The 43136-nt window shown below is 64.5% G+C and carries 39 protein-coding genes and 1 pseudogene; 32 read left to right on the top strand and 8 right to left on the bottom strand.

Translation table 11 applies throughout. The features are described from left to right. Both HMPREF3227_RS05755 and HMPREF3227_RS05750 read right to left on the bottom strand, forming a co-directional pair. A partial coding sequence (locus HMPREF3227_RS05755) for a DNA polymerase I family protein (RefSeq protein ID WP_156452976.1) occupies positions 1–3371 on the bottom strand: 3371 nt, incomplete at its 3' end. Beyond that, positions 3371–3676: a helix-turn-helix domain-containing protein gene (locus HMPREF3227_RS05750; protein ID WP_066511093.1), complete on the bottom strand. Its 306-nt coding sequence runs from the start codon at positions 3674–3676 to the stop codon at positions 3371–3373. The genes HMPREF3227_RS05755 and HMPREF3227_RS05750, both read right to left, overlap by 1 nt. 1162 nt (positions 3677–4838) lie before the next feature. On the opposite strand from HMPREF3227_RS05750, the pseudogene eccCb reads away from it, so the two are divergent. From eccCb to HMPREF3227_RS05700, 10 genes and pseudogenes are all read left to right on the top strand, one after another. Continuing rightward, positions 4839–7223: pseudogene (gene eccCb / locus HMPREF3227_RS05745) on the top strand (type VII secretion protein EccCb); the annotation flags it as partial. Position 7224: 1 nt separating this feature from the next. Continuing rightward, on the top strand, positions 7225–8262 hold the full coding sequence (locus HMPREF3227_RS05740; RefSeq protein WP_066486255.1) for a type VII secretion-associated protein: 1038 nt from the start codon (positions 7225–7227) through the stop codon (positions 8260–8262). A 189-nt stretch (positions 8263–8451) separates the two neighbouring features. Next, positions 8452–8769 (top strand): WXG100 family type VII secretion target, encoded by a 318-nt coding sequence (locus HMPREF3227_RS05735; protein WP_066486252.1) that lies wholly within the window; start codon positions 8452–8454, stop codon positions 8767–8769. Positions 8770–8863: 94 nt separating this feature from the next. Continuing rightward, positions 8864–9151 (top strand): WXG100 family type VII secretion target, encoded by a 288-nt coding sequence (locus HMPREF3227_RS05730; protein ID WP_066486245.1) that lies wholly within the window; start codon positions 8864–8866, stop codon positions 9149–9151. Between the two features lie 440 nt (positions 9152–9591). Then, positions 9592–10035: a 50S ribosomal protein L13 gene (rplM, locus tag HMPREF3227_RS05725; RefSeq protein ID WP_066486240.1), complete on the top strand. Its 444-nt coding sequence runs from the start codon at positions 9592–9594 to the stop codon at positions 10033–10035. Continuing rightward, a complete protein-coding gene (gene rpsI / locus HMPREF3227_RS05720; protein ID WP_066486232.1) occupies positions 10035–10568 on the top strand; it encodes a 30S ribosomal protein S9 in 534 nt (177 codons plus the stop codon). Before rplM ends, rpsI begins: the two co-directional genes overlap by 1 nt. Positions 10569–11201: 633 nt before the next feature. After that, complete coding sequence (gene glmM, locus HMPREF3227_RS05715) at positions 11202–12545, top strand: phosphoglucosamine mutase (RefSeq protein ID WP_066511087.1); 1344 nt, start codon at positions 11202–11204, stop codon at positions 12543–12545. A 201-nt stretch (positions 12546–12746) separates the two neighbouring features. Beyond that, entirely contained in the window at positions 12747–13055 is a 309-nt protein-coding gene (locus tag HMPREF3227_RS05710; RefSeq protein WP_066511085.1) for a hypothetical protein, read from the top strand. Further along, on the top strand, positions 13052–14818 hold the full coding sequence (locus HMPREF3227_RS05705) for a hypothetical protein (RefSeq protein WP_066511084.1): 1767 nt from the start codon (positions 13052–13054) through the stop codon (positions 14816–14818). The genes HMPREF3227_RS05710 and HMPREF3227_RS05705 overlap by 4 nt, the downstream gene beginning before the upstream one ends. Then, entirely contained in the window at positions 14818–15093 is a 276-nt protein-coding gene (locus tag HMPREF3227_RS05700; protein ID WP_066486200.1) for a hypothetical protein, read from the top strand. Before HMPREF3227_RS05705 ends, HMPREF3227_RS05700 begins: the two co-directional genes overlap by 1 nt. A 105-nt stretch (positions 15094–15198) precedes the next feature. On the opposite strand, the gene HMPREF3227_RS05695 is transcribed toward HMPREF3227_RS05700, so the two are convergent. Then, positions 15199–16026: a poly(ethylene terephthalate) hydrolase family protein gene (locus HMPREF3227_RS05695; RefSeq protein WP_066486345.1), complete on the bottom strand. Its 828-nt coding sequence runs from the start codon at positions 16024–16026 to the stop codon at positions 15199–15201. Positions 16027–16187: 161 nt separating this feature from the next. On the opposite strand from HMPREF3227_RS05695, the gene glmS reads away from it, so the two are divergent. The 12 genes from glmS to HMPREF3227_RS05635 all read left to right on the top strand — a co-directional run bounded on the left by glmS (position 16188) and on the right by HMPREF3227_RS05635 (position 29778). Then, positions 16188–18059, top strand: coding sequence for a glutamine--fructose-6-phosphate transaminase (isomerizing) (gene glmS, locus HMPREF3227_RS05690; RefSeq protein ID WP_066486196.1), 1872 nt, complete (start codon positions 16188–16190; stop codon positions 18057–18059). A 129-nt stretch (positions 18060–18188) separates the two neighbouring features. Next, on the top strand, positions 18189–19301 hold the full coding sequence (gene alr / locus HMPREF3227_RS05685; RefSeq protein WP_066511079.1) for an alanine racemase: 1113 nt from the start codon (positions 18189–18191) through the stop codon (positions 19299–19301). Beyond that, complete coding sequence (gene tsaE, locus HMPREF3227_RS05680) at positions 19294–19797, top strand: tRNA (adenosine(37)-N6)-threonylcarbamoyltransferase complex ATPase subunit type 1 TsaE (RefSeq protein ID WP_066486192.1); 504 nt, start codon at positions 19294–19296, stop codon at positions 19795–19797. The genes alr and tsaE overlap by 8 nt, the downstream gene beginning before the upstream one ends. Before the next feature lie 99 nt (positions 19798–19896). After that, positions 19897–21486 carry an aspartate:alanine exchanger family transporter gene (locus tag HMPREF3227_RS05675; RefSeq protein WP_066486341.1) on the top strand — a complete coding sequence of 530 codons (1590 nt, stop codon included), beginning with the start codon at positions 19897–19899 and terminating at the stop codon, positions 21484–21486. A 131-nt stretch (positions 21487–21617) separates the two neighbouring features. Further along, entirely contained in the window at positions 21618–22088 is a 471-nt protein-coding gene (locus HMPREF3227_RS05670) for a hypothetical protein (RefSeq protein WP_066511076.1), read from the top strand. Then, the gene (tsaB, locus tag HMPREF3227_RS05665; RefSeq protein ID WP_066511068.1) at positions 22088–22840 is read left to right on the top strand and encodes a tRNA (adenosine(37)-N6)-threonylcarbamoyltransferase complex dimerization subunit type 1 TsaB; all 753 of its coding nucleotides are present in this window, start codon (positions 22088–22090) and stop codon (positions 22838–22840) included. The genes HMPREF3227_RS05670 and tsaB overlap by 1 nt, the downstream gene beginning before the upstream one ends. After that, on the top strand, positions 22841–23344 hold the full coding sequence (rimI, locus tag HMPREF3227_RS05660; protein WP_066486181.1) for a ribosomal protein S18-alanine N-acetyltransferase: 504 nt from the start codon (positions 22841–22843) through the stop codon (positions 23342–23344). A 2-nt stretch (positions 23345–23346) separates the two neighbouring features. Further along, positions 23347–24399 (top strand): tRNA (adenosine(37)-N6)-threonylcarbamoyltransferase complex transferase subunit TsaD, encoded by a 1053-nt coding sequence (tsaD, locus tag HMPREF3227_RS05655; protein WP_066486174.1) that lies wholly within the window; start codon positions 23347–23349, stop codon positions 24397–24399. A gap of 322 nt (positions 24400–24721) precedes the next feature. After that, positions 24722–25150: a hypothetical protein gene (locus HMPREF3227_RS05650; protein WP_066486172.1), complete on the top strand. Its 429-nt coding sequence runs from the start codon at positions 24722–24724 to the stop codon at positions 25148–25150. Between the two features lie 239 nt (positions 25151–25389). Then, a complete protein-coding gene (gene groES, locus HMPREF3227_RS05645; RefSeq protein WP_181734627.1) occupies positions 25390–25689 on the top strand; it encodes a co-chaperone GroES in 300 nt (99 codons plus the stop codon). Positions 25690–25695: 6 nt separating this feature from the next. After that, the gene (gene groL, locus HMPREF3227_RS05640; RefSeq protein ID WP_066486163.1) at positions 25696–27309 is read left to right on the top strand and encodes a chaperonin GroEL; all 1614 of its coding nucleotides are present in this window, start codon (positions 25696–25698) and stop codon (positions 27307–27309) included. A gap of 60 nt (positions 27310–27369) precedes the next feature. Next, entirely contained in the window at positions 27370–29778 is a 2409-nt protein-coding gene (locus tag HMPREF3227_RS05635; RefSeq protein ID WP_066511131.1) for an excinuclease ABC subunit UvrA, read from the top strand. Here HMPREF3227_RS05635 and HMPREF3227_RS05630 read toward each other — a convergent pair. Then, a complete protein-coding gene (locus HMPREF3227_RS05630; RefSeq protein ID WP_066486158.1) occupies positions 29775–30074 on the bottom strand; it encodes a WhiB family transcriptional regulator in 300 nt (99 codons plus the stop codon). The two genes, HMPREF3227_RS05635 and HMPREF3227_RS05630, sit on opposite strands and share 4 nt — an antisense overlap. Positions 30075–30361: 287 nt before the next feature. Between HMPREF3227_RS05630 and HMPREF3227_RS05625 the strand changes: the two genes are divergently transcribed. Next, positions 30362–30934, top strand: a complete 573-nt coding sequence (locus HMPREF3227_RS05625) for a sigma-70 family RNA polymerase sigma factor (RefSeq protein ID WP_066511065.1) — start codon at positions 30362–30364, stop codon at positions 30932–30934. A 39-nt stretch (positions 30935–30973) separates the two neighbouring features. Next, positions 30974–31876 carry a hypothetical protein gene (locus HMPREF3227_RS05620; protein WP_196131080.1) on the top strand — a complete coding sequence of 301 codons (903 nt, stop codon included), beginning with the start codon at positions 30974–30976 and terminating at the stop codon, positions 31874–31876. 93 nt (positions 31877–31969) lie between these two features. Here the strand turns inward: HMPREF3227_RS05620 and HMPREF3227_RS05615 are convergent, their stop codons facing one another. Next, on the bottom strand, positions 31970–32341 hold the full coding sequence (locus HMPREF3227_RS05615) for a DUF5319 domain-containing protein (RefSeq protein WP_066486154.1): 372 nt from the start codon (positions 32339–32341) through the stop codon (positions 31970–31972). Positions 32342–32460: 119 nt separating this feature from the next. Here HMPREF3227_RS05615 and guaB point away from each other — a divergent pair, with 119 nt between their 5' ends. Genes guaB through HMPREF3227_RS05600 form a run of 3 tightly spaced genes read left to right on the top strand, consistent with a single transcriptional unit; the run spans position 32461 to position 35632 of the window. Beyond that, the gene (gene guaB, locus HMPREF3227_RS05610) at positions 32461–33981 is read left to right on the top strand and encodes an IMP dehydrogenase (protein ID WP_066511062.1); all 1521 of its coding nucleotides are present in this window, start codon (positions 32461–32463) and stop codon (positions 33979–33981) included. A gap of 9 nt (positions 33982–33990) precedes the next feature. After that, positions 33991–35127, top strand: coding sequence for a GuaB3 family IMP dehydrogenase-related protein (locus HMPREF3227_RS05605; protein ID WP_066486149.1), 1137 nt, complete (start codon positions 33991–33993; stop codon positions 35125–35127). Between the two features lie 31 nt (positions 35128–35158). Further along, positions 35159–35632 carry a phosphatase PAP2 family protein gene (locus HMPREF3227_RS05600; protein WP_066486146.1) on the top strand — a complete coding sequence of 158 codons (474 nt, stop codon included), beginning with the start codon at positions 35159–35161 and terminating at the stop codon, positions 35630–35632. Here the strand turns inward: HMPREF3227_RS05600 and HMPREF3227_RS05595 are convergent. Next, positions 35629–36501, bottom strand: a complete 873-nt coding sequence (locus HMPREF3227_RS05595; protein WP_066511056.1) for an EamA family transporter — start codon at positions 36499–36501, stop codon at positions 35629–35631. The two genes, HMPREF3227_RS05600 and HMPREF3227_RS05595, sit on opposite strands and share 4 nt — an antisense overlap. 82 nt (positions 36502–36583) lie before the next feature. On the opposite strand from HMPREF3227_RS05595, the gene HMPREF3227_RS05590 reads away from it, so the two are divergent. Then, positions 36584–37465, top strand: a complete 882-nt coding sequence (locus HMPREF3227_RS05590; protein WP_066511053.1) for a LysR family transcriptional regulator — start codon at positions 36584–36586, stop codon at positions 37463–37465. Here the strand turns inward: HMPREF3227_RS05590 and HMPREF3227_RS05585 are convergent. Beyond that, the gene (locus tag HMPREF3227_RS05585) at positions 37462–37791 is read right to left on the bottom strand and encodes a hypothetical protein (RefSeq protein ID WP_066511051.1); all 330 of its coding nucleotides are present in this window, start codon (positions 37789–37791) and stop codon (positions 37462–37464) included. The genes HMPREF3227_RS05590 and HMPREF3227_RS05585 overlap by 4 nt on opposite strands. 17 nt (positions 37792–37808) lie before the next feature. On the opposite strand from HMPREF3227_RS05585, the gene guaA reads away from it, so the two are divergent. Continuing rightward, positions 37809–39377 carry a glutamine-hydrolyzing GMP synthase gene (gene guaA, locus HMPREF3227_RS05580; RefSeq protein WP_066486117.1) on the top strand — a complete coding sequence of 523 codons (1569 nt, stop codon included), beginning with the start codon at positions 37809–37811 and terminating at the stop codon, positions 39375–39377. A gap of 65 nt (positions 39378–39442) precedes the next feature. Then, positions 39443–40285, top strand: coding sequence for a GNAT family N-acetyltransferase (locus HMPREF3227_RS13520; RefSeq protein WP_197429501.1), 843 nt, complete (start codon positions 39443–39445; stop codon positions 40283–40285). Here the strand turns inward: HMPREF3227_RS13520 and HMPREF3227_RS05570 are convergent. Continuing rightward, on the bottom strand, positions 40275–41072 hold the full coding sequence (locus tag HMPREF3227_RS05570) for a LysR family transcriptional regulator (RefSeq protein WP_066486110.1): 798 nt from the start codon (positions 41070–41072) through the stop codon (positions 40275–40277). The two genes, HMPREF3227_RS13520 and HMPREF3227_RS05570, sit on opposite strands and share 11 nt — an antisense overlap. 74 nt (positions 41073–41146) lie before the next feature. On the opposite strand from HMPREF3227_RS05570, the gene HMPREF3227_RS05565 reads away from it, so the two are divergent. Together HMPREF3227_RS05565 and HMPREF3227_RS05560 are read left to right on the top strand one after the other, a co-directional pair. After that, entirely contained in the window at positions 41147–42043 is an 897-nt protein-coding gene (locus HMPREF3227_RS05565; protein ID WP_066511046.1) for an aldo/keto reductase, read from the top strand. After that, positions 41926–42933: an aldo/keto reductase gene (locus tag HMPREF3227_RS05560; RefSeq protein WP_141759233.1), complete on the top strand. Its 1008-nt coding sequence runs from the start codon at positions 41926–41928 to the stop codon at positions 42931–42933. Before HMPREF3227_RS05565 ends, HMPREF3227_RS05560 begins: the two co-directional genes overlap by 118 nt. The last annotated feature ends 203 nt before the right edge of the window (positions 42934–43136 follow it).

Genomic DNA, 43136 nt, shown 5'->3' with positions numbered 1-43136 from the left:
ATCTTGGCTGCCAGCTCGACGATCTCGGGCACGTCAGCACGCTGCTCTGCAAGCCCGTTGAACGCCTTCGCACTGGTACTAATCTCGCCCTTGTCTGTGAGGGGTAATGCAGCGCCAAACTGGTCCAGGTACTCGGCGAAGGCCTGCTTGCCTTCCTTGGTCGTCCAGGGTGCCTTCCCCTCATCAGGGATACCGACGGTATCGACGAGCCAGTCGCGGATCTCGGACTTAATGGCTGCTTCCTCTGCCAAGCGTTCTTCGACCTTGGCAGTATCGACACGGATGCCGCGAGACTCCACAATGCTCAGCGCGTGCATTTTCTCGTACTCACGCTGTAGGTACTCTGAGCTGACAGCCTCCAAAGCAGCAGGCAGCATCTTGTTGTAGACAGCAACGTTCGCACGCACATCCTGCAGCGCGTAAGCGACGTACTCGGTGTTGTCGACAGGGATCTTGTCATAGCCGCCATATTGCTTCTTCAGGGCCTTGAGTGCGTTCTCGCCGTCTTTCAGCAGTTTGCCGTTCGCACCGCAGCGCTCGGCTACAGCGTCGAGGCCATGCTCAAGGTCAGCGCCCTCAGCAGCCAATCGGGAGAGAACCAGCGTGTCGTGCACTTTGCCAGCCTTGATAAGCGCCTTGTCGTCCAGGCCGAAGCGCTGTCGAAGCGCAGGCAGGTCAAACTGCACAACGTTGTGACCGACAATGGTGTCTGCGCGCTCTAGTAGTGGGATTAGCTCACCAGCGATGTCGGTAGTCGTCACAGGCTCAGCACCATTGACAGAGTAAGCGGCGAGTCGGACAAAACCGGGATCGTTCGTGGCGTGCAGATAGCCTGCGTCGCCAGTCTCAAGGTCGAACACGACAGTAGTGCTGTCGGCAGGCGCTGCAGGGTCTGCTGGCTCGCCTACTGTTTCTGCAGGTGTTGGAGTTGGTTCCGGTGCCGGCGGGGGAGTGCCGCCGCCGTTGCCACCGTTACCACTGGTGCCGTCATCACCACCGTCATCCTCAGGATCGACACGGACGACCTGGAACCGCTTTGTGTGGTTGACTGACCCAGCGCTCCGTAGCACGTAACCGTCGAAAGGCCGGTCTTGGAGACCAGAGTAGATACGTCCAAGGCGCTGAGCTGTGGCATTCTCCACCGTCCAGAGCACAGAAGGCAAGGGCACAAATTCATGCTTTGAGTTTTCCTCCTCAATAGCCAGCTGCACGTCATATGCACGGAATGGCTTACCGTCGAAAACTTCGTCTAGCCACGCGACATGGGCGAGATCTTCCAGCTCGCTATCGTCGGCTTGCTTGCGCCACTCGCGCACACCCTCCATGAGGTCACTACGGCCTGCGAAGGCGAGAATGCCGCCCACGGTGAAATACCACTCTTCAAAACCGCCGGTGTCATAACCGGAAGGAGGTGCGGGTTTACCGGCAACAACCCACGCACGAATCATCGTAAGCGCTGCTTCGAGAAGCTCTTTACGGTGCTTCTGTACCCACTCCAAAAGCCTCGGGTACTTAAAATCATCCCGCGCCTCGGGGTGGATTAAATCCGTCGCTAGCTCAATAGGAACGGTTCGACGAGACATGTCTTTACGAGACGAAACATTCTTACCGACGGCAATGACACAAGCACTATTCGGCACAGTCCGGTGCTCTGATTTGCCCAATGTACGGCCGGAATATTCCTCAGCAGAAACCATGGAGGCTAACGCCTCACTCTCTAAACCGCTACTAGCCTCATCGAAAGTCAACAAGGTGCGACCTGCCAAAAGAGCAGAAAAGATCACCTTGTCCATCTCTTCATCACTAAAAGGGATCTTTTGTGGCGGGGCAGTGCGACCAGTTGCAATAATGCTGGCAATATCGACGATCTTGTTCTTACCGACTCCCTGATTATTTGCAGAGACAAGATGCAAAGGAACGGTCGGGCAGACGGGCCTGGTAAGCAGAGTCAACGCCATCGCCACCGCACGGGTGCGATCTGCCTCAGAGGCAAATGGGAAGTCACAGAACGGCTCCAACGACATCTCCAGCGCTTCCCGGGCATCGTCGACAGAAGGAGCATCAGGTACGTGGAACCCTTCAAGATCTTCCGAAAGGTCTACATACCGACGTGTTTCAGTGTTGTAACCAGGCTCGCAGATGATATTTCCGCTCTCGGAGAGAATAGGGGTCTCAACGATGCCCTCGATTGGCGGATACTTCGACACACGCTTCTTATTGGAGATCACAGAGGCCTCAGTGAGCGTGAGGGGTCTCGTTACTACCTTCTTGGCCATGTGCTGCTCGACGCGGATGGTCTGAGCAGCCATATCAATGAAGTATGGAATATCCACGGCGTCAAGCGTTTTGCGGCTATCCCTAGTGTCCAAAGCCACGAGCTTATCGTTGGACCGAAACAGCGTTGTGCCTGCGTGTTTGTCGTAAACGGTCTTATCTACAGTGTCGTAGAAGACAGAAGGCTCAACCTCAGCGTTGACCGAGGGCTTGTCGTTCACCGCCTGTGAAGTTGGTGTAGTTTGCGCCGGTACCTGCGACATTGGAGGGCGTTTCTGGCTCGGTTTTTCACCAGCTTGCTTGATCCACAGCTCAAGCATCGTCTCACGGCGATCCTCGGGGATGTTTGCAAGCACGTCATCAATGCCCTGCTTGCCACCGCCGGGGACATTCACGAAGCGCACCGGGGATGCTCCCCACTGACGGCACAGTGTGCCAAGTCCCTGCGCACCGTCGTAGACCATGCGGTTAGTCGCAGCATCAGCATCGGCAATGATGAAGGCAGGTAGACCGCCGACGAGCTGGAATGCAAGAGAGGGACCTGAATCACCGCCCTGCCAGGAGGTAATGCCAGGCAGACAATACACGGCAGTGTCGTCGTCAGTAATCGACACCACGGCCAGAGCCTGCTTCATGCCCTCAACCAGCAGAACACGACGTGCGCCAGCATGGACTGCGCGCCGTTCAACCAGCGAGGGCACAGGGTGGCCGGAGTTCTTTGAAGGACCGATGTACTTAGGTGCCCTGCCGTCAGCCAGGACTACAGAACCGGGCTGGGGTTTTGCCTGCCAGGTTGTGCCTTTATCTGCTTCTTGGAGTTCAAAGACCAGTACTGGGAAGGCGTCTTGGAACTCGCCGATCCACTGCAGCGGATCGGGCAGATCCTCAACGGTATAAGCCGTATATGCACCGCAGCTGGCAATGACTTCATCAGAAATGCCAGAGGCACGCAGCTCAGCGAGGTGTTCATCCGACAGAGCACCTAACCCTAAACCTTTACTTGAGGTTGACGGTTGAGTGTCAACAGTAGTAAAATTGGTGGCAGTGGTATTGGTGCCCTCATCAGTGGTGGTGGGGGCGCTTTCTTTTTTCTCCATTACGCCGCACCTCCCAGCACTGCAAGCAACTGCTGGCGCTGCTCTTCACTAAAAGATGGCGCGGCTGCAACGATCTTGGCGACGACAGCGTCGTCTGTAATGGAGCCGTGGATGAAATTGCCTGTGCTGGCAATGAAAGCGTCTAGATCTGCACGGCGGTATTTGACCGACCAGCCATCTTTAATAAAGGCCGGCTCTTGGCCGTTAGTACGACGCTTCTCTAGCGTACGAGGACTGCAGTGAAGGTACTGCGCTGCTTCCTTGGTAGTAAAAAGCTCTTGATCGGGCGAAAAAGTTGAAGGCATGGCGAAACCTCAAAGATTGAAGTTTCCCCGCATCTTTCGCCCGGCACGTGCCCGTGTTTTACCCGGCAAGCTATCCCGCTTGTCCGAGGTGGGGAGACACCTGCAGCAGCTGCACACCACCGTCTCGCCTCTAGTGGCTGCAGCTGGTCAGCCTCGGCAAGCGGGTTGGGAACCTCTTCCCCTTGATCGGGCCATCCCACGGCCCGGAAGGTGGGGTTGAACACTTTGTTCGCAGTCCATTTTACCCTACGTAGAACGCTCAAACAAGGGTCTCGTGAGAGTAAATGCGTCACAAAGACACGGCGGTCCGGGAGGTTAAAGCAGGTCTCTGTGTGTGTACTACAGCATCGTTACCGAGTATTCGTTTCGTAGCTTTTGCGTCGTTTCGTTATTCGAGATTCAAACAACGAAAAAATTACGAAACGCCTGACCTGCGGTTTTGTAAACCCAAGAAAATCGACAAACCAAATTACGAAACACGCCACAGGGATGTGACCTGCAGGGATGAGTGTGTTTACGTACACGTTTCGTAATTTCGCTACTTTTCGACCCAATCCTTTCAAGATAGAGACACGTAGATGCTTTCAGTGACGTGGCTCACGCACACACGCGTGACGTTGAAGAAGGGGGAAGGGGGATTAGGGGGATGATTCGGCCCCTGCAGTCTAGAAAAGTAAAAAAACGTATTAGTTGGTAAATACCAATTAATGTCTTTTTTCTTTTTTCCTTACGCGTGGGGGTATATAGCCCCCTTATCCCCCTTCCCCCTGTCGTTTTGAGACAGCTGCTGCCGCCGTGGCGCATAGATAGTGAGCTACGTCACACAAAGGCGCGCTCTACGAAGCATGGGTACAGACATACATCTGCCCTGTGGCGTGACACACAAAGAGAGATGCAACGTCTCTCTTTGTGTAGATGTTCTTCAAAAGAGTGAAAAGTAACGAAACAAACAGTATCTGTGCAGCTCAAACTGTGTTTTTGTGTTTCGTAATGTGCTTCGTAGCTTTTCTACGATTAAGAAACAACTTGCAAAAACACTCTTTGACCTGCGGTAACGTGTTTCATTATTTTGTGCGTAATTTTGCACCGACGGCAACAGACACCTTGCCGTGCTCCCTGTGTGTGCTCGCACAAAGTTCGCTATCGTACCCACAAGCCGTGTTCATGTAAGTCCGAGCTCCTGCGCACGTTCGTCACGGCTCTCGCGGCGACGCATAGCCCGGACGAGCTCAACCTCGTGCTCGTCGATTTCAAGGGCGGCGCGACGTTCTTGGGCTGTGATACCTTGCCGCACACGGCGGCGGTGATTACCAACCTGGAGGAGGAATCCATCCTCGTTGACCGCATGTTTGACGCGATTTCAGGCGAGCTCAACCGCCGCCAGGAACTGTTGCGCGCGGCGGGCAACTTTGCGAACGTGGGCGACTTCAACGCCTCTGAGGATGCCGTCGCCCGGTACGGGCCGCTGCCTGCGCTCGTCATCATCGTCGACGAGTTCTCGGAGCTGCTTGGGCAACATCCGGACTTCGCGGACCTTTTCGTGGCGGTGGGCCGTCTGGGCCGTTCGCTCCACGTCCACCTGCTGCTCGCCTCGCAACGGCTGGAGGAAGGCCGGTTGCGCGGGCTCGATTCGCACCTGTCGTACCGCGTGGGTCTCAAGACTTTCTCCGCAGCTGAGTCGCGCCAGGTGCTGGGCATTACGGACGCCTATGCGCTGCCCACTAAGCCGGGCGCGGGCTACCTCAAGACGGGCGCGGAGGAACCCGCGCGCATGCAGGCCGCGTATGTCTCGGGTCCGCTTGCGCGCCGAGTCCTCGCCGCGGCGGACGGGCCAGTGCGCGGCAGGGTGACGCTCTTCCATAGCTGGGACGCGACAGGTGAGGCCTCTCCGCATGCGGCGGAGGAAGAGACGCAGCTCGACCACTCGACGACTTTGCTCGATGCCGTCGTCGACGTGGCGCGTGCCGAAGCCACCGCGCGGGGCCAGGCGGCGCACCGCATCTGGTTGCCGCCGTTGCCGCCTGTCATCGAGCTGCCGGAGGTTGTCGCGGGAGCCGAACCCGGTTCTGGGGCGGGCCTGGCCGTGGCGCTGGGCATCGTGGACCGGCCGTACCACCAGCGTCAAGATCCGCTCGTGGTGGACTTGGCTGCGGCGGGCGGGCACCTCGCCGTGTGCGGTGGCCCGCAGTCGGGGAAGTCGACGATGCTGCGCACCGTGGTCGCCGCGTTGGCCGCGGGCCGGTCACCGTCTGCGGTGCGCTTCTACGTCATCGACTGCGGCGGCGGGCAGCTCGCGACGCTCGAGCGCCTGCCGCACGTCTCCGGCGTGGCGACGAAGCACGAGCCGGAGAAGCTCCGCCGGATCGTCGACGAGGTGACACAGCTGGTGGCGGACGCCGCGGCTGACGCGACCGCGACTCGCTCGGGCGACGTCTTTCTCCTCGTCGACGGCTGGCACCACGTGGGAACTGCAGGTGCGGACTTTGAAGACGTCGGCGAGCGGCTCACTCAACTCGCCGCGGACGGGCCCTCTGCGGGGGTGCACCTCGTCGTTTCCACTCCGCGCTGGACGACCATGCGCCCGGCCGTGCGCGACCTCATCGCGCACCGCCTCGAGCTGCGTTTGGGCGAGCCCATGGATTCGCTCATCGACCGCAAGGCGCAGGCGGCATTGCCCGTCGCGCCCGGACGCGGGCTCACCCAGGACGGCGAGCCCATGCTCATCGCCCGCAGCAGCAACCAAGACCTGGCGCATATCGCAGACGTGTGGGCCGCAGTGGAGCCGGCGCCGCGTGTGCGACTTCTGCCGGAGGAGATTCTGCTTGCCGACCTCACCTGCGACGCGGCAGGAAATGCAGTGGGGATTCCGGTGGGCATCGGCGGGCCCCGCCTGGAACCGATGGCCTGGGACGATGCGGCGACAGGCCACCTGGTGTGCGTGGGCGCGCCGGGTTCGGGCAAGTCCCAGCTGCTGCGCACTGTCATTGCGGGAATCGCCGCGCGGGGCCGCGACGCTGCGCGTATTGTGCTCATCGACCATCGGCGCGCACACCTCGGCGCCGTCGAGGAGTCGTTGCTCGCGGCCTATTCCGCGCAGTCACTCGCCACCGAGGAAGCGCTGCGCGCGACGGCGACAACGCTACGCGAACGTCTGCCGGGGTCGGAGGTCACCGCCTCCCAGCTCGCGCGCCGCGACTGGTGGGAAGGGCCAGATATTTACGTGGTCATCGACGATCTTGACTTGGTTTCCGACGTCGCACTGCGGCCTCTCGTGGAGTTGTTGCCGCACGCCCAAGACATCGGCCTGCACGTCGTGGCCGCACGCAAGTCCGGCGGCATCGGCCGTGCGCTCTATGGCGGATTCCTGGCAGCACTGCGCGACCAGCTGCCCTGCGCGCTGGTACTCGACGCGGACAAGGATGAAGGCCCCATCTTTGGCATCAAACCGCGGCCCCAGCCTGCCGGCCGCGGCCAGTGGGTGGTGCGCAATGAAGACCACGGCCTTATCCAGGTAGCGCTTGCTACCGCCCCTGAGGAAGGAGCCTGACATGGCTGATCTCACTCTCACGGTGCTCGATACCGCCACCATCTACGAAGCGCATGAATCCATTTTCCGCTATGACCTCCCCGGCACTGGCGTCGTGGAAGGCTGGGCTTTGGCCGGTGTGGTCGAACAGGCCGCCAAGCTCGTGGGCCCCGCCTGGCCTTCCGTCGAGGTCATGGTGTGCGCCGACCCCTCGGCCTCAGCCGTGGGGCGCGAGGCCGTGGAGATCATCACTCGGCATATTCGCCTGGAGGGGGTGCGCATTATTGAGGACACTCCGAAGCCGTCGGTCGCGACGCCCTCTCGACCACGGACCACCCCGCCGGCGCCTGATGCGGGCGCGGCGCAGGAACCTCCGCGTTCTGTACGTGGCCGTCGGCGAAAGAGCGATACAAAGAAAACTGCGCGGAGTGGTCTGCGTGCACTCGGGATAGAACCCCTCCACCTCGGCGTGTGCGCCGTTGCCCTCGTGCTGGGCGGCGGTGCTTTATGGGGAATGTTGCGGGTCGATTCGGATGCGGCGCCGAAAGCGGTCCCTGCGTCAACCCCTGCGTCAACCCCAGCGTCACTCTCAGTCGTGTCGCCGCAGCCTTCTGTCCCGGAAAGCGCACGCATGCTCACGCCCACGAGCAGCGCCGTTTCAGCGGATGCCGGGGCGCCGGTGGAAGTAGCCGGCATGCGCCTTACCTTGCCGCGTGGCTTCGGGTGGACCGAGGATGCAGGGCTGGTCACGCTCAGCGGCCGTGATCCGCACCTGCGCGTGCTCATTGCCGCGGATCCGCTCTATTCCGTTCCGGGGCAGGCCATCCTCGATGAGGTCCGCGCACAGGTCGAGGCTGAGAAGGAGCTTTCGCAGCTTACGGAGACGAACGGCCGCGTGGCGTATGTCGAAGACCCCGGCGACGGGTCCATCGTGGCGTGGACGACGTGGATCGACGGCGACCATCAGCTCTCCGTTGGGTGCCACAGCAAGGAGACACCGACGGTCGCGCACAAGGCGGCGTGCCGGATTGCGACGGAGTCTTTAGAGAAACTGCCCTGAGCACAGGACCCTGTGGGCGCGCGGGAAAAGTTGTGCGCGGCAGGGAACCTTTTGCGCGGAAAGCCAGTCCAATACTCACGAGAAAGCACCCCGGGGGACAGAAACGCCGGGGGAGCGCTCATCTGGTCCGGCGGCGTGTTGCCCTGGGCCAAGCCCGCTACTTCTACTCCATGTCTCGAAAGGACAATCATGACTCAGCTCTTTAGGACTGAAGCCGACGTAATGGTCGCCACTGCCGGCCGCGTGGACTCCACCAACTCCGAGGTCCAGGGTGAGCTCACCCGCCTCCAGGGCGTTGTGGACTCCGTGCGTTCCAGCTGGGACGGCCGTGCGCAGGTCTCCTTTGACAACCTCATGCAGCGCTACAACACGGCAGCCCAGCAGCTGCGCGAGGCGCTCACCGCCATCAGCGACAATATCCGCACGAATGCCCGCCACTTCGACACCACTGAAGACGAGAACGCACAGGCGTTTAGCGCCGTGGGCGGCGCGGGCCTGGCGCTGTAGCCACGGCGCATCAGCTGCCGCGCAGCGCACGCCGCGTCATTTACGCGCGGGCGCCACATAGAACAGTCACTCTTTATCTCACAGAAGGAAACTCATGTCTGCCATTAAGTACGAATTCGGCGCCATCTCCGGTGCCGCTGCCGATATCCAGTCGACCTCTCAGCACATCAACTCGCTGCTCGATGACCTCAAGTCTGTCATCGCTCCCATGACGTCCACGTGGGAGGGCGACTCCGCTGCGGCGTATGCAGCCGCCCAGGACAAGTGGGACCGCGCCGCCGCAGAACTCAACACCGTGCTCGCCACCATCTCCACCACGGTGGCCGACAGCAACGACCGTATGTCCGACGTCAACCGTCGAGCAGCGGCGAGCTGGGGATAGGTCGCGGCCCGTGCAGGCGAAGCGTTCTCGGTGCACCGTTAGAGGGAATGGACAAACGAGGGCATGCGTGATGGGGACGCTGCCTTGGATACGAGACGCACGTTCGCACGGACCGGGCTGAAACAATCGGCTACTGCCTGAACAAACCTGAAAATTACGCTGTATTCTTTCGCTTTCCTGCGGCCGCTGGGGCGGCCGCGCGCGGGCGGCGGGCTTACCTGGGGAGGGGCCCTCCGTGCCGGATGGCGAAGCGGGGAATACGGCGTTTTGGGTTTTAGCCGCTGGTCGGGTTAGAATTTTCATCCTGTGTGTTCTTCGCGCGCGCTGTGATGTGCTGCGCGAGCTTCCTCCTACAGGTCTCCACCGGCCGCTGCAGTGGGGAAGTCAAGGTTCACAGCGATGGCCGGCAGCCTACTTAAGAGACTTTTAAAGGAGTCATCTTGTCTACTTTCCACCCGAAGAGCGGTGACATCACCCGCCAGTGGTACGTCATCGACGCTACCGATGTGGTGCTGGGCAAGCTTGCTTCCACCGCGGCAGATATGCTGCGTGGCAAGCACAAGCCGCAGTACGCACCCAACGTTGATTGCGGCGACCACATCGTCATCATCAACGCCGACAAGGTCCACGTGTCCTCCAACAAGCGTGAGCGCGAGATGCGTTACCGCCACTCTGGCTACCCGGGTGGTCTGAAGACCATGACCCTGGGCCAGTCCCTGGACACCAACCCGGTCCGCGTCATCGAAGAAGCTGTGCGTGGCATGATGCCGCACAACAAGCTCAATGACGCCGCCGTCAAGAAGCTCCACGTCTTCGCAGGCGAGGAGCACCCGTACGCCGGTCAGAAGCCGGAGACCTTCGAGTTTAAGCAGGTGGCACAGTAATGACCGAGCAGAACATCGACAACAACGTAGCCGACGCTGCTGACATCGCTGCAGCTACCGCCGCAACCGAGGAGTTCACCAACACCATCGGTGACCAGCTCGCACCGGCCGCTGAGGAGACCGAGGCTGCTGCCCCGGCGTACTACGAGGGCCCGATCCAGACCGTCGGTCGTCGTAAGCGCGCCGTCGCCCGCGTCCGCATGGTCGCTGGCTCTGGCGAGATCGTCGTCAACGGTCGTCCCTTCGACAACTACTTCCCGAACAAGCTGCACCAGCAGGACATCCTCCTTCCGCTGACGCTGCTTGAGCGTGAGGGTCAGTTCGACATCAAGGTCACCGTCAACGGTGGCGGCCCGACCGGCCAGGCTGGCGCACTGCGTCTGGCCATCGCCCGCGCACTCAACGTCTACAACCCGGGTGACCGCGCTGCCCTGAAGAAGGCCGGCCTGCTCACTCGTGACGCTCGTGCCGTGGAGCGCAAGAAGGCTGGTCTGCACAAGGCACGTCGTGCCCCGCAGTACTCCAAGCGTTAATCTTCGCTCTTACTGCGTGTCTGCCGCTGCTTCCCGCGTGGAAGCGGCGGCTTTCGCCGTTTTCCAGCTCGCCCCACGGGCCGCTGGGTAGCATGACAGGCAGGGAGCTCATTCTCAACGCCTATTCCACCGTGCGCGAGGAGGTCCCCTTTACAGGACGCGGACCTGGCGCGCGATGGGGGCATCGGCAGCCTTGCGGAGTGGGCGCGGGAGGCCAACACATCGCCCTCTTTCCGGACGGGACGCTGTGCAATGCCGGGGGTGAGCACGCGCTCGACCCCTCGCGGCTCACGGACCCTACCTTCCACGGCGTTCCCCCTCCCGCCGCCGTGCTCGTCGCAGGAGATGTGCGAGGCGTGGGAGCGCGCCTTCTCGCTGCGGCGCTCCCAGGGTGCGCCGATCCCGGATACGGCGCGTGAGCTTACTGGGTAGGAAGAAGGCATCCTGCTTGAGCGCCACCACGCCTGTACGTGGTTCATGGAATCCCTCCTGCCCAGCTACGACCGCGTAGACCGGTCGACCTTGTAGCAGCTCATCCAGGACCCGGCTCGCACGGCGTGCGAGGGGGCATGAGCAGGGGGTGACTCTGCCCTAACGTGGAGCAGGCTGCACCTACGGTGCATAATTGAACACATGACTCGACTCTTTGGTACCGACGGAGTTCGCGGCCTCGCGAACCAGAAGCTGACACCGATCCTGGCCTTGAAGCTGGGGCAGGCGGCCGCCGAGGTGTTCACGGGCGACCGCGAATCCTTCGAGCGCCGCCCGCTCGCCATCATCGGACGCGACCCGCGCGTCTCCGGCGAGATGCTCGACGCCGCCATCGCCTCGGGCCTCGCCTCCCGCGGTGTCGACGTGCTGCGCGTGGGCGTGCTGCCCACCCCGGCCGTCGCTTTCCTTACCGATGATTACGGCGCGGACTTCGGCGTCATGATTTCCGCCTCGCATAACCCCATGCCGGACAACGGCATCAAGTTCTTCTCCGCAGGCGGCCGCAAGCTCCCAGATTCTATTGAGGATCAGATTCAGGCCCAGATGGACACGCTCACCGAGGAAGGGCCCACGGGCACGAAGCTCGGCCGCGTCATCACGGAAGCCCCTGACGCCCGTGAGCGCTACTTGAAGCACCTCGCGGAGTCCGTCACGGTGGACCTCACCGGCATCAAGGTCGTTGTCGACGCCGCCAATGGTGCCGCCTCCAAGGTTGCCCCGCGTGCCTACGAGGCCGCCGGTGCCGAGGTCATCGCCATCCACAACAAGCCGAATGCCTTCAATATCAACGAGGACTGCGGCTCCACCCACATCGAAAAGACGCAGGAAGCTGTTCGCGAGCACGGCGCCGACCTGGGCCTGGCCCACGACGGTGACGCTGACCGCTGCCTCGCCGTCGATGCTGAGGGCAACGTCGTGGACGGCGACCAGATTATGGCGCTGCTCGCCGTAGGCATGAAGGAAGAAGGCCGCCTGCGCGATAGCACGCTCGTCGCCACGGTCATGTCTAACCTGGGCCTCAAGCTGGCCATGAAGGAACAGAACATCACCGTCATCGAGGCCAACGTGGGCGACCGCTACGTCCTCGAGGAACTCGGCAAGGGTGACTTCTCGCTCGGCGGCGAGCAGTCCGGCCACGTCGTGCTCCCGGCCAATGCCACCACCGGCGACGGCACGCTCACGGGTCTCAACATCATGGCCCGCATGGCGAAGACCGGCAAGTCCCTCGCGGAACTCGCTTCTGTCATGACTGTCCTGCCGCAGGTCCTCATCAACGTACCGGTCGCCGATAAGACGACCATCATGAGCAACTCTGAGGTCCAGTCCGCCATCGTCGAGGCCGAGTCTGAGCTCGACGGCACCGGCCGCGTCCTCCTGCGCCCTTCGGGCACCGAGGAGCTCTTCCGCGTCATGGTCGAGGCTGCCGATGCTGAGCAGGCCCGCAAGGTCGCCGGCCGTCTCGCCGCCGTCGTCGCCGCGGCTTAAGCCCCAGCTTTCCGATGCCGCCTCGCGTCCGCGCGAGGCGGCCTTCGGCGTTTTCGGGCCATCGCGGCGCGCGTTCGGGTGCGTTGGAATGCTCTGTGCGGCGCTGACCATCAATCACGGCGGGCTGGGAACCTTTCGAGCGCTGTCACAGTCCAATAGGGGTGGATCAGAAAGACATACCGCTACCGCAGGAGGTTCCCAATGACTGATGTCTTCCTTGATGTGGGTGAGGCCTCGCGCGCACTCCAGTCCGTGGCTGAGGGTGTTCGCGCAAGCCACACGCAGCACGCCGCGCTCACCCCACACTTTCCACCCCACGCGGCCGGCAAGGCCTTCGCCGGGCATGCCGCGCGCCTTCAGGCTGCCTTCATGACGGTGCACGAGCGCGGCGCCCTGCGTTTCGCTCACGCCGAGTCCGTCGCGCAGGCGGCCGTAGCCCAGTTCACCGCCGTCGGTGCGGCGGACGACGCTAACGCTGCGCAACTCCGTGGCGTGGGAGGAGCGTTATGAGCACCGCCGTCGCCTCGCGCCTGGGCGACTACGGACGCTCCATCGCCTTGTTCCAAGCCGCGACGGGCGGCGCCTACAGCGGCCCGTCCATGCCGTTGGGGCTGCTCCAGGAACTCGTGGGCTCTGCCGATGGCATTGATACCGGCGCGCTGGTCTCGTCAGTCGAGGCAGCCGTCGGCGTCCAACGCGCCGGCAAAGGCGGCAAGAGCGGTGCGGGCTCCTCGGGATCGTCTTCCGGCTCCGGCGCGTGGAGCTTGCTGCGTGACGTCATTCAAAAACTCGGCGTCGAACTCGCCGCGGGCTCCATCTTCGAATTCCTCGGCAACATCGAAGGCCTCGGCTCCGCTGACGCGCAACAGCGCGAGGAGCTCGTGGACCAGGCAGGGGAGTGTGCCTCCGCCATTGACGATGTCGTCCACGTGTCAGAAACCTCCATCGAGGAAATCCTGGGCGCCGCCATCCCTCTACTCGGCACGCTCACCTCGCTCGTCTCCAAGATTCATCCGCTGGCGCGCGCTCTCGTGCCCATCATCGCTTCCGCGGGCGATGAGATTATCGAGCACACCAACGGACTGATCGCGCAGACCTGTCGCGACCGCGATGACACCATCGAGCGCTGCTACGACGCCCTCGAACACTGCTGTGAGCAGGCCTGCTCCACCGAGCTGCCCACCCGTGTTCCCGACGCTGCAACCTGTACTCCGCCGCCCGCATGCCCGACCCTCGCGCCCGTATCCGCGCCGCCGGCCTGCCCCACGCAGGATTCCATTTCCGGCACGGCTCCGGCTTCGGCACCCGCATCTGCGCCGGCTCCTGCGCCGCCCGCGCCGGTGACCCCGCCCTCTCCGGCAGCGCCGCCACCCGTCACCACACCCGCGAGCACCGCACCAGCATGCCCGCCGCCTGCGCCTTCCCAGCCTGCGCCTGCCGTTCCGACCCCGCCCTCTCCGGCAGCGCCGCCACCCGCGGAGTGTGCACCGCCTGCGCCGAATCAGCCACGTACGACGCCGAGCTCGACGCCGCCCACGCCACGTCCTGCCGTGGAGCCCCAATGCACTCCGCCAGCGCCTCATGAGTGCGAGTGCCCAGAGCCTGCGGAGGCCCATGATGACTGCGTCGACCGCCCCGCAACGCCAATGCCAGGACAGACGAAGCCTCCTGCCGATTGTGACACGGTGCCGGCGCAGGAGCCCGTGGTTGTCGAAGAGTGCCTTAAGGACGAACCAGTCGCGCCCGAGCCTGCCGTCGAGTGCGAGGTCGAAACGCAAAGCGACTGCGAGGAGACCGGTGTCGACATCGGCGCCCTGTGCTCTGGATTCCTTGGTGGCTTCGGCGTAGGTGTGGCCATCATCGGAACTGGCTTGCTCATCGCCGCGGCCGTGGACTTTGTCTCTCACCTCGAATTGCCTGATCTCGCTCCGGAACCCGCACCCGAGCCGGCCCCTGAGCCCGCGCCGCAGCCTGAGCGCGCACCAGAGCCGCCCGCTCCTGCCTCAGTGAAGAAGGAGGACGGTGTTTATACGCCGCCGGCTGAGCTAGACGACGTGCAAGAGCCTGCACCGCCGCCCAAGAAGCTGGCGCATATGGCAGGCACTACCGGTGCTGCGCAGGCAGGGGTGCCGGTCGCAGACACGCCCGCCCCTGCGGCGCCCGCGCAGTCCGATGCTTCACCCGCAGCTCCGTCCTCCGCACCAGCGCCCGCTGCGCCGGTGCCTCCTCCTGGAGGTTCGTCCTCTCGTGCTCGAAAGGCAGGTCAGTGGTAATGACTACGAACTTTGATGAATTCGCACGTGCCTTCCGCGAGCGGACTGCTCGCCGGCTTTTGGAATTTGAAAAGACGCTGGCGAAGGCACAAGACGATATTGAGAAGGCCGTGCACGACGCCCGCGATGAAGTGCGCCAGCGCCCGCCCAGCCACGCGAACGGTCCTGTGGAAGCACCCGCGGAGACTCGGCATGCAGCCGGTGCACGTCCGTATGCGGCGCATCAGACCCGTGGCACTCAAGGTCGCGTGAAATCGGTGTTGCGCCGGCAGTAGTGTTATGTCCGTAGAGATAAGTCGAACCCCGCGTCCCTCGCATCGTTGTGATGCCAGGAACGTGGGGTTCGGCGTTGTCGCGGAAGTGCCGCGAAGCACAAGGGCCTAGTGGTACTGATCGGCCTTCTCTGCGAGCTCCTCACCCAGCAGGGAGTGCACACCCTTGGCCGTAGCGTCTGCCTCGGCGAAGTCGGAGTACTTCTTCTCATTGCCCAGCGTGGCGAGGAGGAAGCCGACGAGCAGCGCGCGGGCGGTCTCACGCGGACCGGACTGGAAGATGCCGGTACCGAACGCCAGCTTTTGCATGGTGTTTTCTGCGAAGCCCGGTTGTGTGCCCTTGTCGAGCTCGCGGTAGACGGCCGTGCCGCCCCAGCTCTGTGCGAGCTTGGCCGGGTTGCCCGCGGAGAGGAAGTCATCCAACTTGGAGCCGATGACGAGTCCCGGTGCCTGCACCGAGCGGGCAGCGGTTGTCGCGGAAGGCGAGACCGTGGCGGGGTAGAGGGCGCCCACGGCACGCACCTTTTCGTTATTGGCTGCTGCGAGCACTGCGGCACCGCCGCCCATGCCGTGGCCCACCATGCCCAAGCGGCCCGGGGAGACGGTGATATTGCCCTGACCCAGCTTCACGCCCGCGGCAATCTGCAGTGCGGATTCCATGTCGGCGACGAGGCCGCGGACGTTGGGCACCAAGCCATTTTCGGTGTCCGGTGCAACGACCACAATGCCCCAACTGGCCAGGTGGCGCAGCGTGGAGTGGTAATGCTTGATATTCGTGCGCCAGTCGTGACCAAAGGCCACGGCAGGCAGTGCTTTCCCCTCAGCAGGGGTGTACACCTTGCCTTCAAGGCCGGCGTAGGAAAGATCGCCAGTAAGAACGCGGTACGGGCCACGCTTGGACAGGGTCGCTAGATGCTTCTTCAAATTCGCAGACACGCTACCCAGGATAGAGGAAGAAGTGTAGGCATTGGGCGCAAAGAGCGATAGAAGCGATTTTTGCATCGAGTCAGCACAAGGGCGGGCACGTAGAGGGGTGATTTTCGTTCCCCAAGTGCCTACTCCTCTATATAGGGGATTATCAGGTAACATCTGCAACTATGTGTGGAATTGTTGGATACGTCGGTCACTACTCTGATGACCGCGAATACTTTGCCCTTGACGTTATTCTCGAGGGATTGCGTCGACTCGAATACCGCGGCTATGACTCTGCTGGTATCGCAGTCTTCGCGGATGGAGAAATCGGGTGGCGCAAGAAGGCCGGTAAGGTCGCTGCTCTCGAGCAGGAGATCGCGGCACGCCCGCTCAAGGACTCCGTCTTGGGTATCGGCCACACCCGCTGGGCAACCCACGGTGGTCCAACGGATCTCAACGCGCACCCGCACGTTGTCGATGGCGGCAAGCTGGCCGTCGTCCACAACGGCATCATCGAGAACTTCGCCGAGCTCAAGTCCGAGCTCACGGCGAAGGGCCACAACTTCGTGTCGGAGACCGACACCGAGGTCGCTGCGACGCTGCTGGGAGACATCTTCCACAACGAGGCCAACGGTGACCTCACCCGCGCTATGCAGCTCACCGGCCAGCGCCTCGAGGGTGCGTTCACCCTCTTGGCCGTTCATACCGAGCAGGCAGACCGCATCGTCGCTGCCCGCCGCGACTCGCCGCTGGTTATCGGCCTGGGCGAGGGCGAGAACTTCCTGGGCTCGGACGTCTCCGGCTTCATCGACTACACCAAGTCCGCCGTCGAGATGGCCAACGACCAGGTCGTGACCATCACGGCCGACGAGGTCACCATCACCGACTACAACGGCAACCCGGCCGAGGGCAAGCCGTTCGAAATCAAGTGGGATGCCGCCGCTGCCAAGAAAGATGGCTTCAGCTCCTTCATGGAGAAGGAAATCCATGACCAGCCGGCCGCCGTGCGCGACACGCTGCTCGGCCGCTTTGACGAGCAGGGCAAGCTCACGCTCGACGAGGTGCACATCGACGAGTCGATCCTTAAGTCCATCGACAAGATCATCGTCATCGCCTGCGGTACCGCCGCCTACGCTGGCCACGTGGCCCGCTACGCCATCGAGCACTGGTGCCGTATTCCTACCGAGGTCGAGCTCGCTCACGAGTTCCGTTACCGCGACCCGATCGTCAACGAGAAGACCCTCGTTGTCGCGCTGTCCCAGTCGGGTGAGACCATGGATACCCTCATGGCCGTGCGCCACGCACGCCAGCAGGGTGCGAAGGTCATCGCCATCTGTAACACGCAGGGTTCCTCCATCCCGCGCGAGGCAGACGCTGCGCTCTACACCCACGCTGGCCCGGAGATTGCCGTTGCGTCCACGAAGGCGTTCCTGGCGCAGATCACCGCGACCTACCTGCTCGGCCTCTACCTGGCGCAGCTGCGCGGCAACATGTTCGCCGATGAGGTCCAGAACGTCATCTCTGAACTGCATGCCATGCCGGACAAGGTTCAGAAGGTCATCGACCAGGAAGACCAGGTCTACGCGCTGTCCAGGTCCATGTCGGATGCAGACTCCGTGCTCTTCCTTGGCCGCCACGTGGGCTTCCCGGTCGCGCTCGAGGGCGCGCTCAAGCTCAAGGAGATCGCGTACCTGCACGCTGAGGGCTTCGCCGCCGGCGAGCTCAAGCACGGCCCGATCGCTCTTATCGAGGAAGGCCAGCCGGTCTTCGTTATCGTGCCGTCCCCGCGCGGCCGCGACTCGCTGCACTCTAAGGTCGTCTCCAACATCCAGGAGATCCGTGCCCGCGGCGCGATTACCATCGTCATCGCCGAAGAGGGCGACGAGGCAGTGGAGGCCTACGCCAACCACATCATCCGCATCCCGGAGGCACCCACGCTCATGCAGCCGCTGCTCGCCACCGTGCCCCTGCAGATCTTCGCGTGCGGCGTCGCCACCGCGAAGGGCTACGACGTGGACCAGCCGCGTAACCTGGCCAAGTCCGTGACGGTCGAGTAATCGCGCACGAGCGCTCGCAACTCGTATGAGTCGCGTGGAAATTCACGATTTTCGCGCAACTCATACGAGTTTTGTGTTTTCGCGGTCCAGCAGTCCGTGCTCGCGGGTAACAGTGGCACAATAGACGCCATGTCACAGTCCACTGTTCAGCCCCCACTTCGCACCCGCGTCGACTTGGGCGCGATTGCGCACAACGTTTCCACCATCAAGGACATGGTGGGGCCGGACGTCAACCTCATGGCCGTCGTCAAGGCGGATGCCTACGGCCATGGCGCGTTGGAGGTTGCGCGCGCCGCCGAGCGCGCGGACGCCTTTGGCGTAGCGACGGTGGCGGAGGCGCTGGAGTTGCGCGAAGGGGGCATCGGCAAGCCCATTTGCGCGTGGATCTGGAATCCGGAGGACGATGTGTCCACCCCGTTGGCCGCGCGCGTTGACCTGGCTATTCCGAGCCTGCGGCACCTGGGGGTGCTCATCGAGGCGCAGGTGCCGGCACGCGTGTACCTCAAGATCGAGACGGGCTTGCACCGCGCGGGCCTGGATCCGGCTGAGTGGGAGGAGGCCTTCGCGCTCGCCCGCGACGCAGAGCACCTCGAGGTGCTCGGGCTCATGTCGCACCTGGCGTGCGCAGACGAGCCGGAGAATGACTACACAGATTTCCAGGCCGCGAATTTTGCCCGGGCCCTCGAGCAGGCGCGCGCGGCGGGCCTGGAGTGCCCCGTTAACCACCTGTGTAATACGCCGGGCACGTTCACGCGGCCTGACCTGCGCTACGAGCAGGTGCGCGTCGGCCTGGGCATCTACGGCTTGGAGCCCATCCCCGGCCAGGACCATGGCTTGATTCCCGCCATGACGTGGGCGGCGACCACGATGGCCGTCAAGCCCATCGCGGCGGGGGAGGGCACCTGCTACACCATGACGTGGCATGCGGAGCGCGATGGCTACCTCGCCAACGTGCCGGTGGGCTACGCAGACGGCCTGCCGCGCGCGTTCCAGGGCAAGCTCCAGGTGGGCATTGGCGGACACCTCTATCCGCAGGTGGGTCGCGTGTGCATGGACCAGATTGCCGTTGACCTCGGCGACAACCCGCACGGCGTGCGCCCCGGCGACGAGGCCATTATCTTCGGAGGGGGCGGCATGTCCGCCACGGAGCTTGCCGATGCCGCCGGCACCATCAACTACGAAGTCATTTGCCGCCCCACGGGGCGCACCGTCCGCCAGTACGTGGGAGGAACACATGCGTAGCAGTTTTCCGCAGGAGGGCCGCCGCCAGTTCGCGACGGCGGCTGACACCCAGGCCTTCGGCGAGGAGCTCGGAGCGGCATTGGAGGCGGGCGACCTAGTCATCCTCGACGGGCCGCTGGGCGCGGGGAAGACGACGCTGACACAAGGCATCGCGCGCGGCATGGGTGTCAAGGGGCGCGTGACGTCCCCGACCTTCGTCATCGCCCGCGAGCATCGGTCGCTGGGGGAGGGACCGGCGCTCGTCCACGTCGACGCGTACCGTCTCCTCGACGATTTCGGGGCGGGCTCCGGCGACCCGCTGGGAGACCTCGACGCGCTCGACCTGGACACGGAGCTTGAGGACGCTGTCGTCGTCGCAGAATGGGGTGGCGGATTGTTAGCCCAACTGTCAGACGCGTACCTCTTTGTGGGGCTGGATCGTGAACCTGAGAATCGGACAGAAACAGGCGCAGATACACGCGAAATCACGTGGCGCTGGGTAAACGCGGGAAATTAAGCTATCAAGTACAGGCGTCCTGTAGGCGACCTATATAAGTGATAAGTATCCCATAGTCCCAGGTTGACGCGGGATTATTGATTAAGTCAAACTGGGATGGTGTTAAATTTCCTCGCATCCAATCCGCTCTTCGCGCTGTTTCTCATCATGGCGGTCGGCCTGGTGATCGGAAAAGTAAAGGTATTCGGAATCTCCCTCGGCGCCGCAGCCGCCATGTTTGTTGCGTTGGGTTTGTCTACGGCAAACCCCGACATCCAGATTCCGGCCTTTGTCTACCAATTTGGTCTCGCCATCTTCGTCTACGCCATTGGTTTGGGATTCGGCCCGTCCTTCGTCCGCGACTTTAGGAAGCGCGGCTGGAAGCTGACGGTCTTTATGATCGGCATGCTCATCGCGCTCGTTGCCGTGGGCTACCTCCTCATCACTGTCTTCCACCTCAAGGTCCCCGTCGCCGTGGGTATGTTCGCCGGCTCCCTGTCGTCCACGCCTGGTATGGCTGCTGTTGTCGACATGCTCGGCAACTCCGAGCCCGTCGTCGGCTACTCGCTGGCGTACCCGGGCGCGGTCATCGGCGCGATCATCGTCGCTGCCGCGGGCGCCATTATCCTCAAGGTCGACCACGAAAAAGATGCGCGCGATGAGGGCATGGTTCCTTCGCCGCTCATCTGGAAGGCGGTTAAGCTCACGCGCGACTTCCCGGACACCGCGGGCCACATCGACCGCGTCACCGGACAGACGGTCGTCGCCACCCGTTTCATCCCAGACGCTGACCACCACCGTCTCGCCATCCCGGAAATGCCGCTCGAAAAGGGCGCGGTCTTTATGATCAACGGCACCGAAGAGGCCGTCAACGCCGCCATCGAGGTCCTGGGCGTGGAAGAAGACGTCGAGCTCACCGAGGACGCTGGCCTGCTCTACACCCGCGTCACGGTCTCCAACCCGGAGATTGCCGGTAAGCGTATTCGCGACATCAAGGCGCTGGACCATGGCTTCATCATCGCGCGCGTGCGCCAAGGCGATATCGACATCGTCCCGCACGCGGATACCGTCCTTAACTACTCGGACCGCGTCCGCGTCGTCACCGCTCCGGAGCGCCTTCCCGCCGTCAAGAGCTATCTCGGTAACTCCGAGTCCGCACTGGGCAACGCTGACCTGCTGTCCATGTCCATCGGCCTGACCCTCGGTATGCTGCTTGGCCTTATCCCGATTCCGATCCCCGGCGGTACGACGCTGCAGCTCGGCTTCGGTGGCGGCCCCATCGTCATGGGTCTCTTCCTCGGTTACTTGAACCGCACCGGTTCCATCAACTGGCAGATGCCGTTCCACACGCGCCAGGCCCTGTCGACCCTCGGCCTCACCTTGTTCCTCGCGGGCGTCGGTACCTCCGCAGGCGCCTCCTTCCGCGCGGCGCTGACGGACCCGGCATCGCTCAAGGTCATGGGCGTCGGCCTCATCATCACCCTCATCTCTGCCATCGGCATTGGGCTTATCGGCATGCTCGTCTTCCGCCTCAAGTGGGACGAGGCCATGGGTTGTGCTGCCGGCATGACCACCAACCCCGCGGTGTTCAGTTACCTGCAGGGCCAGACGAAGACGGACCTCGCCAACCGCGGCTGGGCCACGGTCTATCCCACGACGATTATCGGCAAGATTATCGCCTCGCAGGTGCTCCTCGTCCTTCTCATGTAAAACCAATCGCTTATGACCCCGTCGCGTCCCCGTTACGCGGCGGGGTTTCGACATGCTTGTGGCCTGGCGAGTACCATTTAGGGAAGTTTGCACCCCCATGTACTCGCATTTATTAAGGAGCGCACCCCTTTATGAATAAGGTCGGCCAAGCCATTACCACCCTTGTCATTGGTCTTTTCGCCATCGCCCTCGTGGGCATGATTGCGATGAGCGCCACGCGCCCGGCCCAGCCGGTCGACCGTACCTTCGCCGAGGCCGTCGAGACCATCGACGACGCGAACCTCAATGCCACTGCGCTCGCCGTCGCCGACGTGTATGGCGAACAGTGGGTCCAGTTCCTCAACCTGTGCCCGGGCACCACCCCGGACGATATCCGCAACGGTCTTCAGGTCAACCCGGAGGACCTCGGCATTACCGAGACCGTCCCGGCAGGCACCAACTACATCGTGGCGATGAACACGGACCAGCAGTTCTACGCGGAGAAGATCTCCATGGACAAGGTCGACATCTGCACCACCGTGGGCCAGCTGCCAATGTCCAACGCCGCGTCCATGATTCCGCTCGCCAAGACGCCTGAGGGCCAGTGGGTGTTCGCGGGCTAATGCGCGTTCTCGCTCTCGACACCGCCACGACCGATCTGGTCACCGGCCTCGTCGATCCTTCTGATCCCGCCGCCCCCCGCGAGCGGATCGTCACCGACACCCGCGCGCATAATGAGCAGCTCGTGCCCACCGTCGAGGCCTTGCTTGCCGATGCCTCCTTGACCTACGCCGACCTCGACGCCCTCGCCGTCGGCTGTGGTCCCGGCCCCTTTACCGGTCTGCGCGTGGGCATGGCGACCGCCCAGGCCTTTGGCCAGGCCCTCGGCATTCCTGTGGTGGGCGTGTGCTCCCACGACGCCATCGCGCACCAGCTCGCCGCCCTCGGCGAGTCCGGCACGTGGCTCATCGCCACCGATGCCCGCCGCAAGGAGGTTTATTGGGCGACCTATGAGCTCGCGGGGGACGGAGTCCACCGCCTCACCGAGCCCTCCGTCTCCAAGCCGGAAGCGCTCGCTGAGGAGCTCGGCGACATCACCGTCGACCACATCGTGATCCCCGAGGCCATCGCCCCGCGCTTGCCCGAGGCGCTCGCCGCGCTCCCGCGCGAATGGGACACCCCGCGCCCCGCAGGGCTCGTCGCCGCCGCAGCTGCCGATGCCGCCTCCCGCGGCCAGTCGCTCACCACACCCGCCGCCGACGTCCCGCCGCTCGTGCCGCTCTACCTGCGCCGCCCCGACGCCGTGCCGCCGAAGCCCACGCCGCGCTCGGCAGCCCTCCCGCCGCTGCCGCAGGATTCTTCTGAGGCGAAGTAGATGTTCCTGCGCGAACTCACCGACGCTGACGCCCCGCGCTGTGCCGAGCTCGAAGTCCAGCTCTTTCCGGGGGAGACCCCGTGGAGCACCGAGGTCTTCCTCGCCGACTTCGCTCAGCCGCACACGTTTTACTTCGGCGTCCAAGACGGCGAGCCCGACGGGGACGGCGTGCTTCTCGGCTACGCCGGGCTCGCCATGATGGGACCCGTCGCCACCCCGGAATTCGAAATACTGACCATCGGCACCGCGCCCGAGGCCCAGCGCCGCGGCGTCGGCCGGCTCATGATGGAAAATATCTGCCACATCGCGGACCTCAAGGACGCGCCTGTATTCCTCGAAGTCCGCGTGGGCAATGACCCCGCCATTCGTATGTACGAGGCCTTCGGCTTCGAGCTGATGGGTCTGCGCCGCAATTACTACCAGCCGTCCGGCGCCGACGCCCACACCATGAAGCGCGCAGCGTGCGCCGCTGGTGCGTCGCACGATAACACTGAAAAGGAATAAACATGTTGGTCCTGGGAATTGAATCCTCCTGCGACGAGACCGGCGTAGGCATCGTCGAGCTCGACGGCGACGGGTACATGGATATCCGCGCCGACCAGGTCGCCTCGTCCATGCAGCAGCACGCCCGCTTCGGCGGCGTCGTGCCCGAGATCGCCTCGCGTGCGCACCTCGAGGCCATGCCGCAGGTCATGCGTGCCGCGCTCGACGAGGCCGGTATCGACAAGCCCGACGCCGTCGCCGCGACCGTGGGACCGGGACTGGCTGGCGCGTTGTTGGTGGGGGCATCGGCAGCCAAGGCGTACGCCGCAGCCTGGGGCGTGCCCTTCTACGGCGTCAACCACCTCGGCGGTCATGTTGCCGTCGCTAACCTCCAGGGGCAGAAGCTGCCGCACTCCATCGCGCTGCTCGTCTCCGGCGGCCACACGCAGATTCTCGAGGTCGACGCCGTGGGAAAGCCCATGCGCGAGCTCGGCACGACCCTCGATGACGCCGCCGGCGAGGCCTACGACAAGGTCTCGCGCCTGCTCGGCCTGGGCTACCCGGGCGGCCCGGTCATCGACAAGCTAGCGGCCCAAGGCGAAGCGAATATCAACTTCCCGCGCGGTCTTTCCCGTGCCGAGGACCTGCGCGGTGAACACCGATACGACTTCTCGTTCTCCGGCCTGAAGACCTCCGTCGCCCGCTACGTGGAGAAGGCCGAGCGCGAGGGCCGCGTCGTCTCCGTCGAGGACATATGCGCGTCCTTCCAGGAGGCCGTCGCGGACGTACTCACGCACAAAGCGATGCTCGCCCTTGAAGACACCGGCGCGAAGGTCATGCTGCTCGGTGGCGGCGTCGCGGCGAACTCTCGCCTGCGTTCGCTCGCGGCGCAACGCTGCGCGGCCGCCGGCGTCGAGCTGCGCGTCCCGCCGTTCCGCCTGTGCACGGACAATGGCGTGATGATCGCCGCCGTCGCCGCCCAGCTCATCCACGAGGGTGCGCAGCCTTCGGGTCTGGCCTGCGGTACGGACACGGCGCTCGAGGTCGAAACGCCGCTCGTCCTGCCGGTGGGGTAGCGGCCGACGCTGTGTTCCTTACACAGCGTTTGTACTCGATAGTGTCGACGTAACACTTCGAGGCCAGTCGTAGTAAACGACATCCGTGACTGCCACTTTCGCGCGCCTCGTTGAGGGTTTTCTTCCTTCCACAAGTCTGAGGACGTGTCCGTGACCACCCCGGTGGAAGGATAAAGCTCGGCCATGGGCGGCTCTTCGTTTTCGGGGAACGGCGGAGCGCGGCGTTGTACATGTATGTGAGAATGAATGTTCTCGGCGCGCGAAATTGCTCTCTGGGCGGTACGGTTTACATGATCCCGCCCCTTTCGCAAGGAGACATACTATGACCACCGGCTACCTCGTTAACCCGGACCTCACCCGCCGCCAGATCGACTTCGAGCTTGAGCACGCCCAGCAGTTCCTGGGCGGTGCTACGGAAGACCGCGTGGCCGTGGCTTTCCAGGATGACGGCTCGACGTACGCGGCACTGTTCAACCCGAATGCAAAGGCGGAGGGCGCCGAGCCGAACCCGGTGGCCTCGCTCGCGCGCAACGCCGCGGCGACGGGCAACTCGGCCTTCCTCCAGGATCCCATCCGTGCCATCTGCGGCCCGGTGATCTTCGTCGACGCCGAGGGGCAGGACGAGCCTATCGATGTCGTCATTGCCGCCGTGGAAAACGGCGTGCGCGCGGTGAAGAACTACCGCGAAGACCAGCCGGAGGAATACCAGCTGTGGCGCGCTGCGGTCATGAACTCCGACAAGCAGCTCTAACTCGTCCGGCGAGAATGCTCGCCCCCACAATCGGCCCGTCGCCCGCGTGATAAGCGCAGGTGGCGGGCCGTTCGCGCAGGGCGAACTTCCTGGCACTCGTTTGTGTTGAGAGCTAGCAGTCACGGGGGTAGAGTGCTAGGAAGGTTGTTTGACTCACAGTTGTTCACCCGCGACGACGGCTGTGCTGGCAGAAAAGAATGCAACCGGCACATACAACTACACTGATTCATTTCGAAAGGATCATCATGGCAAACATCAAGCCGCTGGAAGACAAGGTCCTCGTCCAGATCGTCGAAGCTGAGACCACCACCGCCTCTGGCCTGGTTATCCCGGACTCCGCCAAGGAGAAGCCGCAGGAGGCTACCGTCGTGGCCGTCGGCCCGGGCCGCACCAACGACAAGGGCGAGGTCATCCCGGTCGGCGTCAAGGAGGGCGACGTGGTCGTGTTCTCCAAGTACGGCGGAACCGAGCTGAAGTACGACGGCCAGGAGTACCTGCTGCTGTCGGCTCGCGACCTGCTCGCCGTCGTCGAAAAGTAGGCCCGTATGCCCAAACTTATTGCATTCGATCAGGAGGCTCGCGCGGGCATTCAGCGCGGCGTGGACACGCTTGCCGATGCCGTCAAGGTCACCCTCGGCCCCCGCGGCCGCAACGTTGTCTTGTCGAAGGCTTTTGGCGGCCCGACCGTCACCAATGACGGTGTGACCATCGCCCGCGACATCGATCTGGACGATCCGTTTGAGAATCTCGGTGCCCAGCTCGTGAAGTCCGTGGCTGTGAAGACCAACGACATCGCCGGTGACGGCACCACGACGGCGACGCTGCTCGCCCAGGCGCTCGTCTACGAGGGCCTGCGCAACGTGGCCGCCGGCGCCAACCCGGTCGAGCTCAACCGCGGTATTCAGGCCGCGGCGGAGAAGGCCGTGGAAGAGCTGAAGAAGCGCGCCACGCCGGTCGCGTCCTCGCGCGATATCGCGCAGGTCGCCACCGTCTCCTCCCGCGACTCGGAGGTCGGCGAGATGGTCGCCGGCGCCATGGATAAGGTGGGCAAGGACGGCGTCGTTACCGTCGAGGAGTCCCAGTCCATGGAGTCCACGGTCGACGTGACCGAGGGTATTTCTTTCGACAAGGGCTACCTCTCCCCGTACTTCGCGACGGAAGAGGAGACCTACAACGCGGTCCTCGACAACGCCGCAATCCTGCTGGTGCGCAACAAGATCTCCTCGCTGCCGGACTTCCTGCCGCTGCTCGAGAAGATCGCTGAGTCCTCCCGCCCGACGCTCATCATTGCCGAGGATATCGAGGGCGAGCCGCTTCAGGCACTCGTCGTCAACTCCATCCGCAAGACCCTTAAGGTCGCCGCCGTCAAGGCGCCGTACTTCGGCGAGCGCCGCAAGGGCTTCATGGATGACCTGGCTGTCGTCACCGGCGCCACCGTCGTCGACCCGGAGGTGGGCATCAACCTCAACGAGGTCGGTCTCGAGGTGCTGGGTTCTGCACGCCGCGTCACCGTCTCCAAGGAAGACACCGTCATCGTCGACGGTGCTGGCACCAAGGAGGCCGTCGAGGAGCGCCGCGAGCAGCTGCGCCGCGAGATTGAGCGCACGGACTCCACGTGGGACCGTGAGAAGCTCGAGGAGCGCTTGGCCAAGCTGTCCGGCGGTGTCGCGGTCATCCGCGTCGGCGCTGCAACCGAGACCGAGGTCAACGAGCGCAAGCTCCGCGTCGAGGACGCCATCAACGCGGCCCGCGCAGCTGTCGAGGAAGGCGTCATCGCTGGCGGCGGCTCCGCACTCGTCCAGATTTCCGCTGAGCTCGACAAATTCGCCGAGGACTTCGAGGGCGAGGCCAAGATCGGCGTGCTCTCCGTGGCCCGCGCGCTCACGCGCCCGGCCTACTGGATTGCCCAGAACGCCGGCCTGGACGGCTCCGTCGCCGTCGCGCACGTCGCTGACCTTGCCAACGGCGAGGGCCTCAACGCCGCGACGCTCGAGTACGGCAACCTCATCGAGCAGGGCATCATCGACCCGGTGAAGGTGACGCACTCCGCCGTCGTCAACGCGACGTCCGTCGCACGCATGATTCTCACGACCGAAGCCTCGGTCGTGGAGAAGCCTGCCGAGGAGACCCCGGCCCCCGCCGCCGGTCACCACCACTAATTAATCGGCTCGCCGCCAGCCCCGTCCACCCGTGGACGGGGTTGCACGCGTTTTATGATGATGCACGTGCATGATTTCATCCGTGTGACCGGCGCGCGCGATAACAACCTGCGCGGCGTCTCCGTCGACATCCCCAAGCGCCAGCTCACCGTCTTCACCGGCGTGTCGGGCTCCGGCAAGTCCTCTCTCGTTTTCGACACCATCGCCGCGGAGTCGCAGCGCCTGGTCAACGAGACCTACCCCGGCTTCGTCCAGGGCTTCATGCAATCCCTGCCGCGCCCGGATGTCGACCGCCTGGAGGGGCTCACCGCCGCCGTCATCGTGGGGCAGGAGCCCATGGCCGCCAACGCGCGCTCGACGTTTGGTACCGCCACGGACATCACGCCGGCGCTGCGCGTGCTCTTCTCCCGCGCCGCCGAGCCCCGCGCGGGCGGCCCCGGCGCCTACTCTTTCAACGTGCCCTCCGTCTCTGCCCAAGGCGGCATGTCCGTCAACGGAAAGAAGAAGAAGGAGCTCACGCGATTCGAGAGGACCGGCGGCATGTGCCCCACGTGCGAGGGCCGCGGCACCGTCTCCGACATCGATCTTTCCGCCGTCGTGGACGAATCGCTCTCCCTTGACGACGGCGCCATCCTCCTACCCGGCCTCAAGGTCGGCTCGTGGACGTGGAAGGCCTACACCCAGTCCGGCCTCTATCCCACGGACGTCCCCGTCCGCGAGTTCACCGAGGAACAGCGGCACGCGCTGCTTGAACTCGACGGCATCAAGACGAAGCTCAACGGCATCAACGTGAGCTACCAGGGCCTGCTGCCTCGCATGCGCGGCTCGATGCTCGCCAAGGACCCGGCGAGTCTCCAGAAGCACGTCCGAGAGTTCGTCGAGCGCGCCGTCCAGTTCGTGACCTGCCCCGCCTGCGAGGGCACGCGCCTGGCTCAGCACGCCCGCCACTCACAGCTCGCAGGTAAGTCCATCGCAGACGTCTGCGCGCTCGAGCTTTCCGATGCCCTCGCCTGGCTCGACGCCCTCAGTCTGCCGCAGGTCGCCCCGCTCGTCGACTCCATCGCGCAGTCCCTGCGCAACGCCATCGAGCTGGGGCTAGGTTATCTCACGCTCGACCGCCCAGCGGGCACGCTGTCTGGTGGCGAGGCGCAGCGCACCCGCATGGTGCGACACCTCTCATCGGCGCTCACGGATGCCACCTACGTCTTCGACGAGCCGACCGTCGGCCTTCACCCGCACGACATCGCGCGGCTCGGCCGCCTGCTGCTCGCGCTGCGCGACAAGGGCAACACCGTCCTCGTCGTCGAGCACAAGCCGGAAATTATCGAGCTCGTCGATTACGTCGTGGATCTCGGACCCGGCGCCGGCAGTGAGGGCGGCGAAATCATGTTCGCCGGCACCGTCGCCGAGTTGCGCGCAGTCGCCGCCGCTGGCGCGTCGGCGGAGTCTGCAACGAGCCGTCACCTCGCCGACCGCGCCCACTTTAAAGACACCGTGCGCGAGCCCACCGGCGCCATCGAGGTCCGCGGCGCGTCGAAGAATAATCTGCGCGACGTCGACGTCGACATCCCGCGCGGCGTCTTCACGTGCATCACAGGCATCGCGGGCTCCGGCAAGTCCTCACTCATGGACTGCCTGCCGGGTTCGTTCCTGCTCGTGGACCAGAAACCCATCAAGGGCTCGCGCCGCTCCAATCCCGCGACGTACACCGGCGCGCTCGATTCCATCCGCAGCGCCTTTGCCAAGGCCAATGGCGTCAAACCCGCGCTCTTCTCCGCGAACTCTGAGGGCGCGTGCCCGAACTGCAACGGCGCCGGCACGGTCTTCGTCGAACTCGGCTTCATGTCCGGCGTCGACGTGCCCTGCGAAGTCTGCGAAGGCCGACGCTTCGCCGACGCCGTCCTCGACTTCCGGCTCACCGCCGGCGAGGAGTCACTCACTATCGCAGACGTCCTCGAGCTGCCCGCCGCCCGCGCCGCCGAGTTCCTCCGCGCCGCGAAGGTCACCGCCGCCGCGCGCATCTGCGACGACCTCGTCGCCGTGGGGCTTAGCTACCTCACGCTCGGACAGTCGCTCACCACGCTCTCGGGCGGCGAGCGTCAGCGCCTCAAGCTCGCGGTCCACCTCGGCGAACTCGCCACAGCGCGCCGCGCGAAGAAGGCGCCCGCCGATCCCGTCGACGTCATCGTCCTCGACGAGCCGACTACCGGCCTCCATCTCGCGGACATCGACACGCTCGTGCGGCTCATCGACCGCTTCGTCGATGAGGGCATGACCGTCATCGCGGTCGAACACCACCTCGCCGTCGTCGCGCGCGCCGACCACGTCATCGATCTCGGTCCCGGCGCCGGCAGCGCCGGCGGCCGCGTTATCGCGCAGGCAAGCCCCCGCGCACTCGCCGCCGACCCCGGCGACAGTCTCACCGGAAAGTATCTGGCGACGTATGTCGAGGGGGCATCGGCAAGCTAGACGGTGACCTTGGCGCGGTTGCGGCGGGAACGCAGCGCAATGGTGCGCTCGGTCTCGCTCATGCCGCCCCACACGCCGTAAGGCTCAGCCGAGGCGAGCGCATGCTCGCGGCACAGCTCAATGACGGGGCAGCCGCTGCAAATCGCCTTGGCACGGTTCTCGCGCTGGGCACGCGCGCGGCCGCGCTCGCCGTCCGGATGGTAGAAAACGTCCGAGTTCTCGCCACGGCACGCGCCGTGCAATTGCCACTCCCACAGCTCGGAAGTAGGTCCCGGCAGGAATTGAGGCTGAGCCACGTTCCTTCTGTCTCCTTGTGTTAGACCTTCACGCATCGCGGCGTGTCGTACGAGATAGGAAGTGTCTACCCGCGACATGAACGGTTGTTGAACCGTGGGTTGCCTTCGCATGGCGTGCGGTGTGCGGCGCCGCGCCGGAGGGGGTCTACCTGCGAAGATAAGAAAGGTTAAAGATTGGTGAATTTTCCTCCTTCTTTAAAACCCACGCGGCTGTTTGTGTTTCTTTCACGAGATTGTGCCAATATGTTAAAAGCTGGGAACGACTTTCGCGTGAGGGATGGTGACAAGTGAGCGACACCGACTCTGAGCTCGACGGCCTGGTGCCGTTGGCCGTTGACGGTAATAAACGTGCGCTGCAGAAGCTTCTCGCGATTATTTATCCGCAGGTGCTGCGCTATTGCCGTGCGCGCATTGGCGGCGGGCGTCAGCCCACGGCCGAAGACGTGACGCAGGAAATCTGCCTCGCCGTCTCCACCGCCATTTCTGGCTACGAAGACAAAGGACGCCCGTTTATGGCGTTCGTCTACGGCATCGCGTTTAACAAGGTGACAGATGCGCACCGAGCGATGGGTCGTGACCATTCCCTGCCCACCGAGGACGTCCCGGATTTCACTGCGACGGAGAACACTCCCGAGGAAGCGGCTTTAGAAGCCGACGGAAGTAACAAGGTGCGCGCGTTGCTCGATACATTAAGCGACAAGGCCCGCGACATCGTTATTCTCCGCGTCTTCGTCGGTCTCTCCGCAGAAGAGACGGCGGAGATCGTCGGTTCAACTCCAGGCGCGGTCCGTGTTGCGCAGCATCGTGCGCTATCCCAACTGCGTAAAGCCGTTTCCTCTCAGCAGGCTGAGCGCGCGTGATTTCATTAATATTTTATATCCAGGAAAGGAGTGAGCTGAATGGCTAAGCGCAATGATGCGGAGACCCAAGACATCGCCGCACAGCTCCAGCCGCTCGTCGATGACGACGCATTCCTCACCGAACTTTCCTTGGGCAACGATCCCTCAGCGGGCGACGACCCGCTGGCAGCGCTGTTCCTCGAACTGCGTGACGAAGTCGAGGCTCCCATGCCGCCAGCACCCGTTGTTGAGGGCGCGGACCAAGAGCCCGAAGTAATCTCTCTTGCTGCCGCGCGGCGTCGCCGTCGCGTCAGCCCCTGGGCCTCCGGTCTTATCGGGGCTGCCGCTGCGACCGTGCTTCTCGCGGGGTCTGGCGCTGTGATCTATAACGCCGGTCCCGGCTCGCCGCTTCATGGTCTCAACGAGTCCGTCTTTGGTAAGTCGCAGGACGCTGCAGAGGTGGAGCTCGCCTCCTCGCTCGAGGAGATGCAGGACAAGGTTGCCCAAGGCGATATCGAGGGCGCGCGTGCCGTACTGTCCGATACGCGCAAGAAGCTCAAGGATCCGTCTCCTGAGGTCGTGGCCAAGCTGGAGGCCGCTGAAAAGCGTCTCGAGCAGCAGCGCAGCCAGAAAATCACGGTGACGGTTACCGTGACGCCCCCGGCTTCCGATGCCCCCTCGTCCACCGCCGAGCCCGGCACCGTCACGCAGACCCTCGTCCAGACGGAAACCGTCCAGGCTCCGAGCCAAGGCGAGGAAGGCATCGGTTCGACTGAGCCGTCCGTGGACGGAGGTACGTCGGCGACGCAGGCCCCGGAACCGCTGCAGACGGAGACCGCCGTGGCCGATGATCCGAACATGGGCGTCTCCAACGGCGGTAACTCCGGTAACGCGGGCAATTCTGCTGCCGATGCCGTCCGTGACGCCAACGGCGACCGCGTCGGCGCCGCAGACGACATCTAGGCCGACGACACCGACAGCGAAGAACCCGGCGACCACATGGTCGCCGGGTTTGTCGTGTTGCACGCTGCGTGTGGCGCGTGCGTTGCGGCGGGGCTAGCGGCCCTCGAGTCCGTCGAGGTAGCCCAGCGCGTAGTCCCACGGGACGTAGCGCGACGGGTCGGGCTGGGCGCCGGGCTCATGGACGGGCGCGAGCTCGTTGCCCAGCGTCGAGCGCATGTTGGCGGCCATGATGTCCCACTCGTAGAAGTGGTCTTCGCCGCAGTCTTCGCAGAAGAAGAACACGCCGTCGACGCCGCGGGGGCCGAGGACGCGGGCGAATTCCTGGACGAGCTTTAGGTCGTGTTCGACCGCGGCGCGTTCCTCAGGGCTCAACGGCTCGACGGTGTCCTCTTCTTCCAAGAAGGACGCGGGGTCGTTGGGATCATCCGCGAAGGGATCGCGGGGCATATTCGCGAAAAAGTTCACCCGATCGAGCCTAGGGGGCCGTGCGCTATTGCGCAATTCCCCCTTGAGAGTCGAAAAGACTACAGTAAAAGGCACTATCAGCCTTGTTTGATGCCGCATATGTTAGGAGACTGCTTCGCATGACCGATTCTCGTATTCACACCGGTGGGGACGACCCGAATAAGGTTGCTCTCTACGGCTTGACCTTTGACGATGTCCTTCTGCTTCCGGCCGAATCCAACATCGTTCCTTCCGAGGTAGAGACGTCGGCTCAATTCACGCGCAATATTCGCCTGGGCGTCCCACTGGTATCGGCCGCGATGGACACCGTTACCGAGGCGCGGATGGCTATTGCGATGGCCCGCCAGGGCGGCATCGGCGTGCTCCACCGCAACCTGTCCACGGAGGATCAAGCACAGCAGGTAGAGATTGTGAAGCGCTCCGAATCGGGCATGGTCACGGATCCGGTCACCGCGACGCCGGATATGACCATCCAGGAAGTCGACGACCTCTGCGCCCGCTTCCGCATCTCCGGCCTGCCGGTAGTCGACGCGGATGGCATCCTGTTGGGTATCTGCACCAACCGCGACATGCGCTTCGAGCCGGACTACTCGCGCAAGGTCTCTGAGATTATGACGCCCATGCCGCTCGTCGTCGCCAAGGAAGGTGTGACGAAGGACGAGGCGCTGGCGTTGCTTTCCACCAATAAGGTTGAAAAACTGCCCATCGTCGACGCGAACAACAAGCTCGTCGGCCTTATCACCGTCAAGGACTTCGTCAAGACCGAGCAGTTCCCCAACGCTTCGAAGGACGACTCCGGCCGCCTGCTCGTTGCCGCGGGTATCGGCACCGGCGAGGACGCGTACAACCGCGCCGGCGCACTCGTCGACGCGGGCGTCGACGTCCTCGTCGTCGACTCCGCCCACGCGCACAACAACCGCGTGCTCGAGATGGTCTCCCGCGTGCAGAAGGACTTCGGTGCGAAGATCGACGTCGTGGGCGGCAACCTCGCCACCCGCGAGGCGGCGCGCGACATGATCGCCGCTGGCGCGGACGCCATCAAGGTCGGCATCGGCCCGGGCTCCATCTGCACCACCCGCGTGGTCGCTGGCGTCGGCGCGCCGCAGATTACCGCCATCATGGAAGCCGCCGCGGTCGCGGGCCCGGCGGGCATCCCGATCATCGGCGACGGCGGCATGCAGTACTCTGGCGACATCGCCAAGGCACTCGCGGCCGGTGCTGACACCGTCATGCTCGGCTCCATGTTCGCTGGCACCACCGAGGCCCCCGGCGACATCGTCGTCGTGAACGGCAAGCAGTACAAGCGCTACCGCGGCATGGGCTCCATGGGCGCCATGCAGGGCCGCGGCCTGTCCGGCGAGAAGCGTTCCTTCTCCAAGGACCGCTACTTCCAGGCAGACGTCAAGAGCGAGGACAAGCTCGTGCCGGAAGGCGTGGAGGGACGCGTGCCGTTCCGCGGCGACATGGATGCCATCGTTCACCAGGTCATCGGCGGCCTGCGTGCCTCGATGGGCTACACCGGTTCCGCGAACCTCGAGGAGCTCAAGACCAAGCGCTTCGTGCAGATTACCGCCGCGGGTCTCAAGGAATCCCACCCGCACCACCTGCAGCAGATCATCGAAGCCCCGAACTACCGCTAAGGATTATCCATGCGCGACTACGTTGAAATTGGCATCGGCCGCGAGGCTCGCCGCACCTACGACCTAGCGCAGGTCTCGCTCGTCCCGACCCGCCGCACTCGTTCCTCGAAAGACGTCGACACCACCTGGCACATCGACGCCTACACCTTCGACACCCCGCTCGTCTCGCACCCCACGGATGCGCTGGCGACGCCGGAGTTCATCATCGAGATGGGCAAGCAAGGCGGCCTAGGCGTCATCAACGCCGAGGGCCTGTGGGGACGCCACGAGGACCTCGAGGGTGCGCTGGCCCGCGTCGCCGAGAACTCCACCGACCTGTCGGTACTCCAAGAGCTCCACGCGGCTCCGCTTAACGAGGAGCTGCTCGCCGAGCGCATCGCGCAGGTTCGTGATGCCGGTGTGACCGTGGCCGTGCGCGTCTCGCCGCAGCGTGCTCGTGAGCTCGCTCCCGTCGTCATCAAGGCGGGCGCGGAGATCCTGTTTATCCAGGGCACGCTCATTTCCGCTGAGCACGTCCAGCAGGGCGGGGAGCCGCTCAACCTCAAGGAGTTCATCGGCTCCATCGATACCCCGGTTATCGCGGGCGGCGTGGCGGATTACACCACCGCCCTGCACCTCATGCGCGCGGGCGCGGCGGGCATCATCGTCGGCTCCGGCGTGAACACCAACGCGGAGACCGTGGGTATCGACGTGCCCATGGCCACCACCATCGCAGACGTTGCTGCCGCGCGCCGCGACTATCTTGACGAGACCGGTGGCCGCTACGTCCACATCCTCGCTGATGGAGACATCTTCACCTCCGCGGACATCGCCAAGGCCATTGCTTGCGGTGCCGATGCCGTCGTGCTCGGCCCCGTCCTCGCCCGCGCGGCCGAGGCTGGCGGCCAGGGCTTCTACTGGCCGTCGACGGCGGGCCACCCGCGCTTCCCGCGCGGCGTCATCGAGTCCTCGGATCTCTACTCGCTCGAGGTGCTTCCCGATGCCTCCGTGGCGGCCGATCGCCCCAGCCTCGAGGTCGTCCTTCACGGCCCGTCCAACGAGCCGCATGGCTTGCTCAACCTGGTCGGCGGCTTGAAGCGCGCCATGGCCAAGTGTGGGTACACCGATCTGAAGGCTTTCCAGAAGGTCGGTCTCGCCGTCCGTTAACGCGGCGTCTTTCCCGCGTGCGCATCTCACTATGGATCAAGCAGTATTAGATTTCGTTTACAACCATCGCATCGAGTGGCTTAACGATCCCACCGTCATCTTCAGCCACCTGTTGACACCGCGTTGGCTCTTCCTCGCGGTGTTGGCGTGGGGGCTGTATTCGCGACGCTGGAGTCCGGCCTTCGCAGTGGGACTGGGCGAGGTCACCGCGTTGGTTCTCAAATGGATCATCGACCGGCCGCGTCCGCCGGAGTTCTACCAGCTGACCCAGGTCGTGGATTCCGGCATGCCCTCGGCGCACACGGTCGCCATCTTTGCGCTGGCGATGGTCATTCGCAAGCCGTGGGCGTGGGCATTCGCCGTAGCTAGCGCGCTGGCTCGTATGTATGTGGGCGTGCACTGGCTCACCGATATTTTGGTCGGCGTGGTCATCGGCGTGGCGGTGGGGGCGTTTGTCTCCTGGGGCTCGCGTCCACGCAGCGGCGTCAAAGTCGCCGACCTCTAACAGCTAACAGGCTCCAGGGACGCGGGTTTCTTCGGTCGCCGGCGGCTCGTCGTCAGGGTCTGGAGAATTGACGCGGCAACGACCAGGCACACCGCTGCTCCCTTGAGCACCGTGACCGGCTGGGCGAGTAACAGCCACCCGAAGAACGCGGCGAAGACGGGCTCGAGCGCGATAAGCACGGAGAAGGCATTAGGCGTCAAGCCGCGCAAGGCCGCGAGCTCGAGCGAGTAGGGGATGAGCGAGGCAAGCAGCCCCGTGCCCGCTGCGAGCAGCAACAGCGACGGGTCGGTGGTAATGGTCGCGGCTCCCGGTGCCCCCAGGGGCACCAGCACCACCCCACCCAGAAGCAGCGCTACGGCGAGTCCGCCTTGGCCTGGAACGAGCCTGCCCGCGCGTTGGGAAGCGAGGATGTAACAGACCCAAAACCCTCCAGCGATGAGCGCAAAGACGGCGCCTACCGGATCGAGCGTGGAACCCGTGAGCGAGTCCAACCCGAGCAAAGCTATGCCGCAGAGAGCGAGGAGGACGCAGAGGGCATCGGCAAGCGAACGCGAGAGCACCGCGGCAAGCAGGAGAGGGCCGAGGAACTCGATGGTTATGGCTGTGCCCAGCGGGATGCGGCCGATGGCCGCGTAGAAGAAGCCATTCATGAGTCCGAGCGACGCGCCAAACAGCACGACAGCGCCCCATTGCGTGCGTGTCCAGCGGCTAACGCGCGGGCGCACCAGCGCGCATAGCAGCATCCCAGCGGTGACGAGGCGCACGATAGCGGTTCCCCACGTGCTGGCAACAGGAAACAGCTGGACGGCGAGGGCGGCGCCGAGCTGGAGCGAGATACACGAGCCGATGATGCACAGGATTTCCTTCATGCGTCTAGTGTGACGGATAGCAAACCGTCGGACTAGCTAAACTTTACGCAGATTAACTGTTAGAGATGCTAACCTTTTGGGCATGTTGGATCTCCGTCGCCTGCGTATCCTCGCCGAGCTGCGACGGCTTGGGACCGTCACCGCTGTGGCGGACTCGCTGCACTACACGCATTCGGCGGTCTCGCAGCAGCTCGCGGCGTGCGAACGCGACGCGGGAGCGCGGCTGACGGAGCGCGTGGGCCGGCGCCTGCGGCTCACGGAGCAGGGCGAGGTGCTCGCAGACTACGCCGAACGCATGCTCGCGCTGGCCGATGAGGCCGCGTCCGCCGTCGCCGCGTCGACGTCACAGGTGCACGGGACGATCCGGGTGACGAGTTTTCAAACGGTTCTCTCCTCCCTCTTGCCCGCGGCCCTGACCCAGCTGGCCGTCGAGTTCCCTGAACTAACAGTCGAGGTCATCCAACACGATATGTACACCGCCGCGGAGCTGCTCGTGCGCCGTGAGGTCGACCTCATTCTCGGCGAGGATTATCCGGGCGACGTCCCGCCGACGGACGGAAACATGCACCGCGAGACGCTCACGCGCGACCCGATGTACCTCATCACGCCGGAGACCGGCCCTTGGTCGGGCTTGGAGCTGCCGGAGCTGGAGGGCGTGCCCTTTGCCATCGACCCTCCGGATCAGGCCGTCGGGCATTTTGCTCGAGCGCTGTGCCGCCGGCATGGGTTCGAGCCGAATTTCGCCTTTCAGACGCCAGATCCGTTTCTGCACGCCCATCTCGTGCGGGGCGGCCACGCGGTATCGATCGTGCCGGAGTTGCTGCTGCCCAACATCTTTGGCGTCCGCGTCGTTGAGCTTCCCGGGCGACTCGCGCGCACGCTGTACACCGCAGTTTCTGTCGGCCGCGAGCATCACCCCGCGCTGGTGGCGTTCCGCGCGGCGCTCGCGGCGGCCGCGCGTTAGTCGTCGAGGAAAATCCAGCGGCCCTCGTTATCGAAAGTGAGCTTCGTCGACATGGGGGAGCGCGCGATGTCGCGGTCACCGAACGTCACCATGCCGTCGTTCATTGGGACGTGTTCCGCGATTCCGTCGCGCCACAGCGTCACTTCGTCGCCGCGGACCGCGAACGCGTCCCACTCGTGGCCAAAGAGCTCTTCCGCCGTGACCGTGACGGGCGGGATGCCCGCCTCGTCGAGCACGCCCGTGAGCCCGGCGGTCGTCGGCGCAGCGTGGCATCCGGCGAGCGCGCACACCAACGCGACGGCTGGGGGAAGAAGACAGGGGCGCATGCGTTAAACTGTAGCGCGTGACTACTACTCATCCACGCCCCGTCCTCGTCGTGGACTTTGGCGCCCAGTACGCGCAGCTTATTGCTCGCCGCGTGCGCGAGGCCAACATCTACTCCGAGGTCGTCCCGAATTCCGCATCTGTAGAAGAAATCAAGGCCAAGAACCCGGCCGCGCTCGTCCTCTCCGGCGGTCCTTCGTCGGTCTACGAGGATGGCGCCCCGGTGCTCAAGCCGGAGCTGCTCGAGCTGGGCATCCCGGTCTTTGGCATCTGCTATGGCTTCCAGGCCATGACGCAGGCACTCGGCGGCACCGTCGCTGCGACCGGCGCCCGCGAGTACGGCCGCACCGAGATCACCGTCTCCGGCGGCGTCCTGCACGAGGGTCTCGAAGAAAAGCACAACGCTTGGATGTCCCACGGTGACTCCGTGACGAAGGCCCCGGAGGGCTTCGAGGTCACCGCGACCTCTGCCGGTGCCCCAGTCGCCGCGTTCGAGTGCCTGACCAAGCACATGGCCGGCGTCCAGTACCACCCGGAGGTCATGCACTCCGACCATGGTCAGAAGGTGCTTACCCGCTTCCTCACCGAGGTCGCTGGCCTCGAACAGAACTGGACCGCGGACAACATCGCTGATCAGCTCATCGAGCAGGTCCGCGAGCAGGTCGGCCCGGACGGCCGCGCGATTTGCGGCTTGTCGGGCGGCGTGGATTCCGCCGTGGCTGCTGCCCTCGTGCAGCGCGCCATCGGCGACCGCCTCACCTGCGTCTTCGTCGACCACGGCCTGCTGCGTGCGGGCGAGCGCGAGCAGGTCGAGCACGACTTCGTCGAGTCGACGGGCGCGAAGCTCGTCACTGTCGACGAGCGCGAGGCTTTCCTCAACAAGCTCGCCGGCGTCACGGAGCCGGAGGCCAAGCGCAAGGCCATCGGCGCGGAGTTCATCCGCTCCTTCGAGCGCGCCGTCGCAGGCGTGCTTGCCGATGCCCCCGCTAACTCCACCGTCGATTTCCTCGTCCAGGGCACCTTGTACCCGGACGTCGTGGAGTCCGGCGGCGGCGACGGCACCGCGAATATCAAGAGCCACCACAACGTGGGCGGTCTGCCGGACGACGTCGAGTTCACCCTTGTCGAGCCGCTGCGCCTCCTGTTCAAGGACGAGGTCCGCGCCGTGGGCCGCGAGCTCGGACTGCCGGACGAGATCGTCGGCCGCCAGCCGTTCCCGGGCCCGGGCCTGGGCATCCGCATTATTGGCGAGGTCACCGCAGACCGTTTGGAGACGCTGCGCCAGGCCGACCTTATTGCGCGCACGGAGCTTACCGCTGCTGGCCTCGATAACGAGATCTGGCAGTGCCCGGTCGTGCTGCTCGCCGACGTCCGCTCCGTGGGTGTCCAGGGCGACGGCCGCACCTACGGCCACCCGATCGTCCTGCGTCCGGTGTCTTCTGAGGACGCCATGACCGCGGACTGGACCCGCCTGCCGTACGACGTGCTGGAGAAGATCTCCACGCGCATCACGAACGAAGTGAAAGACGTCAACCGCGTCGTGCTGGACTGCACGTCCAAGCCGCCGGGAACCATCGAGTGGGAATAATCCCGCCTGCCACGCAGCGCCTCGCCGAACTTCGGCGGGGCGCTGCGCGCGTTTAGACTGTTGCCATGACCGAATTCAACGGCTTCACCCTGGGCGAGTACGGCCTGCCCGGCCCGCTGCGCGACGAGCTCGTCGCTGCCATCCTTGCTGGCGCAAAGACCGCAACGTCCTCTCTCCACGCCGCGTACGGCGACGAGCCTCTGCCACGCGTGGGCGAGGGCGAGATCCTCCTCGACTCCGCGGGTGCGCCCGTCGCGGTCCTGCGCACCACCGACGTCGAGCTGCGCGCGTTTGGCGACATCGACGCTGACTTCGCCCGCGCCGAGGGCGAGGGCTTTACCGATGTCGCCGCCTGGCGCGCCGCCCACGCGGACTTCTGGCGCGAGCACCCGCTTTCCGATGCCTCCCTCGTCGTCACCCAGCGCATCGCCCTCGTCGCGGTCCTCGGCCAGCCCATCACACGCGCTCATCCCGCGGATGCCGCGGTGCTCGCCCGGCTCGAGGCCGCGCCACCCGCCCAGGTCGCCGCGCGCGTGGCCGCATTCCCGGAATGCCACTGGGTCCTGCGCGACGACGCGGGAATCGTTGCCGCCGTGAGCGGCTTCGCGACGAATCGCCGCGACCTTACCGACGACATGTACGCCGACGCCACCGCGCACGAGCCCGACGGCGCGTGGCAGATGATCTTCTCTGTCATCACGGACCCCGCCCGCCGCGGCAAGGGCTTAGCCACGCGCGTGCTCGAACGCGCCATCGCGGACTCCCGCGCACGCGGCCGCGCGGGGCTCGTGCTCACGTGCAAGGACGAGCTCGTCGGGTTCTACGCGCGGCTCGGCTTCGTCGACGAGGGCACGAGTGCCTCGACCCACGGCGGCGTGGCGTGGCATCAGATGCGACTTAGCTTCTAGCGATTGCCTCGTAGAGCTTGCGCGCGGGCGCCGCGGCGTGCGGGCCGGGGGAGAGGAAGAACGTGGCGTGGGCGGGGGCATCGGCAAGCGGGATGGACGTGCGGCCGGGGCGGGGCCGGGTGGCCTGGGTGCTAAACGCCAGCAGGGGCGAGTGCGTGAGGAGCTGCTCGAAGACGGTCGCGTCGCGCTGGACGAGCAGCTCGCTGTCCGGCAGGTGCTCGCGCACGACGTCCATCCAAAAACCGATGTCCGCGAGCACGAGGAAGGGCTCGCCGTTGAGGTCCGCGAACCGCACGTGGCGCCGGCCCGCCAGCCGATGCGCCGCGGGCACGTTGGCGTAGAGGTCCTCCGTCATGAGCTGGTGGCCGGGCGGGCGCAGCGTGATGCGCAGGTCTGCGTCGACGCGCTCTGGATTCGCCGCGAGCTCCGGGTCGAGGATGAGCCCCGGCATGAGCTGCGTGGCAAGCTCCGCGAGCCGCCAGCTCGGCGCCGGTGCTGCCGATGCCACCGTCACCGTCCGCTGCTTCCTACTCAGCGCTGTCAGGTCTCGGCGCAGCGTCTCCGCGCGCGCCGTGAGTTCCGTGGCTGCGGCCAGCGCGAGCTCGCCAGCTTCGTTGAATTCGACGTGGTTCTTCGTCCGGCGGAACAGTTCGGTTCCGAGTTCGCGTTCGAGCCGTTGGATGGACCGGGAGAGTGCGGGCTGGGTGAGGTGGAGGGCATCGGCAGCCGCGGAAATCGTGCCTTCCTCCGCGACAGCCTGAAGCTGGCGTAGCTGTTCAAGCTCCATGTATGCCTCCAGTGCATGGTGGTCTGTTGAAAAAGCATTGTACGCATGCGCAGCCGGCATGTCTTAGTGGGTTCATGGAATTCACAACACTTGCAAACGGACTGCAGATGCCGAAGCTGGGCTACGGCGTCTTCCAGATTGACGACGACACCACAGAGCGCACCGTGGCCCAGGCGCTCGACACGGGCTACCGCATGATTGACACGGCGCAGGCGTATTTCAACGAGCGCGGCGTCGGTGCGGGCATCAAGGACTCCGGCGTGGCGCGCGAGGATATCTTCCTCGTGACGAAGGTGTGGGTCACCAACTACGGCCGCGCCTACGATTCGCTGCAGGAATCGCTCGAACGCCTGGGCACCGACCACGTGGACCTCGTGCTGCTACACCAGGCCTACAACGACTACTACGGCGCGTGGCGTGACCTCGAGCGTGCGTACTCCGACGGCCTCGCCTCCGCCATCGGCGTGTCCAACTTCAACCCCAACCGCATGCTCGACATCGCGGCGTTCTCCGATGTCACGCCGATGGTCAACCAGATTGAGAGCCACGTCTTCCGTCCCGCGCGTGAGGACCATGCCGTGATGGACGACCTCGGCGTGGCGCACATGTCCTGGGGCCCGTTCGCCGAGGGCATGAACAACATTTTCGCAAACCCCGTCCTGAACGAAATCGCCTCCGCTCACGGCGTAACCGCCGGCCAGGTCGCGCTGCGCTACTTGCTCGACCTCGACGTCATTGTCATTCCGAAGACCGTGCGCCCGGAGCGCATGGCGGAGAACCTCGACGTCTTCGACTTCTCGCTTACCGAGTCCGACCACGCCGCGCTCGCTTCACTCGAGGAGCCTGGTTTTAGCTGCTTCGATCACACCAACGTGGAAACGGTCCGCGGGCTGTTGGGTTACATCAAGGAGAATATGTACATGCTGCCCCGCATTGGCTACGGCGCGATGGGCTTGTCCCACGCGTACTGAGCCCCGCTTGCCGATGCCCCTCCAGCCTCACCGCCGCCTTCGACGCCGGCTATCGCTTCTTCGACACGGCGGAGATCTACGGGCCCTTCGAGGACCCGCACCTCAACGAACGCGTCGTCGGCGAGGCGCTCGCGGGCGTGCGCGACGAGGTGCAGATCCTCACTAAGTTCGGCATCCGCTTCGCGCCCTCAGACGGTACGGGCACGCACCCTATCGTGCCAGACGCCCGGCCTGCGGGAATCCGCGCCTCCGTGGAAGGCTCTCTGCGGCGGCTGCGTACGGACCACATCGACGTTTACCTGCAGCACCGTCAAGATCCGGCGGTGCCCGTAGAAGAGGTCGCAGGCGTCATGGGCGAGCTCATCGCAGAGGGCAAAATCCTTGGGTGGGGCCTGTCCGAGGTTGACGAGTCCACGCTGCGCCGCGCGCAGACGGTGACCCCAGTGGCCGCCATCGAGAACCGCCTGTCCATGATGGCGCGGTGGCACGAGCCGTTGCTGCCCGTCGTCGAGGAGCTCGGCGCGCAGTTCATCGCGTTTAGTCCGCTGGCCAATGGCCTGCTCACCGATACCGTGGGTGCCAACGCCTCCTTCGGCGACGGCGACTACCGCGCCGTGATGCCGCAGTTCCGCGACTACGGCGCGAACGCGGAGCTGCTCGCGCTCGTCCGCCGGCTGGCTGCGGTGCATGACGCGACGCCTGCGCAGCTCTCGCTGGCCTGGGTCATGGCCAAGGGCGCGGTGCCTATCCCCGGCAGCCGCAAGCCTGAGCGTCTGCGTGAGAATCTCGCCGCGACCGACATTGTTCTCACAGCTGACGAGGTCGCCGACATCGACGCAGCCCTCGACGTCACCGCCGTGCCCGAGGTCTTCGGTGGCACCAAGAGCTAAAACGGCACGCCGAATCGCCCGCCCCTCGGGGGCGGGTTTGCGTTTGTGGGGGTTAGTCCACCGTGCAGAGTAGGCGCTTGCCGTAGGGGGTGACGTACCAGTAGTTGCCCTCGGCATCGCGGGTATACGAATCACCGTCGCCCTTGCGTCCGTTATGGAACCGGCACAGCGGCACAAGGTTCGCGACATTCGTGTCGCCGCCC

The sequence above is a fragment of the Corynebacterium sp. CMW7794 genome, assembly GCF_001563605.1.
Taxonomy (GTDB): Bacteria; Actinomycetota; Actinomycetes; order Mycobacteriales; family Mycobacteriaceae; genus Corynebacterium; species Corynebacterium phoceense.
Note: the sequence above shows the minus strand (reverse complement) of the source record. Positions and strands in the feature narration are given on the sequence as shown.

Bases quoted from the DNA above. Each gene is read 5' to 3' on its own strand.
- HMPREF3227_RS05750 (WP_066511093.1), bottom strand. From the start codon at position 3,676: ATGCCTTCAACTTTTTCGCCCGATCAAGAGCTTTTTACTACCAAGGAA.
- HMPREF3227_RS05740 (WP_066486255.1), top strand. From the start codon at position 7,225: ATGGCTGATCTCACTCTCACGGTGCTCGATACCGCCACCATCTACGAA.
- HMPREF3227_RS05735 (WP_066486252.1), top strand. From the start codon at position 8,452: ATGACTCAGCTCTTTAGGACTGAAGCCGACGTAATGGTCGCCACTGCC.
- HMPREF3227_RS05730 (WP_066486245.1), top strand. From the start codon at position 8,864: ATGTCTGCCATTAAGTACGAATTCGGCGCCATCTCCGGTGCCGCTGCC.
- rpsI (WP_066486232.1), top strand. From the start codon at position 10,035: ATGACCGAGCAGAACATCGACAACAACGTAGCCGACGCTGCTGACATC.
- glmM (WP_066511087.1), top strand. From the start codon at position 11,202: ATGACTCGACTCTTTGGTACCGACGGAGTTCGCGGCCTCGCGAACCAG.
- HMPREF3227_RS05710 (WP_066511085.1), top strand. From the start codon at position 12,747: ATGACTGATGTCTTCCTTGATGTGGGTGAGGCCTCGCGCGCACTCCAG.
- HMPREF3227_RS05705 (WP_066511084.1), top strand. From the start codon at position 13,052: ATGAGCACCGCCGTCGCCTCGCGCCTGGGCGACTACGGACGCTCCATC.
- HMPREF3227_RS05700 (WP_066486200.1), top strand. From the start codon at position 14,818: ATGACTACGAACTTTGATGAATTCGCACGTGCCTTCCGCGAGCGGACT.
- glmS (WP_066486196.1), top strand. From the start codon at position 16,188: ATGTGTGGAATTGTTGGATACGTCGGTCACTACTCTGATGACCGCGAA.
- alr (WP_066511079.1), top strand. From the start codon at position 18,189: ATGTCACAGTCCACTGTTCAGCCCCCACTTCGCACCCGCGTCGACTTG.
- tsaE (WP_066486192.1), top strand. From the start codon at position 19,294: ATGCGTAGCAGTTTTCCGCAGGAGGGCCGCCGCCAGTTCGCGACGGCG.
- HMPREF3227_RS05670 (WP_066511076.1), top strand. From the start codon at position 21,618: ATGAATAAGGTCGGCCAAGCCATTACCACCCTTGTCATTGGTCTTTTC.
- tsaB (WP_066511068.1), top strand. From the start codon at position 22,088: ATGCGCGTTCTCGCTCTCGACACCGCCACGACCGATCTGGTCACCGGC.
- rimI (WP_066486181.1), top strand. From the start codon at position 22,841: ATGTTCCTGCGCGAACTCACCGACGCTGACGCCCCGCGCTGTGCCGAG.
- tsaD (WP_066486174.1), top strand. From the start codon at position 23,347: ATGTTGGTCCTGGGAATTGAATCCTCCTGCGACGAGACCGGCGTAGGC.
- HMPREF3227_RS05650 (WP_066486172.1), top strand. From the start codon at position 24,722: ATGACCACCGGCTACCTCGTTAACCCGGACCTCACCCGCCGCCAGATC.
- groL (WP_066486163.1), top strand. From the start codon at position 25,696: ATGCCCAAACTTATTGCATTCGATCAGGAGGCTCGCGCGGGCATTCAG.
- HMPREF3227_RS05635 (WP_066511131.1), top strand. From the start codon at position 27,370: ATGCACGTGCATGATTTCATCCGTGTGACCGGCGCGCGCGATAACAAC.
- HMPREF3227_RS05620 (WP_196131080.1), top strand. From the start codon at position 30,974: ATGGCTAAGCGCAATGATGCGGAGACCCAAGACATCGCCGCACAGCTC.
- guaB (WP_066511062.1), top strand. From the start codon at position 32,461: ATGACCGATTCTCGTATTCACACCGGTGGGGACGACCCGAATAAGGTT.
- HMPREF3227_RS05605 (WP_066486149.1), top strand. From the start codon at position 33,991: ATGCGCGACTACGTTGAAATTGGCATCGGCCGCGAGGCTCGCCGCACC.
- HMPREF3227_RS05600 (WP_066486146.1), top strand. From the start codon at position 35,159: ATGGATCAAGCAGTATTAGATTTCGTTTACAACCATCGCATCGAGTGG.
- HMPREF3227_RS05595 (WP_066511056.1), bottom strand. From the start codon at position 36,501: ATGAAGGAAATCCTGTGCATCATCGGCTCGTGTATCTCGCTCCAGCTC.
- HMPREF3227_RS05590 (WP_066511053.1), top strand. From the start codon at position 36,584: ATGTTGGATCTCCGTCGCCTGCGTATCCTCGCCGAGCTGCGACGGCTT.
- HMPREF3227_RS05585 (WP_066511051.1), bottom strand. From the start codon at position 37,791: ATGCGCCCCTGTCTTCTTCCCCCAGCCGTCGCGTTGGTGTGCGCGCTC.
- HMPREF3227_RS13520 (WP_197429501.1), top strand. From the start codon at position 39,443: ATGACCGAATTCAACGGCTTCACCCTGGGCGAGTACGGCCTGCCCGGC.
- HMPREF3227_RS05570 (WP_066486110.1), bottom strand. From the start codon at position 41,072: ATGGAGCTTGAACAGCTACGCCAGCTTCAGGCTGTCGCGGAGGAAGGC.
- HMPREF3227_RS05565 (WP_066511046.1), top strand. From the start codon at position 41,147: ATGGAATTCACAACACTTGCAAACGGACTGCAGATGCCGAAGCTGGGC.